The organism is Leisingera sp. SA32, from assembly GCF_056033425.1.
Map to the genome: position 1 here is coordinate 318771 of NZ_JBVYHB010000002.1, position 55168 is coordinate 373938.

A 55168-nucleotide genomic window follows, 5' to 3' on the forward strand; every position below is an offset into this window, starting at 1 on the left:
TGGCTGGCACGCTGCATGCTACCGGCCACATCGAAGAGCTGAACGACGGCACCACCCCGATCGAGGAATTCGGCGTCTTTGTTCTGGACTCCTGCAACGGGGCCAACGCCGACCCCGCCTGCCCCTGACCCATGCTGAGAGCCGCAGCGGCAGCCTTGGCGTTGCTGGTTCTGGCAACGGTTCAGCCCCGGGCGCAGGACGCCCCGCCCGCCCCCGTCAGGCCGCAGTTGCACCTGTCCCTGCCCCAGGGACAGGCGTTGGCGGCCCATGCGCTGCGCGGCGGCAACCCTGAACTGGCGCTGAAACTGTCCCGCGCACTGTTGCAGGCCGACCGCAAGAACCACATCGCCTGGCATCTGCGGGCGGCCGCTTATGGCCAGTCCGGCCAGCCCGCCAAGGGCCGCAAATCCGCCGCCCGCGCCTTTCGCCATGCGCCGGATGACACCAGCCGCTACCAGATGGCACAGCTGGCCTCGCGGCTGGCCTATCAGGCAGGCAGCCCCACGCTGTCGCAGTTCTGGCTGCGCCGCACCGCCATCTACGCGCCGGATCAACGCGTCGAGCAGCTGATCGCGCGCGACTACAAGACCCTGCGCCAGATCAACCCCTGGTCGTTCCGGATCAGCGGCGGGGTGAAGCCCTCCAGCAACGTCAACAACGGTTCCGATGCTGCAACCTTGCAAGTGGACGGGCTGGGCTCACATCAAAACCGCCTCGGCCCCCGCGCCATTGCCCTGTCGGGGTTGGTGGGCACACTGGATGTCGGCATCAGCCGCCGACTCGCGCAGAACGCGGCCCGTCGCACGACGCTCAGCGCGCGGCTGTATGTGCAGCGGGTGGCGCTGTCCTCCGACGCCAAAGCCAAGGCGCGCGAAGCCGCCGCGCTGACCCACACGACGCCACCACGCAACAGCGATTTCGGCTCCACCTACGGTGAGCTGACACTGTCCCATGCCTTTCGCGTCGGCGCCGCGGACAAGGGCGGCAGCGCCCGCCTGGCCCTGACAGCGGCCACCTCCTGGTACGGCGGCGAGCGCAACTACAACCTGGTCAAGGTCTCCGGCTCACGCGGCTGGGCGCTGTCGCCGCAAACCCGCCTGACCCTCAGTGCCAGCGCCGAACACCGACTCGCGCCGCAACGCCTGTCGCTGGACGCAAACGTGCTGGGACTGGGCGCGGCCCTGACCCGCAAGCTGGGCAATGGCGACAGGCTGAACCTGACGCTGGGCCTGCGCGACACCCGCGCAGAACTCGCTTACTCCGCCAACCAGACCGCCACCCTCCGGCTTGGCTATGACTTTCAGGACCGCATCGGCCCTGTCCGGGTCAGCACCGGTGTGATCCTTGGCAACGCCGACTACCCTGACCAGCTGTATTACAACGGCACCCTCTGGCAGCCAGTTCCCGGCGGACGCCGCGACAACTCTGCCTATGCGGATCTCAATCTGTTCTTTGAGGAGTACGACTACGCCGGCTTTGCCCCCACCCTGCGGCTGCGCGCGGGTAAACGGTTCTCCAACCTCAGCAAATACGACAGTTCGGAAGTCTCGGTCTCGCTGGGCATCCAGTCAAAGTTCTGATCTTGCGGCGACTTTTGCTGGCCTTCGCGCACAGCCGCGCTAAGGTGCCCGCGCAATCGCAAACAGGAGACGCCCATGCCCCTCAAGTATCTGCACACCATGGTCCGCGTGAAGGATCTGGAAAAGTCCATGGCCTTTTACCAACTGCTCGGCCTGAAAGAGACCCGCCGCATGGACTCCGAACAGGGCCGCTTCAGCCTGATCTTCATGGCCGCGCCGGGCCAGGAAGAAACCCCGCTGGAGCTGACCTGGAACTGGGACGGTGACGACGGCCTGCCCAGCGACAGCCGTCATTTCGGCCATCTGGCCTATGGCGTGGATGACATCTATGCCACCTGTCAGCACCTGATGGACAATGGTGTCACCATCAACCGCCCGCCGCGCGACGGTCACATGGCCTTTGTGCGCTCGCCCGACAACATCTCGATCGAGCTGCTGCAAAACGGCGACCGGCTGGAGCCTGCGGAACCCTGGGCCAGCATGGAAAACACCGGCCACTGGTAAACCCGAACCGCCCACCGCAGTGCCCCGCCACCGGATCGCCTGCGCGCGGTCGGCCGGGCAATGCCCATCGCGCAACGGCGGACATAAAAACACCGCGCAGCCTGGCTGGGCTGCCCGGACCATAGTAAACCGCCGCAATAGCCACCGCGGCAGTGCGCCTCTGTCTGCGCGCCGTGGGTTGCGGTCATCTGACCTCCGGAAATGGGGGAAGGGCGGTCACTTCTGCAACCTTCAGCCGTGGTCCTGTTCGACCCGGCGCCTGACCCTTTGATCCCATTCGGAACAGGGAATTTTCACATGTTCCGATGCCGCCTTGCGGTCTTTGCCGCCACATCCGGCTTGTCTCGCCTGCCAGGGTCTCCCCCCGGCCGGCCCTTCAGTAGATATAGCGGATCTGATCCGACCAATACCGCTCGACGCGCTTGAGCGAGGCGGTGATATCCGCGATGCCCTGCGACGAGATCACGTCCTTTCCTTCCAGCCCTTCGGCATGGCGGGCAAACAGCCCCGAGACGATGTCGCGGATCTCGCGGCCGCGCGGTGTCAGCCGCACCCGCACCGAGCGACGGTCGATTTCGCAGCGCTGATGGTGCATATAGCCCATCTCGACCAGTTTCTTCAGGTTGTAGCTCACGTTGCTGCCCTGGTAATAGCCGCGGGTTTTCAGTTCCCCGGCCGTCACCTCGTTGTCACCGATGTTGAACAGCAACAGCGCCTGGACCGCGTTGATTTCCAGCACGCCAACGCGTTCGAACTCATCCTTGATGACATCCAGCAGCAGACGATGGAGACGCTCGACAAGGGCCAGCGCCTCCAGATAACCAGTCATGAACCCTTTGCGGTCCGTCTGGTTGATTGGCAGTTCCATACTCATTCGCATCTCCGACTCGAATTTGCTCCTGAGCCAAGATGCCAACAATTTCCCAAAAATCGGTTAAGCCCGAATTTTATTATTTTTGGTGGGTTTGCGCTATTTCCCCGACCAGATCCCGGAACCGCTCAGGGGCGGGAACCTGCCCCGTAACCCATTGATACAAATCCTGATCATTCTCGTGCAGCAGCGCGTCATACTGGTCCAGCCGGGCCGCTTCCATTTGCGCAAGATTTGCCGCGGCATAGGCCGAAAGAAGGATGTCCATCTCCTTTATTCCGCGGCGCATCGAACGCATCTGCAACCGCTTCAGACGCACCTCGTGGGTCTCGCTCATTCTGCGCTCCCCAGTGCGTCTGCGCCACCGGCCGGGGCACTGGCGTTTTCCGCCGTCTGCAACAGCGTGCGCAGCTTCTTTTCCAGCCGGGCCGCGCGTTCTGCATTGGTGCGCATCTCACCGCGCAGCGCCCGCAGCTCACGCAGGATGCCGGCGAAATCGCCCAGATCCACATCGCCGCTGGCCGGTTCGGTCATGCCCTCACCCTCGCCCGTCAGCAGCCAGGACATCGACACGTTCAGCACGCCCGCCATCATCGTCAGCTTGTTGGCACGCGGCTCCGACAGGTCCTGTTCCCAGCCTGTCAGCGTCGCCTTCTTGATCCCCAACCGCCGCGCCAGCTGCGCCTGGGTCATCCCGGCCGCCTCGCGCGCTGCGGCGACCCGGTCCCCGAATGTTGCCGCGTCCGGTCCGTACCAGTCAGTCTCCTGCGCTTCCATCGTCGGATCTCCTATTGCTCGCTTGATCGCTGTTTAGGGGCACCCTATGACAGTTCCACAAAACATACAAACCGGGGCCTGTTTCATGTCATTTCTGTCCGATACCCTGTCGCGCGTCAAACCCTCGCCAACCATCGCCATGACCGCAAAGGCGACAGAGCTGAAGGCCGCCGGGCGCGATGTCATCGGGCTCAGCGCGGGCGAGCCTGACTTTGACACGCCGCAGAACATCAAGGACGCCGCCGTCGCCGCCATCGCCGCGGGCAAGACCAAATACACGGCCCCCGACGGCATCGCGGAACTGAAACAGGCCGTCTGCGCCAAGATGCAGCGCGACCACGGGCTGACCTACACGCCCGCGCAGATTTCTGTTGGAACCGGTGGCAAGCAGACGCTGTACAACGCGCTGATGGCCACCCTGAACCCCGGCGATGAGGTGGTGATCCCCGCGCCCTATTGGGTCAGCTATCCGGACATGGTGCTGCTCGCGGGCGGCACCCCGGTGGTGGTGGAAACCACGTTGGACAACAGCTTCAAACTGACGCCACAGCAGCTGGAGGCGGCAATCACCCCGCAGACCAAGTGGTTCATCTTCAACTCCCCCTCCAACCCGACCGGTGCGGGCTACAGCTGGGCGGAGCTGAAGGCGCTGACCGACGTGCTGCTGCGCCACCCGCACGTCTGGGTGATGACCGACGACATGTACGAACATCTCGCCTATGACGGGTTCGAATTCTGCACCCCCGCCCAGGTGGAGCCGCAGCTTTACGACCGCACGCTGACCTGCAACGGCGTCTCCAAGGCCTATGCGATGACCGGCTGGCGCATCGGCTATGCGGCGGGGCCGCAGACGCTCATCGCCGCCATGCGCAAGGTGCAGTCGCAGTCCACCTCCAACCCCTGTTCGGTCAGCCAATGGGCCGCAGTGGAGGCGCTGAACGGCCCCCAGGACTTTTTGGCCCCCAACAACGAGATCTTCGCGCGCCGCCGCAACCTTGTGGTCCAGATGCTGAACGAAATCGATGGCATCACCTGCCCGGTGCCCGAAGGCGCCTTTTATGTCTACCCGTCCATCGCCGGATTGATCGGCAAGACCACCCCGGCGGGCACGGTCATCGAAACGGACGAGGACTTCGCCACCGCCCTGCTGGAAGAGGCCGACGTGGCCGTGGTCTTTGGTGCCGCCTTCGGGTTGTCGCCGAATTTCCGCATCAGCTACGCCACCTCCGACGCGGCGCTGGAAGAGGCCTGCACCCGCATCCAGACATTCTGTGCCAAGCTGAGCTGAGGAGGACCCGGACATGAGCGCTGATCTGCCGGAGTATTATTTCCGCGTCCGCGAGAACGGCGCCTTTGTCTTTCGCATCGATGGCGAGAATCGCCAGCGCCGGATCGAGATGGACCAGATCGCGGTGGTCAACATCCGCAACGGCGAGATCAAGCCTCACGGACAGCGCCAGCTGTCGGAGCGCGACCTGGCCGAGATCACGTCCTGGATGGAAAGCCGTGCCGCCACCCTGTCGGCGCGTGACATCGACGACATTTACCGCACCATCGACCATCTGAACCTGACCGCCCATTGGGCCAACAGCCGCGCGACGGATGCGCAGCTGGAAGGGGTCACCGACGCGCTGTTGCTGGCAATGCACGACCTGCGCAGCGTGCTGGTGCGCAAAAAGGCTGACCGGCTGATGGCCGCGCAACAGGATGGCGGCAGCGGCGACAGCCAGTAGCTGCATGGGCTGACCACCCGTGGCACATGGGCCCGCAGGCGCTGCGCCAGTCACCCGCAGGGCAGCGACCGCACCCGAAACCGGAGCGTTTGCCCCCGCTCCCTCTGCCGCGGCTGCCGGAGTTGCCACAACGGTGACGATGGCGGCAGTCCCAGCCAATCCAGCGGTTTTGGAATGTCCAGCAGGCTCTGGTCCTGTAGCGGCGGGCGTTGCTCGGGCGGGGCCACCCCGGCCAGTGCCCCCGGTCGCCAGTGCCGGTTCAGCAACGTCAGCCCCTGACCGTCGCCGCGCAGGCGAAAGCCCGCGGTATCGCCGTTTCCGGCCCGGTCACGGATCTGCGGCACCTGATCCGGCCCGGACATCTGCCGACTGGCGATCTGGCAGATGTACAGCGCCGCCGCCTGCGCCTCTAGCCCGCCGCCTGTGGTGCTGCGCGACAGGGTGATGCTTTGTCCCGCTTTCACGCCCGCGCCTTGCACCGCGAACCCCAGCACCTGCGGCAGGTCCACAGGCTGCGTTTGCGGGCCGAACAGCCGTGGCTCTCCCTGCCATCCGTTGCCGCTGGCCAGTCGCAACCGATAGCGCCCCGGCGGCACCAGCACCCGAAAGAATTCACCGCCGCGCACATAGGCCGCCATCACCGCAACGCCGTCGGCCTCGCGTGCCAGGGTCAGGTAGTAATCCGCGCCCGACGGTGTCTTCAACTGCAAGGGAAACACCGCCGGCAGGCCACTGCGCTGCCACATCAGCCCCGCCCGCGGGCGCGGAACCTGCGGCTGCTGCGGCTCAGCGGCGGGTGCCCCGACGGCGGGCGTCCCGGCAGCCACCTGCGCGACTGCGGGCGGGATGCACAGGCCAGTCAACAGCATAAACAGCACGGCAGACCGCAGGCCCGCCGGAACCGGCCGGGCGTTCACTCGGCGATGTCCTCGGCCCAAAGCTGCGGCTTGTCGCGGATGAAGCGCGCCATCAGCGCGATACAGTCCGGGTCATCCGCAACCACCACCTCGACACCGCGTTCGCGCAGGAAATCCTCATTGCCACCGAAATTCTGCGCCTCGCCAATGACCACCCGCGGGATGCCAAACTGCACGATGGTGCCGCTGCACATCATGCAGGGCGACAGCGAGGTATAGAGCACCGTGTCGCGGTAGCTGGCCTGCCGCCCGGCGCGGCGCAGCGCGTCCATCTCGCCATGGGCAATGGGGTCCCCCTTCTGTACCCGCTGATTGCGCCCCTGCGCCAACACCTGCCCGTCCCGCGCCAGCACCGCGCCGATTGGGCAGCCGCCCTCGTCAAAGCCTGCGCGGGCCTCCTCATAGGCAATGCGCAACAAGCGGCGATCATCCTCAGTCAACATTGGCGGCCCCTTTCCTGCTCTGGCGGCACAGGCTCAGCCTGCACCCGCCCTGCAAACCGGTCAAGCCGCCCGCCTCAGGCGCGGGCGGTGCCCACGGTGCCGATGATCCGCCCCCAGAAGCGCCACATCAGGAACACCCCCGCCGTCGACAGCCCGGCGACCAGCCCGACCCAGACGCCGATGCCGCCCCAGCCCAGCACGAACCCCATGACGTAGGAGGCCGGGATACCCACAGCCCAATAGCTGACCACCGCGATCACCAGCGGCACCGCCGTGTCCTGCACCCCGCGCAACAGCCCCAGCGCCACAACCTGCATGCCGTCCATCAGCTGGAACAGCGCCGCCATCGCCAGCAGCCCGACACCGATCAGCACGATCTGGTCCTTCTGCGGGTCGGCCGGATCCAGAAACAGCGAAATCAGCCACTCCGGCAGCAGCAGGAAGGCGCCCACCCCCAGCACCGAGAACGCCAGCGACATCACCGTCACCACCTTGCCCCCCAGCGCCATATGCGCCCGGTCGCCGCGCCCGAAGGCGTTGCCGACGCGGATGGTCGCCGCATTCGACAGCCCCAGATGCGCCATGAACGCCAGCCCGCCCAGCGACACCGCAATACCATGCGCGGCCAGCGGCACCGTGCCCAGCCAGCCCATCATCATCGCCGAGGCCGCAAACAGGCTGCTCTCGGCCACCGTGGTCAGCCCGATCGGCGTGCCCATGCGCAGCACCTTGCCCAGCATCTCCCAGTCCGGGCGCTGGAAGTTCTTCAGCAGCTCATGCTCCGGCAGCGCCCGCAGCGCATAGGCCAGAACCAACACAAACGACACCCCGTTGGTCACCACAGAGGCCAGCGCCGCCCCGGTGACCCCCAGCTCCGGCGCGCCCCAATTGCCAAAGATCAGCGCGTAGTTCACCAGCGCGTTCAGCACCGCGCCGAACACCGACATCCACAACACGATCTGTGTGCGCTCCAGCGCCGCCAGGTAGGATTTCGCCACCATATAGAGCAGCGCCGGAAAAATCGCCCAGCCGGCGATCCGCAGATATTCGGCCGCATCCTGCGCCACCTGCGGCTTCTGACCCAACATCAGAAGGATCGGCTCCGACCACCACAACAGTGGCATCGACAGCGCCCCGTACAACAGCGACAGCCACAGCCCCATGCGGGTCGAGCGGCGGATCTGGCGCTCTTCTCCGGCACCGGCCGCCGCCGCCACCATCGGCATCACCGCAAAGGCAAAGCCCGACCCCAAAAGGAAGATCGAGAAGAAATAGGTCGAGCCCAGCGTCACTGCCGCCAGCGCCTCCACCCCGTACCAGCCCAGCATCACCGTATCGGTAAGGCCGATGGCAAACTGCGCCACATGGCCACCGATCAGCGGCAGCCCCAAGATCGCCAGCGCGCGGGCATGGCCGCGTGCCGTCATCACCGTTGCTTTGTTATCCGTCTTCTTCATGCGCCAGCATTAGGCCCGGTCGTGCGCTCCGGCAAGGGCAGAGTTTCCTTGCCCGCGCACAGGCCTATGGTGGTAAACTGCACACCATTGCCCGCCCAGGAGCCCGCCGCCATGCAAGATCCCTTTGCCCCGCTGATCCCCGACGCCCGCGCCTTTTTGGCAGAGCTGGCCGAGACCAACAGCCGCGACTGGTTCACCGCCAACAAATCCCGCTACGAGGCGCAGCTGCGCACCCCCGCCCTGCGGCTGCTGGATGAGGTCGCCCAGGCGATCACCCGCCGCACCGGCGCACAGGTTTCGGGCAAGTTGTTCCGCCCCCAGCGCGACATCCGCTTTTCCAAGGACAAGACCCCCTACAAGACCCATCTGCATATGCTGTGGTCGATGCGCCCCGCGGACGGCGCCGCGGAGTGCGCGCTGTTTTTCGGCATCGACACCGCGCGCTGCACCACCGGCGGCGGCGTCATGGGGTTCAGCCCGGCGCAGATCCCCCGCTGGCGCGCAGCGGTCGATGGTGCAACGGGGGATGAGGCGGCGGCGCTGGTGGACATCCTTGCGCTCAAGGGCTTTGCCACCCGCCCGCCAGAGCTGAAGCGCACGCCCGCGCCCTATGGCAAGGCGCATCCTCACGGCGATCTTCTCCGTCGCAAGTCGCTGACTTTCTGGCATGATCTCAGCACATCCGAGCAAGCCGCACCGATGGCGGCAGTGATGACGGCGCAGCTGACACTGGCGCCAGCCTTTGCCCTGCTGCAAGACGCCCTGCGGGGCTGAACGGCTAGAGCGCGCGCAGCATGATCTGACCGGCCAGGATGGCCACCACGGCACCGGCCAGGATCTCCAGAAGCGCCGCCGCCCGCAGCGCGCCACGCCCCTGCAACTGCGCCAATGCCCCCTGGCGCAAGGTCACTGCGGCCACCGCCACGGCCACCGTCACCATGGCCGTGCCCAGCCCCATGACAAAGACGCCGGCAACGCCCGCCCACAGCACCCCCATGCGCCAGGTCAGCAGCAGCAGGAACACCGCCCCGGTGCAGGGCCGCAGGGCCACCGCGCCCACCACCGCCAGCGCATCGCGCAGCGAGCGCACACGCGCGGCTTCCTCCAGCGTTGGCCCGTGCCGGTGCCCGCAGGAAGCGCAGACGCCCGCGCGCTCGTGGTGGTGGTGCCCGTCGTCATGAAGGTGGCCGTCGTCATGAGGGTGGTGATCGTGGTGGTGGTGGAGACCATCTCCCGCGGACGACCCGCCGACCTCCCCGGCCCCGACTCCAGCTCCAGCCCCCGCCCTGCCCCCGGCCAGCACCGGTTGCGAACTGGCGCTGACCAGCAGCCGCCGCAGCCCGCGTGCCAGCAGCCACAGGCCCACCAGCGCAATCAGCCCGTAGGACAGCGGCGCCAGCACCTGTTCGGCCATGTCGGTCAACTGTTGGCGGCCCCAGTCCAGCAGCAACAGCCCGCCCGCGACCAGCACCACCGCCGTCGCCGCCTGCGCCAGCGAGGCGGCCACCGCCAGCCCCGCCAGCCGCATCAGCGGCACCCGCCGCCCCATGCCATAGCCGCCGATCACCAGCTTGCCATGTCCCGGTCCCGCCGCATGAAAGAACCCATAGGCAAAGCACAGGCCCAGCAGACCCGCCAGCGCGCCCGGCTCGCCGCCGCGCAAGGCCCGCAAGCCCCGCGCCATGGCGTTCTGCGCCTGCCGCTGTCCCTCAGCGGCCCAGCCCGCCACCTCCTGCGCGCCGCCAAATCCCCACAGCCAGATCGCCAGCACCGCAACGCCCAGCGCCGCCAGGGACAAAACGCTCCGCACCCTCAGCCCTCGCACCGCAGCCGCACCACATCGGCGAATTTCTCCCCCACCTTGGGGAACTCCGTTTCCGCCTGCTGTGTCGGCATCGCGTACAGCAGCTCTTCCACCTGGCTATAGGCCGCATCCAGATCCGGCGGCGTCACCTCGCCGCGGCAACCACCCGACACCTCCAGCCCGAGATTGAGCGTATAGGCCGTGTAGTAGGTCGGATCGTAGGCCTTCAGCACTACGCCGTCCGCCGCCACCGGCTGTGTCAGCGCCCGCCGGTGCCGGGTGGTGATCCGCCCATCCTCGACCACCGTCGACACATGCTCCGGCGCGCCCAGCGCCAGCGGCTTGCCTGCGCGGGTCACATAGGAGTCGCCTTCAAAATCGGGCAGCCAGGCCAGGTCGAACCCCTGCAACTGCGCCAGCTCCGTCTCTGTCAGCGCACCGTCGTAATCACTGTCCAGCCCGCGGTCCTCAAAGATCAGCAGCGAGTAGAACTCATCATAGGCCCAGGTGATCTCCACCGCCTCCAGCGCACCGGAGGCCGAAACCTGCACCTTCAACGCGGTATCGACAAAAATATGCGGATGCGCCGCGGCCGCCCCTGGCAGCAAGGCAGCGCTCAACAGCAAGTGGTGCAAAACTCTCATGCCCCAGATCTACGCCCGCTGCGCGCCCGCCGCAACCGTGACAGGGACGCGCACGGCGCAGATCTGCCCAGCGCAACAACAGCGTAAAATAACCGACACCGTCACGCCGAAACAAAGTTGACTTTAACACTCGGAAATCCTATGCCCACCGCCGGAGCCAGCAAGACCGTCCAGCACGCATCCTTTTCTGAATGCACAAAACTGGACCTGGACAATGGCTCTGCGCACGCCCCCTCGCCTTTCACCCTACGCCTCATTGCTGCTCGGCACCTGCCTGGCCGCCCCCGCCCTCGCCGGTCAACCGACGCTGCTGCTGGACGAGATCGTGGTCTCCACCGACCGCGCAGGCGGCACGTCGCAGGACATTGCCGCCAATGTCACCGTGATCAGCGCAGAGGAACTGGACACCCGCGGCGTCAAGGATCTGGAGGATCTCTTGCGCAACGTGCCGGGGGTGACCATCTCGCGTCAGACCTCGGCCACGGACCCGTTCAACACCATCGGCGGCATCACCATCCGCGGCGTTGGCGGCAACCGGGTCGCGTTGCAGGTGGACGGCGCGCGGGTGGCGGAACGGATCACCGATGGCACCCGCGACTACGTCGACTTTTCCTTCACCCAACAGGCAGAGGTGGTGCGCGGGCCTGCCTCCGTAAAATGGGGTGCCGATGCGCTTGGCGGGCTTCTGGCCCTGCAAACCCTGGACCCCGAGGACGTGCTGCAAGGCAAAGACCGTGCCGGGACCACAAAACTGTCCTATGACAGCCTCACCCGCGGCACCCAAGCCGAGGCGATGCTGGCCCAGCGCTTCAGCGACCAGCTCTCCGTCCTGCTGGGCGTAAAGCGCGGCGAAGCGCATGAGATCGAGAAATCCAATGCCCGCGCCGATGGCGGTGCCTACGGATGCCCGCGCAACATTGCCCACGGCGCCACCCACTGCGGCGCGCTGGATCCGACGGACATCGCCACCACCCGCGCCCTCGCCAAACTGGTCTGGACCCCCAACGCCCAGCACCGGCTGGAAGTCAGCGCCGATCACCTGGACCGCTCCACCGATGTGGGGCAGAAACAAGATCTGGGTCCGGTTTATTCCAGCTTCACCGGCGCCCCGACGGGCGAAGTCATCCACAGCCGCGATCGTCACCTCGACCTGTCGCGCCAGCGCTTTGGCCTGGAACACAGCTGGACCCCGACACAAGGCTGGCTGGACGCGGTAAAGACCACCCTCGCCTATGTGCCGCACAGCTATGAGAGCCTCAGCTTCAAATCCTCCACCTCCACCACCGGGGACAGCCTGCGCACCACCGACATCCTGACCTATTCCGAGGACTTTCATGAACTCGACATTCAGGCCACCAAATCCTTTACCACCGGCACCGTCGACCATCACCTGGTCTTCGGCTTTGACAGCGACTATGCCACCACCGATTACCAGCGGATTTCGCGCAGCCACAACCTGACCACAGGCACCCACAGCGAAACCCGCGCCGGTGGGTTCAACTTTGCCAATACCGAAACCACCCGCGCCGACATCTATGCCGAAAACCGCATGACATTTGCGGGCGGCCGGTTTGAGCTGACACCGGGCCTGCGCTTTGCCAGCTACCGGATCACGCCCCGGCCGGATGCCGATTACCAGGTGGTGCCGGGGGCCGAACCCGTCACCCGCAAGGACAGCGAGCTGCTGGCCAGCCTTGGTGCGCAATACCACATCAACGACAGCTACTCCGTCTGGGCAAAATACGGCGAGGGTTTCAAGATGCCCACCGCCCAGCAGCTGTTCCAGTCGCTGGATTCCACCTTCTTCGATCTGGTGCCCGCGCCGGGCCTGCGCCCCGAGCGCGTCAAAAGCTATGAAGTCGGCCTGCGCCATGAACACCAGCGCGGCTACACGGCGGTGAACCTGTTCAAATCCGACTACAACGACTTCATCCAGAGCTTCTACAACATTCCCGGCACCAGCCAGTACACCTATCGCAACTTGTCGGACGTCTCGATCTGGGGGCTGGAGATGTCCGGTGCCCAGGATCTGAACGACCGCAGCTGGCTGACCTACGCCGCCGCCTGGCAAAAGGGCACCCAGCGCGCCAATGCCAGCGCCGCCGAGACACCGCATGACCTCGCGCCGCTGACCGCAACCCTGACCTACGGCTATGCGCTGCCCCAGTACGACCTGACCCTGGAGGCGGTGGCCACCGTCGCGAGCCGGGTCAAGGAAACCGCTGATCCCGATGGGTTCAAACCCGGCGGCTATGCCTTGCTGGATCTGTACGGCACATGGCAGATCGCACCGCAAGCGGCGCTGATCTTTGGTGTGCAGAACGTCTTTGACAAACGGTATTTTACCGCGGATGCCATCGGCCGCACCACCAGCCCCTCGGAGGCCGTCGCCCGATCCAACCCGCTGGAGCTGATGACCGGCGCTGGCCGCAGCTTTCAGGTCAGCCTGAACGTGGGCTTCTGATGCGGATCCTGTTTGGCAGGCTGTACCGCCTGGCCCGGCTTGCGGCCTCCGGGCCGCAGGCGTGGCGGGGGCTGGTGGTCTATGCCACGGTTCTGGGCCTCGGCTTTGTCGGGGTCTGGACCAGCGTGCTGATGATCGCTTGGAACAAACGGTTCTTTGATGCGGTGGAACAGCTGGACCTTGCCACCACCCTGCGCGAGCTGGGGGTGTTCTTTGCCATCACCGGTTTGCAGGTGGTCTTGTTCATTGTCGGGGATTACCTGCGCAAACGACTGTTGCTGCGCTGGCGCACCCAGCTGACCAACCGCGCTCTGGCCGCCTGGACCGACACCCGCGCCTATTGGCACCTGCGCCCCGGCCTGTCGCCGCAGGCCATCGACAACCCCGACCAGCGCGTGGCAGAGGACTGTCGCCAGTTTGTCGACAAGCTGCTGCTGTTGTCGCTGGACCTGATTGAAAACTGCGTCTCCATCGTCAGCTATCTGGTGGTGCTCTGGGGGCTGACCGATTTTGTGCTGGGCCTGCCCGTGTTCGGCACCGACCTGGCCGTGCCGCATTATCTGGTCTGGCTGGCCTTTTTCTATGTCGGCCTCTCCAGCGCCATCACCCACCTGATGGGGCGCCAGTTGAAACCGCTGTTCTTCCGCCAGGAACGGCACGAGGCCGACTTTCGCCACGCGCTGGTACAGCTGCGCGACAACGCGACTGAAATCGCCCAATGCGGCGGCGAAGGCGCCGAGCTGCGCCGTCTGACCCAGCGTTTTCAGGGTATCCGCCACAACTGGCTGGACCTGATCCGCCGCGAGGCGATTCTGAACCTCTTTCACCGCCCCTATTTCCAGACCGTGCTGCGGGTGCCCATGTTCTTTTCCCTGCCCGCCTATTTTGCCGGTTTCGTGACCTTCGGCGGCATGATGCAGCTGGCGGGCGCCTTTGGAAGGGTCACTCAGACGCTCAGCTGGTTTATCTTCAACTACAAGGCCATCGCCGAAATCGCCGCCATCGCGGAACGTCTGGACCAGCTGTTCACCAGCACCCGCGCGCCCGCCCCGATGCCCGATGTGCCCCGCGCCATCCGCCACGCCACATCCCCTGACGAAGCCCTCCATGTGCGCGGGCTGACGCTGTTCACCCCGCAAGGGCGCGCGTTGGAGACGACCCCGGATGTCACGCTCCGCCCCGGCGCGGCGGTCTGGATCCATGGCCCCTCCGGCAGTGGCAAAACCACCTTGCTGGCCGCGCTGTCAGGGCTGTGGCGCTATGGCCTGGGCGAGATCCTGACGCCCAGCTCCGACATCCTGTTCCTGCCGCAAAAGCCCTATCTGCTGCCCGACGGGCTGGCGCAGGCCGCCTGTTACCCCGCCGATCCGGCGGATGTGGACCCCGCGCGCCTGCGCCAAGTGCTGCTGGACATCGGCCTCAGCCACCGTCTGCCCCTGCTCGACCAACCCGGCCCCGCCGCGCTGGAAGGGCTGTCGATGGGCGAACGCCAGCGACTGGCTCTGGCGCGGGTGTTGCTGACCCGGCCCGACTGGATCGTGCTGGACGAGGCCACCAGCGCTTTGGACCGCGCCAGCGAGAGCCGCCTGCTGGCCCTGCTGCGCCGCGAACTGCCGCAGGCCACGATCCTGTGTGTGTCCCACCACGAACCCCACGGCCTGGCCCCGTTTGACCACTGGCACATCGGCCGCAACATCCCTGACGAAAGACAAATCGCATGACAGACACAGACAGCCCCCCATCCCAGACCGAACGCGGCTGCTGGACCCTTTGCGCGGCTGCGCCCGATGCGCTTCTGGCACGGCTGCCGCAGATGGACCGGGTGATGCTGACGATCCGGCAGGACGGCCTGCTGCATGAACGGCTGGGCCGGATCCGCGAGGTGCGGATCGCGGACGATCACATCCTGCTCCGCGACGCTGCGCAGATCACCCGCATCCCGCGCGACCTGCTGGCCGGGGTGCGCCTCGATGTCAGCGCCGAGATGCGCGGCAAGCTCTATCCCCGGCTGGAGTTTCTGAACACCGCCGGCAGCCATGTGTTCTCCGTCACCGGGCTGGAGGGCGCTGCCCCTTTCCTCACCCCGCTTGCCGCGCTGGCGCGCACGCCGCTGCAGGTGCCCCGCCCAAAGACCGCCGAAGCCACCCCCGAGGATCCCACCGACCGCGATCCCGCGTTGCACCTGCTGACCCGCCTGCAACAGAAGGGAACCCAGGTGCGCATCACGGCTTGCCAGCACGGCATCAGCCAGACGTGGCAGGGTGTGATCGACCGGTTGATGCCCATGGGCGGCCATGTGAACATCATCACCAAACCCTTTCACCTGCATCTGCGCGCTGGCCTCGTCGTCGCCTGGGACAGCACGCAGGGCAGACATATCGCGCTTGGCGCAGACCGGCAGCCTCTCGGACTGGAGATTTCTGAAACATGACCCCCGGCACCTGGTTCACCCCCGGCACGCAGGCCCTGCTCAGCCATCAGGAGGTGCTCGCCCGCGCCGCCCGTCAGCAGGCGGTCTTGCTGGGCGAAAGCCACGACAAAGCGGACAACCACCGCTGGCAGATGCACGTATGCGCGGGCCTGCTGGCGCACCGCCGCGATCTGGTGCTCGGGTTTGAGATGTTCCCCGCCCGGCTGGACCCGGTGCTGGCCGAGTGGGTCAGCGGCACGCTCAGCGAAGCGGAGTTTCTGGAGCGCGCGGAATGGAGCACGGTCTGGGGCTTTGATGCAGAGCTGTACATGCCGATCTTCCGCTTTGCCCGCGACTTCGGGCTGGAGATGATCGGCCTCAACTGCCGCCGCGCCCTGGTCACCGAGGTCGGCCGCGACGGCTGGGAGAACACCCCCGAAGACGCCCGCGAAGGGCTGACGCCCGCAGCGCCCGCATCAGCGGCCTATCGCCAGTATCTGTATGACATCACCGGCGGGCAGCGCGACGGGCGCGCGGCGCAGTCGGCTGATGACCCCGCCTTTGACCGTTTCGTGCGCGCCCAGCAAACCTGGGACCGTGCCTTTGCCTGCCGCATCGCGGACCGCGTCGCTGCCAGGGACGCGCCGCTGGTCGTCGGCATCATCGGTCGCGGCCATCTGGAATACGGCGGCGGCACCCCGTTCCAGCTCGACCACCTCGGCGTCACGCAGACGATGGTACTGCTGCCGCATGCGGCGCAGGACGGCCACCATTCAGGTCAAGCCGACGCCATGTGCCTGATGCCGTGCTGCCCGGACCAGCCCACCGCAGCGGGCTAGGCCCCTGCCCGCTCCCCAGCCTCTCGCGCGACCGCGGCAATGGCGGCGCGCACATCCGCCGCGCGGCTGCGGTGATTGGTGATCGCCGCCCGCAGCAGCACCCGGCCATCCGCGCGGGTGGTGGAGAACACAGCCTCGCCGCTTTCCTGCAAGGTCTGCGCGATATGCGCATTCAAACGGGACTGCTCCTCGGGCGGCAGGTCCGCCCGGGCGGTGAAGACGCAGATATTCGACACCACCGGTGCCGCCAGCGCCATGTCGGCCTGGGCCTCCACCTCTGCCGCCATATACGCGGCCAGTTCGCAATTGCCGGTGATCGCTTCCGAAAACGCCGCCTCGCCATAGGTTTCCAGCGCCGTCCAGACCTTCAGCGCCCGGTTGCCACGGCTGAGGTCAATGCCATAGTCGCAAAACCACGGCTCTCCTCCTGCCAGCCCGCGCGCCGCGCCCTCCAGATAGGCAGGCCGCGCCGCAAAGGCGGCTCTGTGCTCGGCCTCGTTGCGCAGCAGCGCCATGCCGCAGTCATAGCCGACATACATCCACTTGTGAAAATCCAGCGCGATGCTGTCGGCCCGGCCGATGCCATCGGACAGCGCACGCCACGGCGCCGCCGCGATCCGTGTCCAGGCCCCAAACGCCCCGTCCACATGCAGCCACAGGCCCAGTTCGGCGGCCGCATCCGCCAAGGCGTTCAGGTCGTCAAACAGGCCCAGATCCACCGACCCCGCCGTGCCAACCACCAGAAACGGCAGCGCCCCCGCCGCCTTGTCCTCGGCCACCATCCGGGCCAGCGCCGCGCAGTCCATCTTGCCGTCTACCAGCGGTACCTTGCGCAGATTGTCCGCGCCGAGTCCCAGCAGCTCCACCGCCTTCACCGTTGCATTATGCACGCCCTCCCCGGCATAGGCGGTCAGCCGCACAGCCCCCTGCCCGGACTTGCGCAGCTCCGGCAAGGCCCGCAGCCGCGCCGCCTGAAAGGCAATCACCGTCGCCTGGGACGTGCCGGTCACCAGCAGGCCGCTGGCGCCCTCCGGCATGCCCATCCTGGCCCGCGTCCAATCCACCACCGCGCGCTCCATGTGGTTCGCGCCATGATCGCGCCCGCCCATGTTGGCATTGACCGCCGCCGCCGCAACCGAGGCAATCAGATCGCTCGCCAAGCCCGACCCCTGCACCCACCCCCAGAACCGCGGATGCGTGTTGCCGCCATGATAGGGCAGCACATCACGAATGATGCGGTCCACCACCGCTTGCGGCCCCTGCGCCGCGCCGCGCAGCGCGTAGCGGGCCGCGATGTCGTCCGGCACCGGTTGCCAGGGGTGATCCGCCGCCTGCTGCACCTGGTCCAGCGCCGCGTCCAGCATGCGCTGTGCCTCGGCGCGCAGGGCCGCCCAGTCTTGCGTCCTGATTCCCGTCTCCGTCACCCGCGCGCCCTCCACTTGCCGCCATCCGCTGGCCGCAGGTGTAGCCCGCAGGCCGCCCCGCTGCACGGAGAATATCGCCGCAGCCGCCACGCGCCGCAGCCCAGCGCGCAGCCGGTTCACCAGTGATCCCGTCGCCCGGCGGCCCGCAGCGCATAAGTTTCAAGACGATACCAAGTCCGTTCTTTGCTTATCCACAGCCCCTTGCGTCCCTCTTCCACCCGGCCCCAACACCTGCCATAATGACCGTCAACCAAAACCAAGGAAGAGCAGCTCCCGCACATGGCCGACGACCTCCTCAGCACGCCCGCAGCCGAGACCTATGACGCCTCCTCCATCGAGGTTCTCGAAGGTCTCGAACCGGTCCGCCAGCGCCCCGGCATGTACATCGGTGGCACCGATGAGCGCGCCCTGCATCACATGGTGGCGGAAATCCTCGACAACTCGATGGACGAGGCCGTCGCCGGCCACGCCAACCGCATCGAGGTGACGCTGCACGCCGACTACTCCGTCACCATCTCCGACAACGGCCGCGGCATCCCGATCGACCCGCACCCCAAGTTCCCCGACAAATCCGCGCTGGAGGTGATCCTGTGCACCCTGCACGCGGGCGGCAAGTTCTCCGGCAAGGCCTACCAGACCTCGGGCGGTCTGCACGGCGTCGGCTCCTCGGTGGTGAACGCGCTGTCGGATTCCATGGTGGTGCAGGTCGCCAAGAACAAGGAACTGTTCGAACAGCGTTTCTCGCGCGGGTTGCCGCAGGGCCCGGTGGCGAAAATCGGCGCCGCACCCAACAAGCGCGGCACCTTCGTCACCTTCCACGCCGACGAGGAAATCTTCGGCTCCCACCGCTTCAAACCCGCCCGCCTGTTCAAGCTGGTGCGCTCCAAAGCCTACCTGTTCTCCGGCGTCGAGATCCGCTGGAAGTCTGAGATTGACGACAATGAGACCCCGGTGGAGGCCACCTTCCACTTCCCCGGCGGCCTCAAGGACTACCTGACAGAGGTCCTCGGCAAATCCTCCGTCTATGCAGACGCACCCTTTGCCGGCAAGGTCGAGTTCCGCGAGAAGTTCGGCGCGCCGGGCTACGTCGAATGGGCAATCAACTGGACGCCCTCGCGCGACGGTTTCACCCAAAGCTACTGTAACACCGTGCCCACGCCCGAGGGCGGCACCCATGTCACCGGCTTCTGGTCCGCGATTCTCAAGGGCATCAAGGCCTATGGCGAACTCGTCGGCAACAAGAAGGCAGGTCAGATCACCCGGGACGACCTGATGGCGGGCGGCTGCGCGCTGGTCAGCTGCTTCATCGCCGACCCGGCCTTTGTCGGCCAGACCAAGGACCGCCTGTCCTCCGAGAGCGCCAACAAGATGGTGGAAAACTCGGTTCGCGACCATTTCGACAACTGGCTGGCGGCCGACACCAAATCGGCGGGCGCCATCCTCGATTTCCTGATCCTGCGCGCCGAAGAACGGCTGCGCCGCAAGCAGGAAAAAGAGACCCAGCGCAAATCGGCGACCAAAAAGCTGCGCCTGCCCGGCAAGCTGACCGACTGCACCGCCAAGAACCGCGCGGGCACCGAGCTGTTCATCGTCGAGGGCGACTCGGCCGGCGGCTCCGGCAAGGGCGCGCGCAACCGCGAATACCAGGCGCTGCTGCCGCTCAAGGGTAAGATCCTGAATGTGCTGGGCGCGGCCTCGAACAAGCTGGGCTCCAACGCCGAGATCAACGATCTTTGCGAAGCGCTTGGCGTTGGGCTTGGCACCAAGTTCAACCTTGATGACCTGCGCTATGACAAGATCATCATCATGACCGACGCGGACGTCGACGGCGCCCATATCGCGTCCCTGTTGATGACCTTCTTCTTCACCCAGATGCGGCCCTTGATCGACAACGGCCACCTGTATCTGGCCTGCCCGCCGCTGTTCCGCCTGACGCAAGGAGCGAAGCGCGTCTACTGCCTCGACGAGGCCGAGCGCGACATGTGGCTGGAGAAAGGTCTGGGCGGCAAGGGCAAGATCGACGTCAGCCGCTTCAAGGGTCTGGGCGAAATGGACGCCAAGGATTTGAAAGAGACCACGATGGACCCCAAGACCCGGAAATTGATCCGGGTGACCATCGACGAGGACGAGCCGGGGGAGACCGGCGACCTGGTTGAACGTCTGATGGGGAAAAAGCCCGAGCTGCGCTTCCAGTATATTCAGGAGAACGCGAAGTTCGTGGAGGAGCTGGATGTTTAGAGAATTGTAACATGGAATACTTAGAAATCATTTTACCGACACTCCTTCTTCTAATTGCCTTTAGCTACAAGAATGTAGTCGACAAAAGGTTTAAAATGGCAGGCTTCATAGAACGCGCCCTAGAAGTCCCCGTCGAGATTGTATTTCTGTCCGCAAGCTTTCTTGTCGCATACACACTCAAAGATATTAACAATCACGCCTTCGGACTCCTCTCACTTCTAATCGGAATTCTAATAACAACCCTGGTATACATTACCAGCAAAAGGTCACATGAAGCGTTCCTCAATGATGAGCTAGGCTCGTGTAAATTGTTTGCTGCGTGCAGCTTTTTACCTTCGCTTTTCTCGTATTTCTTTTGCGTCAAACTACTGGTGGCATGATGATATCCGACGACCTCAGATACCTGCTGGAGACCTCTGCAATTCAGGCCATTATTCAAGCTGTCGTCTTTACCGGAATGGCAGTACTCGTTCTCCGAGTGGCGTTTTCAAATTACATGAAAATAAAGGAAGTTCAGTACCTGAATGCTGAGCGCCGGGTGCGACTTGATGCGCTGCGCTCAAGTAAAGAGTCGCGAATTTATGATCTAGTAGATGAGATGACTAGCTCTGATAAACGCTGGAACGAAGCAAACCGCGTAGTACTCGACTCTGCTGCCAGCTTGAGAGACACAAGGCAGGAAATTACATCTTACGACTTCAATCGACCTATCAAGCCTACTAACTTCCTGCAAAAAATGGGCATTTCCGAAAAGGAAATAACCGTTGAGCCAGGCACCGTTTTCTACCTAACACCATTCCATGACGAATTTCAAAAAACATACGAATCAGTGCAAGAAGCCGCAAGTGACATAGGACTCTCCTTGTCCCGCGGAGATGAAGAGTTTACCGACGGCCCTATAACACGCCACATTATTAAAAAGATATGCCGAGCACATTTTATTGTCGCAAACCTAGACGGAAGAAATCCAAACGTCTTCTACGAGCTCGGATTAGCCAACGCATTCGGAAAACCAATTGTGATGATCGCACACAGAAACACTAAAACACCGTTTGATGTTTCTGTTGACCGAACATTATTCTGGAACACTCGACGTGAACTACAAAACGAACTTACAAAACTACTCGCGCGACTTGTAGTTTCTGACAACATCCCCAAAGAGCGTCGCGAGCCCACTTAACTTCAACGATCTTGGGTCCCATTTAGCATTGTCAAATACTCTCGCCGAAGGCATCCACCGTTAGGTCTGCGCCTGTCTGGGCTGGCGCGAATGCGCCTGCCGGGGGGCAGGCAGGCGCAGACCGGGCCGCAAGCGACCCAGTCAAGGTGCCTCGTACCCCCGTTGCGCCAACCCCCAATCCACCGCACGCCCCGCTTGCGCACCCTTAACCCCAGCCTGCCATACTCCAAGGCGTCGCGACACCGGTGCGGACTGACACCCCGCACCACCAGGAGATACGGGAGCCCCCGAGACCACCTCTTCATCGGGTGCAGGGGTTCTCCGCAAACGGCAAGCTTGCCAGCGGACATGGGGCCCAGCGCCCCGGCCCGGCCCTCCGCCTCCGGCCCCTGCGGGCCCTTGGCGGCGCCGCCACCCCTGTTCGGCCAGGACAGCACGGCCGACACGACATGCCAACCCGCGCAGGCCCGCCCGACACGGCCAGCGCGCACACCGCCCCAAACCAGCCCCCGGCCGGCGCTCCCGCCCGCCGGGCCAAACCTGCACGCCGCTGACAGATCCGTGAGGGGCGTTGCCCGTACCATGGATCCCTTCCTATGCTTGGCGCAGCCAGACAGGAGTGCGACCATGGCCTTCATCGCCGACAATCAGCTGCCCCTGCTGCTGCTGTTCTTTCTCGCAGGCCTGATCGGCACCGGCTTCCTGTTCCGCAAACCGGCAGGCCACCGGGCCTGGAAACTTGCGGATCTGGTCTGGGTCGTGCTGGGCGGCTTTGGCGCGCTGGCGGCGGTGATCTCCGGCATCTACGCCGCCGACTCATCAAAACTCGAACGCCAGATCGACATCGCCTATGCCGCAACGGCGGCCTTTGACCGTGACGCCGCCCGCTTTCGCCTGCGCTTTTGCGACCCCGCCTACGACGCGGCCATCGCCACCCTGTGCGACAAGGTCGAGTTCCTCTCCGCCTCCACCGCGGGCAATGCCGAGCTGCCGCTGTTCATCGCCGTAACCGATGAGATCGCACCGCTGCGGGGGCTCAGCGTCCTGCTTGGCCCCTCCCGCGCAGAAACGGACGACATGGCAGCCATGAAAGCCCGCGCTCGCGCCTTTGACCCGGACGCCTTTGTGGTCTTCACCGCGCTGGACGGCCCCGCCGAGGCCGCGGTCGACACCCTGCGCCGCAAAGTGCCCGCCATAGCCGGGGATTTCCTGATCCTGGCGCGCGCGTATGACGACCTCATCGCCCATGTGGCCAAGCTCAAGAACGAATGGGATTACCTGCAGGCAAACGCCCATATCCTGGGGTTGCAGATCATCGCGCTCTGCCTCGTCAGCTTTGCCGCACCGTTCCGGTTGGGCAAATCCATTGTCGAGCTGCGCCGCCGCAGCTAACCTCTCCCTGCCCCCTCCCGGTTCAGGAGCCTGCCCACGTGATCCGACTGCTGCTCTTGACCCTTGCGCTGCTTGCCGCCTGCGGTCGGCCACTGACAGACCAGGAACGCAGCTACCTGTCGGGGCTGCACGGCAACACGCTGGATCTGGACCGCGTGCGGATCGTGCGCGGCGCGCCGGTGGCAGCGGTCACCTTTCGGCGCACGCCCCGCGCCCGGCTCACCTGCCGCGAACGAATCCTGCCGCCGATGAAGGAAGAGGTGGTCACCTCCTCGCCCGCCGCGGTGGCGCTGTTCAACCGGATCTTCTTTGCCCGGATCTGGTACGCCGAGGACTACCTGCCGGAGTATCCCGAACGCCTGCACCTGGTCGAGACGATGCTGCTTGCGCATGAGGCCACCCATGTCTGGCAGTGGCAAAACCGCCGTCGCACCGGCTATCACCCCTTGCGCGCCGCAGCCGAGCACGGCAACCGCCGCGACCCCTATCTGTTCGAGATGGACGTGGGCACTGCGGATTTCCTCAGCTACGGCTTTGAACAACAGGGCGCCATCATCGAGGAATACGTCTGCTGCCGCGCGCTCGCACCGCGGGCGCCTCGCACCCGACGCCTGCATGCGATGCTGAAGCAGCAGATGCCCGTCCGCCCGCTGCCACAAAGCCGCGAGAGCGACGTCTACCTGCCGTGGAAAGGTGTGGAGCTGCGCGGCATCTGCGATTGAGCCCGTCGCAGCCGCGAAAACCGGCCCGGACCCCACATGGGGCTCGGGCCATCAGACCTGCGCAAGCACCCGCTGCGCCTAGCCGGACACTTTCTTGACGAACTGCGATTTCAGGCCAATCGGGCCAACGCCCGGCACCTTGCAGTCAATGTCGTGGTCGCCGTCGACCAGCCGGATCCCGCGCACCTTGGTGCCGACCTTGATGGTCGATGAGGTGCCCTTCAGCTTCAGATCCTTGATCACCGTCACGGTATCACCATCCTGCAGAAGATTGCCGACGCTGTCGCGCACCTCTCGCACCGCCTCGACCGCCGCAGCGTCAATCGCGGCCCATTCATGCCCGCATTCAGGACAGATCAGGAGGGCATCCAGCTGGTAGGTATAGGCAGAGGCGCAGTCGGGGCACGCGGGCAAGGTCTCACTCATGCACCGGCCCTAGACCGATTGCGCGGCCACGACCAGCCCCAATCGCACCACACCTGCACCGCCGCTGTTGTCGGCTGGCAACAATGGCGCCGCTCACCCCTTGCCGGTAATGCGGATGTTGCCCTGCAACTGGGCGCCGCTTTCGGTTGCCATGGCGCGGGCTTCCACATCCGCGGTGACCTGCGCGCTGGCGGACAGGCGCAGATCCTCGCAGGTGATCTTGCCGCTGTAACGCCCCTCAACCGCAACCTGCTGGGCGCTCATGGCGCCATCGACCCGGCCACCGGCGTGCACCGTGACCGACTGCGCCGTCAGATCCCCGACCACGCGGCCACGGACCTCGACACTGCCGTTGCTGGAACTGACATTGCCCTCAACGGTCACGTCTTCTTCGATAATGGATTTCACCACGGGTTCGCCCTTTTCTTCGTTGTCCGGCAAGAATGTCCTGCCAAATCTATCCTGCTATCCGCTGTTTGGCCACCGGTTCCCCGGAACCCAAGCGCCGCCCTGCCGAGCGGCGCTCAGACCGGCACAAGCAGACCGTTCTCCAGCTTCACCTGCCGGTCCATCCGCGCCGCCAGCTCCAGGTTGTGGGTGGCGATCAGCGCCGACAGTCCGGTGTCCCGCACCAGATCCATCAGCACTGCAAAGACCTGGTCCGAGGTGCCGGGATCCAGATTGCCCGTCGGCTCATCCGCCAGCAGGATGCGGGGGCTGTTGGCCAGCGCCCGGCAAAAGGCCACCCGCTGCTGCTCGCCCCCCGACAGCGCCGCCGGGCGGTGATCCGCCCGCTCCGCCAGGCCCACGGTCGCCAACAGCTTTGCCGCCCGCGCCGCCGCCGCCTGTTGCGACGCGCCATTGGCCAGCTGCGGCAGCACGATGTTTTCCAGCGCGCTGAATTCCGGCAGCAAATGGTGAAACTGGTAGACAAAGCCGACTTCCTGACGGCGCACGCGGGTGCGGCGACGGTCGCCCTTGCCGGTGATATCCTCGCCCGCCACACGCACCGTGCCTGCGTCCGGCGTGTCCAGCAGCCCGGCGATGTGCAGCAAGGTCGACTTGCCCGCCCCCGACGGAGCCACCAGCGCCACCACTTCGCCCGCGCGCAAGGCAAGATTGGTGCCGCGCAGCACCTCCACCTCGCCCGGGGTGCCGCGCAGGTAGGATTTGCGGATCCCCGTCAGCTCCAGCGTGATCTCACTCATAGCGCAGCGCCTCCACCGGGTTCATCCGCGCCGCACGCCGGGCCGGGAAAATGGTCACGAAAAACGACAGCCCCAGCGACAGAGCCACCGCTGACAGAACATCCGCCAGCCGCAGCTCGGCCGGCAGCGCATAGAGGCCGCGGATCGACGGATCCCAGACGCCGCCGCCCATCACATAGTTCACGAAAGAGAAAATCGGATCGATATAGATGGCAAACAGGCAGCCCAACACGACGCCGCAGACCGTACCGATCACGCCCGTGAACGCGCCGCAGATGAAGAACACCCGCATCACCGACCCTTCGCTGAGGCCGATGGTGCGCAGGATTCCGATGTCGCGGCCCTTGTTCTTGACCAGCATGATCAGGCCGGAAACGATGTTCATTGCCGCGATCAGCACTAGGATCGACAGGATCACGAACATCACGTTGTCCTCCACTTCCAGCGCCCGCAGAAACCCGCCCGAAGCATCGCGCCACGTCCAGACCCCGGCGTTGCCGCCCGCCGCCTGCAGGACCGCATTGGCCACCTCGTCCAGGTTTTCGGGGTCTTCCACCATCACCTCAATCTCATCCGCCGCACCCTCGCGGTTGAAGAAGCTCTGCGCCTCGGCAAACGGCAGGTAGACCCGCGTGCGGTCGATGTCCCAGCGCCCGGCGGTGAAGATATAGACCACCTCATAGGCGTTCACCCGCGGGCTGGTGCCAAAGGCGGTCTTGATCCCGTTGGGCGAGATCAGCTTAATCTTGTCGCCCACCGCCACGCCCAGTTCCCGCGCGATGCCAGAGCCGATGGCGATGCCTTCCTCGAACCGCGCAAGATCGCCCAGGGCCTCTTCGCTGTGTGCCACGCCGGGGATGCCGCGAATGTCCTGCGCCGAGATGCCAAAGACCTCGACGCCCGCGTTGCGCTGGCGCAGGTTGGCCATCACCTGCCCCTTGACCAGCGGTGCTGCCCGCACCACGCCGGGGACATCAGCGACCCGCGCGGCCAGCGCCTCGTAGTCTGTCAACGACCGGTCCAGCGCCCCGGCCGCGTTGACCTCGCCATAGGAATAGACCGTGACATGCGCGTTGGCGCCCAGAATGGTGCCCACGAATTCCGACCGGAAACCAGAGCGCACGGCCAGCGTCGCGATCAGCGCAAACACCGCCAGCGCAATGCCCACAAGGCTGATCCAGGTCATCACGCTGACGCCGCCTTCGGCCTTGCGGGCGCGCAGGTATCGCCAGGCGATGATCCATTCAAAACGTGAAAACGGCGGTGGTGTGGTGGCCATGTGTGGTCCTGCCCGGAAATTTTGCCTGCAACCTGTGCTGCCTAACGCGCAGGGTCAAGGTTTGGTTGCAGTTTGGGCGGATAATGCGCCAGCCATGGCGGGTCCGGCAGAAAAGCCCCCCGCGCCGCGCGCGCCCAAATCTTTTCAGAGAGGGATTTGGCCCAAAGTGTTTTTCAAAACGCTTAAATCCCCACAACGGAAAAAGGGCGCGAAACCGCGCCCTTTTGTGCAACGTTTTGGACTTTGCCCGCGTTTTCAGAAACCGCGGCCGGTGCGGTGCTTTTCGTAGACCGCGACCACTTTCTTGACAGCCTCTTCCGGGCTCAGCTCCTCGCTCTCGCCGGTGCGGCGCGAGGTCAGCTCCACCACACCGTTCTTCAGCCCGCGCGGGCCGACGGTGATGCGCCAGGGCAGCCCGATCAGGTCCATGGTGGCAAACTTGCCGCCTGCGCGCTCCTTGCGGTCGTCGTACAGCGGGTCCAGCCCGGCGGCACTCAGCGCCGCATAAAGCTGGTTGCAGGCCGCATCCGCCTCGTCGTCGCCCTGTTTCAGGTTGACGATACCACAGTGGAACGGGGTGACACCCTCAGGCCAGATGATGCCCTTGTCGTCGTGGCTCGCCTCGATGATGGCGCCCAGCAGGCGGCTGACGCCGATGCCGTGGCTGCCCATATGCACCGGCACCGGCTTGCCGTCCGGGCCTTGCACCGTCGCGCCCATGCTCTCGGAATATTTGGTGCCGAAGTAGAAGATCTGCCCCACCTCGATGCCGCGCGCCACCCGGCGGCGCTCCTCGGGGATCTCGTTGAACAGCGCCTCGTCATGGGTTTCATCAGTGCGCGCGTATTTCGAGGTGAACTCCTCCAGTACGCCCTGGCACTGCGCCACGTCGTCATAGTCGATCTCGCGGTCGCCGAAGGTGAGGTCGGTCACCGCCGCGTCATAAAACACCTCGGACTCGCCGGTGTCAGCCAGCACCAGGAATTCATGGGTGTAGTCGCCGCCGATCGGGCCACCGTCGGCGCGCATCGGGATTGCTTGCAGGCCCATGCGCTCATAGGTGCGCAGGTAGCTGACCAGGTGGCGGTTGTAGGCATGCAGGGCGTCTTCCTTGGACAGGTCGAAGTTGTAGCCGTCCTTCATGTAGAATTCACGCCCCCGCATCACGCCAAAGCGCGGGCGGATCTCGTCGCGGAATTTCCACTGTACCTGGTACATGGTCAGCGGCAGATCCTTGTAGCTGCTGACATGGGCGCGGAAGATGTCGGTGATCATCTCCTCGTTGGTGGGGCCAAACAGCATGTCGCGCTCGTGGCGGTCGGTGATGCGCAGCATTTCCTGGCCGTAGTCGTCATAGCGGCCCGACTCGCGCCACAGGTCGGCGGGCTGCATGGTCGACATCAGCATCGGGATATGGCCCGCGCGGATCTGCTCGTCATGGACGATGCTTTCGATCTTTTTCAGCACCTTGAAGCCCAGAGGCAGCCAGGAGTAGATCCCGGCCGAGGATTGCTTGATCATCCCGGCGCGCAACATCAGCCGATGGCTGACGATCTGGGCTTCCGAGGGGTTTTCCTTCAGAACAGGCAGGAAGTAGCGGGACAGGCGCATGTCGGTCTCATTCTGGCAAACGGGTTCACGAAATCGGGTTCCAAAGCGGTCTAAGCCATCACCGCGCCACAGGCAATCAGGGTCGTGCGGGAAAGCCGATGCGATTGCGCATTTGAAAATGTCGCTGACACGCAAAACGTGCTATTTTCTCCCCAGGCGGTGGTGCAGCCAGACGACCGCCGCTTTTCTTGTTCTTTATCGAGTACAACCCAGACAGGGGGGGATACATTATGGCGACTTTCAGATGGTTCGACGGCAACCAGGGCAATAACGGCTATCAGAACTTTGACAATTTCGACATCACCAAGATCACGTCCAAGGCCATCACCGCCGAATACAACGGCAACAACGGCCCCCAGGACGACGCGTTTGAGCCGGCCCGACTCAAGGTGGTGATCAAGGATGCGGTGGCCCTCAACCCTGGGTCCGATCCCGGCGACAGGCGTTACAGCTAGGGCACGATCACCAAGATCACTTGGTTCAACAGCAGCGGCGACAAGGTGCTGGAGGCCTCCGGCCTGGACGTCAGCCTGCCGGTGGCTTCCGCCATGACGGCCTCAGGCAATGGCTACCTGCTGGATGATCTGATCTGGTCCGGCGGCCACCGCTTTGTCGGTTCCGATGACAGCATGGGCCCCGACTGGGACGGCGACGACATCAAGACCGGCAGCGGCGATGACACCGTCAACGGCAATGACGGCGGCGATTTCATCAGCGATCAGGGCGGCGCAGATATCTACAACGGCGGCGCCGGCCGCGATACAATCAACTACAGCGACAGCTTTTACAACGTTTACCTGGCCAAACAGGGCATTCGCGCCGACCTGAAAGCGGGCACCATAGTCGGCACCGACGGCCTGACCGATCAGGTGTCCGGCATTGAACAGATCCGCGGCTCTTTCATGCGGGACGTGATGAATGGCGACGGAAACGACAACCGCTTTACCGGTCTGCAGGGCAACGACGTCTTCGACGGGCGCGGCGGGTTTGACACCATCCGCTATGACCGCGACAACCGCCAGGGCGGCTATGAAGGCGTCACCGTGAACCTCGGCAAGGGCACCGCCACCGACGGCTTCGGCAGCAAGGACAGCTTCAAGAACATCGAAGGCGTGCGCGGCACCGACTATGACGATGTGCTGAAGGATTCCGCCGGCAACAACTGGCTGTCCGGGCGCGGCGGCGACGATGTGATCTGCGTCAGCGGCGGCAACGACGATGTCGAAGGCGGCGGCGGGGACGATGTGTTCCAGTTCAAGGGCAAGAGTTTCGGCGATAACACCATCCGCGATTTCGAGGACGGCACCGACATGATCGAGATCCTGCACGCTAAACGGTTCAAGCAGTTGACGATCGAGGACACCGGCAGCGGCGATGCCCTGATCAGCTACCGCGACAGCAGCATCACCGTCGAGGATGTCTCGGCGGATGATCTTGGCAAGGCGGATTTCATCTTCTGATTTCATAAAGGCAGGGCGGCAGCCGCAGCCGCCTTGCCGCCGCACAGAAAATTACTTGAACGACGGTACAGGAATCTGCTCTGCTGGCCAAATTGCCGCCGCCTGCCGCTGCGGCCGAAGCCAGCGGAGTAGCAAGACGCGACCAACTCGATTACCGAACCGGCGCGCGAGATTGCGGTCATTCACACCACATAGGTGCTGGTGGTCGGCTCCGGCCCCGGCGGGCTGCGAGGGCGCGCGGCTGCGCAACTTCGGCATGACCATCGGCATTCGCGGCACCCGCAAGATCGACGCCGCCCATAACATCACCGAGGACGAGACCCGCCACCAGGACCGCTTGGACGACACCATCAGCATGTACCCCGAGTTCATCGACGGCTACGGCGTGCTGATCCTGCCAACCACCGGACGCTACATGCAGATCCCCTACCGCGCCATGCTGCCCAAAGGGGTCGAGGGGCCGCTGGTCACCGGTCGTGCCATCGGCGGCGACAAGATCGCCCATGCCGCCACCCGCAACATGGCCTGCTGCGCCGTGGCCGGACAGGGCGCCGGGACCGCCGCGGCGCTGTCGGTGAAATCGGGCTGCATGTTCGACGCGGTGGACATCACCGCCGTCCAGGCCGAACTGAAGCGCCAGGGCGTGCGCATCCACTGACCCCGCCTGCCCCGCTCTGGCCTGCCCTGCCCTGGCTTGTCCCGCATATGGCGGGCGCGGGGCCGGGGCAGACTATCCCGGATTTGCCCCCGGTCTTTTGCGCCTTATCCCCGCCTTGCCCACAGACGATTGCCGCCTGCCCCTTGCATGGGGTGCGCGCATCGGGGAAGACTGTCGCCTGAGATCGTGGTGACCTCGGACGCGGGCAGACAAGACTGGCAGAACGGGCAAGACGGGCAGAACAGGCAGACGGACCATGGCGCTACCAGCGAAGAAACAGTTCAAATTCTGGGGCGTTGCCGCGGTGGTCTTTGCCGTGGTGATGTGGGCGCTCGGCAATGTGTTGCTGCCCTTCATCCTGGGCGCGGCGATTGCCTATATGATCGACCCCATCGCCGACCGTCTCGAAGACTGGGGCATGAGCCGCACCGGCGCCACCGCCACCATCACCATCGGGGCGCTGCTGGTGTTTCTGCTGCTGATGCTGGTGGTAATCCCGACGCTGATCTACCAGATGATCGACCTCATCAACGTGATGCCGCAGCTGATCCGAGATGCCCGCGCCTTTGCGGTGGAACATGTGCCCTCGCTGTTTGAGCAGGACACCCGCATCCACCAGGCGGTCACCTCTCTCGGCGAAACCCTGCAATCGCGGGCGATGGCGCTGTTCCAGACCGCGCTGGAATCCGCGGTGTCGCTGCTGAATATCGTGGTGCTTCTGGTAATTGTGCCGGTGGTGGCGGTCTACCTGCTGCTGGACTGGGACCGGATGATCGCCCGCATCGACGAGCTGCTGCCGCGCGACCACCAGCCGGTGATCCGCTACATCGCCGCGGAAATCGACAAGGTGCTGCATTCCTTCATTCACGGCATGGGCACGGTCTGCCTGATCCTGGGCACCTACTACGCGGTTGCACTGATGCTGGTCGGGTTGAACTTTGGCCTGGCGGTGGGGTTCATTGCCGGGCTGGTGACCTTCATCCCCTACCTCGGCGCGCTGGTTGGTGGCGCGCTGGCCATTGGCCTGGCGCTGTTCCAGTTCTGGGGCGACTGGCTCTCCATCGGCCTGGTGGCGGGCATCTTCGTGCTCGGCCAGATCGTGGAGGGCAATTTCCTCACCCCCAAGCTGGTTGGCGACTCCGTCGGCTTGCACCCGGTGTGGCTGTTGCTGGCGCTGTCTGTCTTCGGCGCGCTGTTCGGATTTGTCGGCATGCTGATCGCCGTGCCGGTGGCGGCGGCGCTGGGGGTGGTGGCGCGGTTCCTGACTGACCAGTACCTCGCTAGCCGCCTCTACCAGGGGCAGGGCCACCGCGACGCGGGGGTGGAGTGATCCGATGGCACAACAGCTGAGCTTCGACCTGCCAAGCAAACCGGCGCTGGGGCGCGATGATTTCTTTGTAGCTCCCTCCAACGCGATGGCGGTGGCACTGCTGGACCCGCAGTTCACCTGGCCCAGCGGCAAGCTGGTGCTGACCGGGCCGGCGGGCGCGGGCAAGACCCATCTGGCGCATGTCTGGGCCAGCCAGACCGGGGCGCGGATCCTGCCCGCAAGGACGCTGACCGACACGCTGGTGACAGAGCTGGCCTATGGCCCGGTGGTGATCGAGGACGTGCCCGACATCCGCACCGACCGCGACCGGCAGAGCCTGCTGTTTCACCTGCACAACCTGGTGCTGGCGCAGGGCCACGCGCTGGTGATGACCGGGCAGATGGCCCCCAATCTCTGGGGGCTCAGCCTGCCGGACCTGCAAAGCCGGGTACAGGCCGCCACCCATGCCGAGCTGCAACCGCCGGACGACCAGCTGCTGGCGGTGGTGCTGGCCAAGTTGTTCACCGACCGCCAGATCACGCCGAAACCGGATGTGATCCCCTATCTGGTGGCGCATATGCACCGCTCCTTTGCCGCCGCGGCGCAGATCGTGGGGCGGCTGGATCACCTGTCGCTGGCGGAAAAGCGTAGCCTGACCCGGCCATTGGCGGTGCGGGCGCTGTCGGAAATCCGCCAGGAAGGCACGGAAAACGCCGCATAGGCAAGCGGTTGACCCGGCCCTTGCCTTGGCCCATCCTCCCCCCAAGACTGCAAGACGGAATCCCCATGACCCTAACCTCGGAACCTGCCGCCGCAAACACCGACTGGGGCCCGTTCGGCCGCCCGATCTTTGACGATCCGGGCGCGCGGGCGTTGTCACGGGTGGGGGTGGTCGACGTCGGCTCCAACTCTGTGCGGCTGGTGGTGTTTGACGGCGCCGCCCGCAGCCCCGCCTATTTCTACAACGAAAAGATCATGTGCGCCCTGGGCGCGGGCCTGTCGGAATCGGGCCGCCTGAACCCCGAGGGGCGCGAGCGGGCGCTGTCGGCGCTGCGCCGGTTTCAGCAGCTGGCCCGTGGCATGGGGCTGCCGCCGTTGTCGGCGGTGGCAACGGCGGCGGTGCGCGACGCCTCCGACGGGCCGGAGTTCTGCGACGAGGTGCTGCGTGAAACCGGGCTGAAGATCCACGTGATCGACGGCCGCGAGGAGGCCCGGCTGTCGGCGCAGGGGGTGCTTTTGGGCTGGCCCGGCGCCTATGGGCTGGTCTGCGACATTGGCGGGTCGTCGATGGAGCTGGCGGAGATCCAGGCCAACACCGTGGGCCGTCGGGACACCTCGCCGCTGGGGCCGCTGAAACTGCGTGACATCAAGGGCGGGCGGCGCGGTCGCAAGGCCTATATCGCGCAGGTCATCGACGAGTTGCAGGAAGAAATGGGCGTCCAGCGCGACCGGTTGTTCCTGGTCGGCGGCAGCTGGCGGGCGATTGCCCGCATCGACATGCACCGGCGCGGCTACCCGCTGAAGGTGCTGCATGAATACCGCATGAGTGCCCGCGATGTGCGCGAAACCGCCCGCTTCATCGACACCCGTGATCTCGGCAAGCTGCGCAGTGTCTGCGGCATTTCCTCAACCCGGATGGCGCTGGTGCCCTATGCGATCGACGTGCTGACCCGGCTGATAAAAACCTTCAAGCCCAAGGACATCGCGGTGTCCAGCTATGGCATCCGCGAAGGGCTTTTGTACGAACAGATGCCACAGCGCCTGCGCGAGCGTGATCCGCTGATCGAGGCTTCGCGCTTTGCCGAGAAAAAGGACGCGCGCATCCCCGGCTTTGGCAAGACGCTGTATGATTTTGTCAGCCCCCTGTTCAGCACCGCCCCCCACAGCAAACGGCGCCTGGTCAAGGCCGCCTGCCTGTTGCATGACGTCAGCTGGCGCGCGCATCCCGACTACCGTGCGGAGGTCTGTTTTGACAATGCCACCCGCGCAAACCTGGGCGGGCTGAAACATTCCGAGCGGGTATTCCTGGGGCTGGCGCTGCTGCACCGTTACAGCAACAAGCGTCAGGGCAGTGCCTTTGACCATCTTGATGCATTGCTGGATGAAAAGGGCCAGCACGAGGCGGAGGTGCTGGGGCGGGCGATGCGCTTTGGCGCGATGCTGATGGTGTCCGGCAAGGGGGATATCGGCACCCTGCGTTGGCAGCCGCGCAAGCGGGTGCTGCACGCCGCCCTGCCCGACGCGGCGCGGCCGCTTTACGGCGAGGTGGCCGAGAACCGCCTGAATGCGCTGGCCAAGGCGCTGAAAGCTGAGGTGGTGCTGAGCTTTGGCAAACCCGACCGCGCCGCCGAACTGCCGACCGATGCCCCGCAAAAACCGTCAGCGGGACCTGCGGCGCAGGGGTGACACCGCGCGCGCCTGCGGCGGGCTTTGGCCACTCTCAGATGTCGATGGCCTTGCCGTCGGGCAGGTCCCCCTCGGGGGCGATGTCCGGCGTGTCCTCCTCGGGCTTGCGGCGGATGATGATGTCGCCATTGGGCAGGATCTCGGGCATCTCATAGACGCTCCAGTCCTCCACCTCCTTGGCGATTTCGGCCAGGGCCGGCCCCATCTGCGACAGGAACGCCCCCATCGACGGGCCGATGTCCTGCATCAGGCCTTGCAGATCCTCCAACGCGGGGGCCATTTCCTGTTGCAACCCGCGCAGGAACAACTCTGCCCCGCGCTCCATCAGGCTGGAGCCGGAACCGCCCGGCGCCTCGCGCTCTGCCGCGTCCTGCGCGGCAAGCGGGCTGGTCAGCATGGCGACAACGGTGGCGGGCAAAAGGAGCTGTTTCATAGGGGCAATATAAGCATTGCCCCGGGCTTCGAACAGGGGAAGGTTCAGAGAAACGGACCCGCCGCGCAGCTCCGATCCCGCCCCAACTCAATCCAGGTGCAGATCCAGCGTCACCGGAAAATGGTCCGAGGCATCCAGCAGCGCCTGGCGCAGGGTCGCATCGGCCTGACATTCCGCATCCTCCAGCGGATGCCAGATACGCCAATGCGGCTGGCGGTCCATCAGGCTGTGCGAGATCATCACATAATCCAGCAGCGCATAGAAGTAGCGTTTTGTTTCCATGTTGTAAAAGCGCGACGTGCTGGGCAGTGGATCCCGGCGCGGACCGGTCAGCGCCTGCCCGTGCGGGTCGTTCAGCAGATCGCCCATCACGATCTCGACCGAGGAACGCCCGAACAGCTTCTCGTATTCATCCAATCCCGGCCCGTCGTTCAGGTCGCCCATCACCACCACGTGCTCCCCCGCCGCGACATGGTCGGCGACCCGCCGGTGTAGCCAGATCGCCTGCGCGAGCTGCTTGCGCCGGTTGGCGATGGAAATGGCCGTGACCTCGCGGTCGGACCTGGCCCCGTGCGGTGCCTTGGACTTCAGATGCGCGCCGATCATCCGCAGCGCGGTGCCGCCGCGGGTGGTGACCGCCAGCTCCAGCGGCGGTTTGGAAAAGCGCACCTCGTCCGCCTGCGCATCCACGTCAAGATCCATCGGCAACACGCTGTCGAACCGCGGGACCTGGGCGGTCCCTTGCGGGTCGTGGCGGGCGCTGAGAACCTGCGGGTCGTAGAGCAGCGATATTTCCTGTCGGGTATCATTGGAAAAGCCGCTGACCGCCTCGCAGCAGCGCAACCCCGCCTCTGCCGCAAACCGTTCCAGCGCACGGGCGCTGCGCTGGGTCTTGCCGGTGTTGGGGGCTTCCACCACCATCACCGCGTCGGCATCGATGCGACGCAGCACATGGGCAATCGCACGGCCCTGTGTGTAACGGTCAACCCCGTGGCGCCCGGACCGCGCGGCGTCCAGCAACAGGGTGTCCTGCCTGTCGAACAGATAGGCGAACCATTCGATGTTATAGGTGGCCAGCCGCATTGCCGCAGCATCCGTTGATCTGGTCCCAGGCGCGGTTGATATCGATCATCCGTTTTTCCGCCAGCCGCACCGCTTCTTCGGGGACGCCGCGGGCGATCATTGCGTCCGGGTGCGTTTCGCGCACCAGCCGCCGCCAGTGCTTGCGGATCTCCTCCGTGGGCATGTCGGGGCTGACCCCCAGAACCGTGTAGGGATCCTTGGGCGCATCGGGCACAAACCGCGCCCTCAGCGCCTGAAACTGCTGCGGCGACAGGCCGAAGATGCGGCTCACCTCCTCCAGAAACTCGTTCTCGCCGGGATGGTAGAACCCGTCGGCCATGGCGATGTGAAACAGACCCTCCATCAGGTCGATCAGTGGGGAGGGATCATCAGAAAACATCTGCTGCACGCGGGCGGCATATTCGCGGTAGCCCGCCACATCGGTGCGCGCCATGTCGAACACCCGCGCCGCACCGGCCTCATCCGCCTGGGCGATCTGAAACACCTCGCGGAAGGCAGTGACCTCATCGCGGGTGACCTGGCCATCGGCCTTGGCCATCTTGGCCCCCAAGGCGATCACCGCGATGGCAAAGCCGACGGTGCGTTCGGGTGGCGCGCGCAGCCGGTCAAACACCTGCGCCAGGCTTTCACCATTGGCAAGCGCCGCCAGCGCGTCGGATATGCGGGACCAAAGAGACATGCGGCAAGACTAGCCCGGATTGGCACCGCTGTCAGGGGCGGGAATGCCCGGTGTCAGGATTTTCTGCATGAAAACAGTATCAAGCCATTGCCCCCACTTGCAGCCCAGCTGCGGCATGCGGGCGGTTTCCACATAGCCGAGCGCTGCGTGAAAGGCGATGGCGCCGGGGTTGGCGCTGCTGACGCTGGCCACCAGCACATGCAGCCCCGCCTGTTTTGCCTGCGTCTCCAGCGCCTGCATCAGGGCGCGTCCCGCGCCCTGCCCCTGCGCCGCCGGGAGAAGATGGATGCTGTGTTCGGCGGTAAAGCGGTAGCCGGGTCCCGCGCGGAACGGAAAGTGATAGGCATGGCCCAGCACCTGGCCCGCCTGTTCGGCCACGAAATAGCCGCCCCCGCTGGCCGCGATCAGTGCCGCGACCTGCTCCGGCGTCTTTTCAGCCGTGTTGAAGGTGGCCAGCGTGTCGCGGATCACCCAATTGGCGATGGCGCAGCAGGCCTCAGCGTCGGCGACGGTGGCAGCGCGGATCCTCATGCCAGCCGCCGGACCCCGTGCGGCGTGTCGAACTCTGCCAACAAACCGGGCTGGCCCGGCTCGACCACAAGGCGCGAGTCGGCCAGGACGCGGGCCAGTGCCAAGCGCAGGGCGGCGGCCTCGGGGTGGCTGACCGTCAGCCGACGCAGACGGCAGCCCGATTGCGGCAGGCTGGCGGCGGGCGGCGGCGACTGCCATTGCAGCACCGAGGGAAAGACGTTGTCAAAGGGCTGCACGCCGTCCGCGGGCACCGTCATCAGCCAGCGCAGGTCACCGCGGTGCATCTGCACCGGGTTGCGGGCATGTGGCGGCAGCAGCGCCTGTTCCTGCGTCAGATCCTCGGCCCGCAGGATCCAATGCGCCAGCCGCGCCGGGCCGGTGAAACGGTCCAGATCGAACCAGCGTGGCCGCTGCTGTGGCTGCTGGTCAGGGTCGATGGCGATTGCCTCCAGATACAGGCCGTCCTCCAGCCCGATCAGACGGTTATGGGTGCCAAAGCGCGCATGGCTGCCGCCGCGTCCCAACCTTATGCCCAGCGCATCCTCAGCATGGGCGGTGGCCTCCGCCAGGGTGGCGCCCGCCACGGCCAGGTGATCCAGTTCCATCGCGCGCTCCCTCTGCGGCCTGTCGGCCAGAGACTAGCCAACCGGCAGCAGGGCGCAAGACGTGAATGGGCCTGCCCGGCCGATCAGGCCCGCATGGCGAAGGGCTCTTGCAGGTCCGCCTCCGACAGCTGCGGAGCCGGATCCTCGTTGGTGCGGAAGGCGCCGATCGCCTCTGACATGGCCTGCGCCTCGCGCGACAACCCCTGGCTGGAGGCGGTGACTTCCTCAAACAGGCCCGCGTTGCGGGTGGTGGCGTCGTCAAGGCTGGCCATGGCGGCGTTGATTTCCTGCAAGCTGCCGGATTGTTCGGTGGCAGCGCGGGAGATGGTCTTCATCAGATCCGCCGCGCTGGTCACGGAGGTGGAGATCTCGTCGATGGCGGCGCGGGTCTGGTCCACCAGCCCGGCGCCCAGATCGACGTTCTCGCTGGCCTCGGCAACCAGTGCCGCGATTTCGGTCGCCGCTTCCTTGGAACGATGCGCAAGGGTGCGCACCTCCGAGGCGACAACGGCAAAGCCCCTGCCGACAGTGCCTGCGCGCGCCGCTTCCACCCCAGCGTTCAGCGCCAGCAGGTTGGTCTGCTGGGCAATCGACTCCATCAGCCCGATGATCTGCGAGATTTTCTGCGAGCTCTCCTTGATCGCCTCCATTGCGCCATAGGCCCGTTCCACCACGTCGCTGCTGCTGTCGGCATTGCGACGCGCCGTCTCGACCGAGGCAGAGGCTTCGCCCGAGGCCTGCGCCGTGCCGGTGATCGACACCGACAGCTGGTTCACCGCCGCGGCGGTGCCCGCAAGGGTCTGCGCGGTGCGTTCAGAGCGCCCCGACAGGTCGTGCGAGGCGGCAGAGATTTCGGTGCTGCTGCCGGCAATCGACAGCCCACTGGCGCTGAGACGGCGAATCGACGCCTCCAGCTTGTCCAGCGCCGCGTTGAAATCATCGCGCAGCTTGACATAGCCCTCGCCCATCTCATCCTGGATGCGCACGGTCAGATCCCCCTGCGACAGCCGTTCCAGGCCAGCCCCGATGGCGCTGACTGCGGCGGTCTGCTCCGCCAGCCGGGCACTGCGTTCTTCTTCTGCGGCGGCTTCGACCGCGGCCTTTTCAACCAGACCGTCGCGAAACACCCGCAGCGCGTTGGCGATGCGGCGGATTTCATCGCTGGCGCGCTCATAACCGGTGACCGGGCTGAGATCGCCAGCCGCCAGCCGCTCGGTGGTGCCGCTGATGTTGGCCAGCGGTCGCAGGATCAGGATCCGGGTCAGCAACAGCGCCGCCACAAACACCGCCGCGGCCACCGCCATCAACATCTGCATCTGTCGCTGCGCCGCCTGCACATCGGCCGCCAGCCCATCGGCGATGGAGGCGATCTCCAGCTGGCTTCCGGTGCCCAGTTCGCTGGCGCTACGGGCAAAGCGTAGCACCGCGTCCACCGTCGCCTGCGCGGACTCGGTCGCCTCGGCAGAGGCCTTGAGCGCCGCCGCCTTGAACAGCGGCAGACCACTGGCGGGATCTGCCATGGCAATCATGGCCTCCAGCTCAGTCCGGAACACGCCTTGTTCGAAGTCAAAGAACTTTTCCAGCGCTTGCGCAGCCCCCTGCAACGACTCCGTCGCGATCTCGACCGCGTCCAGATCGGTGGCGGCCGCCATGTCCAATGCCGCCACCTGGAAGGCATTGATCCAGCTGGTCATCTCCAGCAGTTGCAGCAGCACGCCGACCTGGTTGTCCAGCAGCTGCTGGATCGTGTCGCGGTTGCCTGCACTGGCCTGCGCCGCCGCATCTGAGAGGCTGCGGGTCATGCTTTCGATTGCCGCGGTCAGCGGTGCGAGACTGGTACTGCGCGCGGCCAGAACCGCGCCGCGGCTGTCCTTCAACTCCTTGCGGCTGGCCGACAGCGTCGACTGGAACAGGGCCACCGACGCGCTGATCTGCTGGCCCGCGGCCGCATCAACGCCCAGATCGCCCAGCTGCGCCAATACCGGCTTCAGCCGCGCCCCCGCGGTCTTGGCCATCGTCTTCAACTCGCGTTTGGTGGCCACGTCGCGCACATGCCCCAGCGCCAGCGCGGCCCCCGACAGGATGCTGATGTCGGCGCGGGCTTCCAGCAGGGTCTGGAGGTCGCCAAACTGCTGCTCCACCAGCATTTTCAACGCCGCGTCCACCTGCGAGATCGTGCTCTCGCCGCCCTCCATCAGACCGCTGCGCGCGGCATCCGCCACGTCCGACAGCCGCATCTGCACCGTTTGGCCCAGCGTTTGCAGGCTGGAGGTCCGAATGTCGATCATGACCTGGTTGCGAAACGCGCCGCTGCGCGCGGCAATCAGGCTGTTGAGCCGCTCGGACGCCGTCGCGGCCTCGGCCTGGAACTGCGCCTGATGGGCCCCGCCCAGCCCGGCAGCGCTGGCCTGAAGATGCGAAATGGCGGCGGCGGCTTCCGCCTCGGCGGCGGCCAGCTCGGTTGCGTCGCCAGCCTGCAACAGCGCGATCATCACATCCTTGGTGCGGGCGGCGGCATCGGTCAGCTGGCGGCTCAGCGCCAGCTGTGGCACTTTTTCGCCGGTCAGCACCTGCATCTGGCTACCAACCTGCGAAAACACCAGCGACACCAGCAACCCCACCGCCGCCGCCGCGGCGCCCATCGCCATGAGGATCAGCGTGATTTTTGCTCCGATGCTGGAGAAGGGTCTGAAATGCCGTTTCTTACGGAGGTCGTTTTGTACAGTCATGGTCTCTTCCGTGGCAGCCGCCGCCAGCCCCCCGCACCGGGCCGGGGCGGCCACGCACGGCCGCGGCCCGGCAGGGCAGAGATATGGCAGATACAGGGCGACCCCGATCCGGCCGCCTGTTCCATCCAGCCGAATGGACCGCAACGGGGTAAAGAAACCGTAAGAAACGCGGGGCAAGCGGGCCACCAAACGTTTCGCTTTTTAACGAGCCGCGGCGGCGGTTAAGGGACCGGCGTCCCCCGCGGCAAACCCGACGCCCTGGCAGGCCGGGTCAGTCCGGCACGCCCGCGGCGCGCAGGGCGCTGACCCACTCCTGTCCGGTCGGGCTCATCGCGGCGGGGTTGTCGCGCTGAAACTGCGAGAGACTGAATTTCGGCGCCGCCTTCAGCAGCTTGCCAACCGTGTTGCGAGCCTCGGTGCTGCGGCCCGACATTTGCAGCGCAATCGCCTTGGAGCGCAGCGGCACCGGGAAGGCCTGTTTCGAGCGCAGAGAGCGGTCAGCCAGTTCGATGGCACGGCCAAAGTCGCGGGCGGTCAGGTTGGCCAGCGCCGAGATCGCATCAAAGTAATAGCTTTGCGGACCCAAGGGCGACAACCGCCGCGCGGCGTCGGTCAGCTCCACCGCCTGATCGGGCAGGTCCTGATAGGCCAGCGTCGCGCCTTTCAAAAGCAGCGCCAGCGCCTCGTTCGGATTGTCCCGCAGGGCAATGTCGTAGGCATCCTGCGCCAGATCAAAGCGGAACAGAAGATGGCTGGATATCAAACCCTTGAGCGTATGCGCCAGGGAAAACCCCGGTGCCGCGGCGATGGCGGCATCCGCCATGCGGCTGGCCAGGCGGCAATCCTGCTCGCGGTTCGGCGACAGCCCCTTCTCCACCCGCATGGCGTGCCAGAACCCCATCCAGGTCAGCGGCAGCGCATGGTCCGGCTCACGCTCCAGCACGGTCAGCAGCAGATCATGCGCGTGCTGAAACGTCTCCGCCTCCATCTCCTGCATCTGTGCGATGGCGGCCATCAGCAGGGTGTGGCTTTGCAGGTCAGGCAAGGGTTGGAACCCCACCATCCGCACCGCTTCACCCGCGGCGGTCTGGCCGATTTGCTGGGTGGCATTGCGCAGCACCGTGCTGCGCCCCTGCATCAGGCTGGCGCGACTGCCCTCGAAACTGCGTGACCAGATCACCGTTTCGCGGGCGGCGTCATGCAGGTCGATCTGGGCGCGAAAGCGGCTGCCGTCCGCGGTGACAGAGCCCGACACCAGATAGCTGACCTGCGCCGTATCGGCCATCTCTGCCGGGCGCAGGCGCTGCGGGTCCAGCTGCCGCGACGCCATGTAGGAGGTCACCGAAAAGGCCCAGCTGCGCGACAGGTGGCGCGACAGTTCCTCGGCGATCATGTCCCCAAGCACGCCGCCGCCGCCCTCCGGCTGACGCTGCGCGAACGGCAGGACCGCGATCGACGGCAGCAGCCCGTCCAGCACCACGCGCCCGTTCAGCGGGGCCGCGATCGCACTGGCGGGCGCGGCACTGCGGGCCAGATCGCGACGCGTGTCGCTGAGCCAGGTGCGAAACGCCTCCTCATGCGGCAGCTCGAACCCCTCCATGAAGATTGGTCCGCCAGCGGTGGCCGTGTCGAGATTAACCCGGCTGAGATCCAGGATCACCCGCTCGCGATTGGCAAACAGCAGCTTTGCGGCCTCCGGTCCCAGGTGGCGGCGCAGGGTCGACAGGGCCGTGCGCAGACTGGCCTTGGCCTGTTCCGCCTGCGCCAGGCACCACAAGTTTTTTTCCAGAAAGGCACGGGTGCGAATACCGCCCTCAGCCGTGCTCAGCAGGGCCAGAAGCGCCTGGTGCTTGGCCCCCAGCGGGATGCTGCGACCATCCGCATGAAACACCCCAAACGCGCCGAAGCGGCTAATTCTGAGAAGGACAGTCATTCCAACACCCCGCAAAACACAAAAAGACCAAAGTGAAAACACGATCATCTTGCAGGGGTCGCGGGCGCTTTGCAATCTTTAGTTGCATTGTACTGATATTTTAAGCAACCAATGCGCGACAGGCCGACCCGCCCCCCGGCGACAAGGACCAGCGCCTGTCTGTCCTCTGCCATGGTGCCGGGGCTGGCGCGCAACTGGGTGCCTGGCCGGTGTCCGTCGGCATCGCACACCCGCAGTCAGGATTAAGGTCACGCCTCCGCAGGCTCCCGCCCGGCGCAAGACGGGGCCAGGCCCCTTCCGCGCCGGTTGGGCGTGGCCGTGCGCGCCCGTGGGCGCGCACGGCAGCCGCCGCCCCCGTCAGGGGGCGGCGGCCCGGCCCAAGGCCGCCAAGGGGGGGTGCCCGAAGGGGCGGACACCTGCGGGCGCGGGAGGGACCCGGCTCGCAGGCTTCGCTGCGGTGTCAGCTGCGTGCTTCGCGGATCAACCGCAGGATGTCTTGGGCCGCCTCGGGGATATTGGTGCCGGGGCCGAAAATCGCCTTGACCCCTGCCTGATACAGGAACTCGTAATCCTGCTGCGGGATCACGCCGCCGCAGATCACGATAATGTCCCCGGCTCCCTCGGCCTTCAGCGCCTCGACCAACTGCGGCGCCAGTGTCTTGTGCCCTGCCGCCTGGCTGGAGATGCCGACCACATGCACGTCATTGTCGATGGCATCCTGCGCCGCCTCTTCCGGGGTCTGGAACAGGGGGCCGACGTCCACGTCAAAGCCGATGTCGGCAAAAGCGGTGGCGATCACCTTGGCGCCCCGGTCATGGCCGTCCTGGCCCATCTTGACCACCAGCAGACGCGGGCGACGGCCTTCTTCCTCGGCGAAGTCCTCGATCGATTTCTGGATCGCGGCAAAGCCTTCGTCGCCCTCATAAGCCGCGCCATAGACGCCGGCCAGGGTTTTCACCTCGGCGCGGTGGCGGCCGAATTCCTTTTCCATCGCCATGCTGATCTCTCCAACTGAGGCACGGGCACGGGCCGCCTCCACCGCGGCCTCCAGCAGGTTGCCGCCCTCTTTGGCGCGGCGGGTAAGTTCATCGAGCGCGGCAGTGCAAGCCGCGTCGTCCCGATCCGCCCGCAGCTGTTGCAAGCGGGCGATCTGGCTTTCACGCACCGCGACGTTGTCGACATCGAGGATGTCGATCGGGTCTTCCTTCTCCTTGCGGTACTTGTTGACGCCCACCACGACCTCTTCGCCGCGGTCGATCATCGCCTGGCGGCGGGCGGCGCTTTCTTCGATGCGCAACTTCGGCATGCCGCTCTCGACCGCCTTGGTCATGCCGCCCAGCTCCTCGACCTCCTCCATCAGAGCCCAGGCCTTCTCGACCAGATCGTTGGTGAGGCTTTCGACGTAGTAGGACCCCGCCAGCGGGTCGACCACATTGGTCACACCGGTTTCCTCCTGCAGCACCAGCTGGGTGTTGCGGGCGATGCGGGCAGAGAAATCGGTGGGCAGTGCAATCGCCTCGTCCAGCGCGTTGGTGTGCAGCGACTGGGTGCCGCCGAGAACCGCGCTCATCGCCTCATAGGCCGTGCGGATCACGTTGTTGTAGGGATCCTGCTCCTGCAAGGACACGCCCGAGGTCTGGCAGTGCGTGCGCAGCATCTTGGAGCGTTCGGACTTGGCGCCAAACTCGGTCATCACCCGGTGCCACAGGGTGCGGGCAGCGCGCAACTTGGCGATCTCCATGAAGAAATTCATGCCGATCGCAAAGAAGAAGCTCAGACGCCCTGCGAATTTGTCCACGTCCATGCCCGCATCCAGCGCCGCGCGCACGTATTCGCGCCCATCGGCGATCGTATAGGCCAGCTCCTGCACCAGGTTCGCGCCGGCCTCCTGCATGTGGTATCCGGAGATCGAGATGGAGTTGAACTTGGGCATCTCGTTCGAGGTGTATTCGATGATGTCCGAGATGATCCGCATCGAAGGTTTCGGCGGGTAGATATAGGTGTTGCGGACCATGAACTCCTTCAGGATGTCGTTCTGAATGGTGCCCGCCAGCAGCGATTTGTCATGGCCCTGCTCCTCACCGGCGACGATGAAGGACGCCAGAACCGGGATCACCGCACCGTTCATGGTCATCGAAACGGAGACCTTGTCGAGTGGGATGCCGTCGAACAGCACCTTCATGTCCTCGACGGAATCGATGGCGACGCCGGCCTTGCCCACATCGCCGACCACCCGCGGGTGGTCACTGTCATAGCCGCGGTGGGTGGCAAGGTCGAAGGCGACCGAGACGCCCTGCTGGCCGGCGGCCAGGTTGCGGCGGTAAAAGGCGTTGGATTCCTCCGCCGTTGAGAAGCCCGCGTATTGGCGGATGGTCCAGGGGCGGCCTGCATACATCGTGGCCTTCACCCCGCGGGTGAAGGGGCCGAACCCCGGCAGCGTGCCCATATGGGGCAGGTCCTTGGTGTCTTCTTCGGTATAGAGCGGCTTGACCTCGATGCCTTCCAGCGTCTGCCAGTTGAGGTCCTCGACCGCCCGTCCGCGCAGCTCTTTCTCAGCCAGAGCCCGCCATTCGTCTTTGTTTGTCATCTGGTCTTCCTCTTGTCAGTCGGGTGCGGGGCGGGTTCGGGCCCGCCGCCAGTTTTTCCGGGTCCGTCGTCAGCGTGGCAAGGCCATCGGCCCCGCCTGCCAGCCACATCATGTCATCGGCGTAGGTTTCGCGCAGCGCAGCGGTCTGTGCCGCGTCAAAGGGACGCCAGCGGCCGCTGTCCTGGGGCAGCCCGGCGGCAATCTGCGGCGCAAGGCTGGCGCGCAGATCCTCCAGGCAGAGCGAGGCGTTGAGCCGCACCCGCGCGTGGGTGCGTGGCGCATCGACACCGGTGAGGGCCGCCAACTGCGCCTCTGGGCGGGCGCCGAAGGTTTCAAAGGGCACCACATGCAGCCGCACGCCTGGCATGGCGCAGGCGATGTCGGTGATCACATCGCGCCAGCTGCGCGGTGCGCGCGCTAGCCGGGCCAGCTGCGCCGCTGTCGGCAACCGATGCCCGCGCGCCACAGCATAGGCAAGCGCCGAGGACCAGTAGCTGTCCAGACTGCGGACGTTGAGCGCCAGATCGCCGATGCCATCGCCAAACGCCTGCGCGAAACGGGCCATGCGCTCCCCGGCGCCGCTGTACAGTGCGCCGCGCCGCAGGTTCTCGCGCACGTTGCCGATCATGTTCTCGTCACTGATGAGCAAATGCCGCAGCCCGGCCGCGCGGCTGTTGTCGAGGTGGATCTGCAATCGGCCGCGGGCGCGCCGGGCCAGGTTGCGCCCGGTCACGGGCGCCGGTCCCGGCTGGATGCCATGGAACAAGCCCGTCCGGGTCCGGTGTGGCCCCCAGAAGCCAATCCCCTGCGCCGTCAGCGCAGCGCTGTTCTGGCGCAGGTATTCCTGGAATGAGGTGGTGGCACAGCGATGGGCGCCGGTATGCAGGATCACGTTCATCATGTCGCGGGACCTCTGTTGGAGGGCCGCAGGCCGCAGCCCGGTTGCAGCCCGGTCACGGGGGGATGAACAATCATGGCCGGCAACCCCTGATTATCCCGTTAATGACAACGTTTTTTACCCTTGCTTTGGAATTGCCGGTCGCAATTGCCGCCGCTGCACATATATTCAACGGAACAGGAGAGATCATGAAAGCAATCCTAACCGTTGTTTTGGCAGGATTTCTGCCACTGGCCGCCGTGGCCGCCGATGGCAGCACCGACGCGCTGATCCAGCCCGGATATGACGTGGAGCTGGCGGATTTCCAATGGACGCACCGGCCGGTGGTGGTGTTTGCCGACAGCCCCGAAGATCCGCGATTCCATGAGCAGCTGGAACGGCTGCTGGAGGGCGTCGAGGCGCTGCGCGACCGCGATGTGGTGGTGCTGACCGATACCGATCCGGCCGCCAAATCCGCGCTGCGCAAGAAGCTGCGACCGCGCGGGTTCATGCTGGTGCTGCTGGGCAAGGACGGCGGCGTCAAGCTGCGCAAGCCGCACCCCTGGACGGTGCGCGAGCTGTCGCGGACCATCGACAAATTCCCCGAACGCCTGCGCGAGGTGGAAGAGCGGCGCGGCGGCTGATGCGCCCTGCTGCCGGGGTCCGGGTCGGGGTTGGTGCGGCCTAGCTGTTGCCGCGCACGTAGATCAGCGCCATCGCCTGTTTGTCCAGAACCACCATGGCGCCGCTTTCGGGCAGGAACAACAGGTTCGAGGACGGGTTGCGAATGGCTTGATAATAGACCGCTTTTACCAGATCCGACATGCAGCCCACCCCGGCCAGACCGGAGTTCAGCACCCCCAGCCCCTGTGGCAGGTCGCGCGACATGATGTCCTCTGTCACCGCGTTGGGGGATTTGCCGGAGATCGCAAAGACCACCGGTTGCCCCGCATCCAGCAGCTGCATGCCGGTGTTCAGCGAGCGCGCGCGCGCCAGCTGCGAGGTCAGGCGCGGGCTTTCGGTGGTGTGAAACACCGCCGCGGTGCAGCTCATCGAGCTTTCGAAAAAGAACGTCTCGCCCAGTTCCACCCAGGCGGAAAGCTGGCCGCGCAGCGCCGCTTCCTTGTCCAGCGCACAGGCCGACAGGAACAGAAGGGCAGCGGAGAGCAGGCACAGGCCGGGACGGAACATGCGGCACCTTGATATGGTCAAACACCGCAGCTATCGCATGAAACCCTGAAGATTTCGTGCATGCGCCCGAAAGGATGCGGGCAGACGCGCTGGCCGAGGCGGCATCTGCCGCCCCCCTGCCCGCGCTGATATCTGCCCGCAGATGCATCATTCAAATTCCATGATCACATCATCAACCGCGAGGCTGTCGCCCGCGCTGGCGTTGATCTTGGACACCACGCCCGTTTTCTCGGCGCGCAGGATGTTCTCCATCTTCATCGCCTCGACGGTGCACAGCGGCTGGCCTTCCTGGACCTCCTGGCCCACCTCGACGTCGACCTTCACGATCAGGCCGGGCATCGGGCACAGCAGCATCTTGGAGGTATCCGGCGCCTGTTTCTCCGGCATCAGCTGCGCCAGTTCCGCCTGCCGCGGGCTGCGCACGTGGACCTTGATCTCCGCCCCGCGCGAGCGGATGCGGAAGCCCTGGGTGATCTTGCCGGTCTTCAGCACCAGCGTCTCGCCGTTGACATCGACGGTGGCCAGCTGGTCGCCCGGGGTCCAGTCAGAGCTGACGCGCAGCGCCGCGCCGTCCTCGAAGCGCACCGTGGCGCCGTCGCGGTCGGCCTCGATCACAACCGCATAGGACTGCCCCTGAAGCGAGACCACCCAATCGGTACCGACCTTGCGCTCGTGGTTGTCCATCCGGCCCGAGACACGCGTGCGGCGAATTTCGGCAACCCGGTGCATCGCTGCGCAGGAAGCCGCGATCTTGCGCAGGTCTTCTTCCGGTAGCTCAACCCCGGCAAAGCCGTCGGGATACTGCTCTTCGATGAAGGCGGTGGTCATGGTGCCGTCAATGAAGATCGGGTGATCCATCACCGCCGACAGGAACGGCAGGTTGTGGCCGATGCCCTCGACCTCGAAACTGTCGAGCGCGATGCGCATGGCGTCGATCGCCTCGGCGCGGGTGGGCGCCCAGGTGCAGAGCTTGGCGATCATCGGGTCGTAATACATCGAGATCTCGCCGCCCTCGTAGACGCCGGTGTCGTTGCGCACGGCGGTGTCGCCCGCGGGCGCATCCCCCTGCCACTTGCCATTCTCCAGCATCGGCCCCGCGGCGGTTTCCTGCGGCGGGCGATAGCGGGTCAGCCGGCCGATGGAGGGTAGGAAGTTGCGATAGGGGTCTTCGGCATAAAGGCGGTTTTCGATTGCCCAGCCTGTAAGCTTGACGTCTTCCTGGCGCAGCGGCAGCTCGCCGCCGTCAGCGACGCGGATCATCTGCTCAACCAGGTCGACGCCGGTGATCAGCTCGGTGACCGGATGTTCCACCTGCAGGCGGGTGTTCATCTCGAGGAAGTAGAAATTCTTGTCGCCGTCGACGATGAATTCCACCGTGCCGGCAGAGGAATAGCCCACCGCCTTGGCCAGCGCGACGGCCTGCTCGCCCATCGCGCGGCGGGTTTCTTCGTCGAGGAAGGGCGACGGCGCTTCTTCCACCACCTTCTGGTTGCGGCGCTGGATCGAGCATTCGCGCTCGCCCAGGTAGATGCCATTGCCGTGCTTGTCGCAGAGCACCTGGATTTCGATGTGGCGCGGCTGGGTGACGAATTTCTCGATGAAGATCCGGTCATCGCCAAAGGAGTTCGCGGCCTCGTTCTTGGAGGACTGGAAGCCTTCGCGGGCTTCCTCGTCATTCCAGGCGATGCGCATGCCCTTGCCGCCGCCGCCGGCGGAGGCCTTGATCATCACCGGGTAGCCGATCTCATTGGAGATTTTCACCGCCTCATCGGCATCGGCAATCAGCCCCATGTAGCCGGGCACGGTGGAGACCCCGGCCTCCTGGGCGATCTTCTTGGAGGTGATCTTGTCTCCCATTTTCTCGATCGCGCCCACCGGCGGGCCGACAAAGGCGACGCCCTCGGCCTCCAGCGCTTCGGCAAATTTGGCGTTTTCCGACAGGAATCCGTAGCCCGGATGCACGGCCTGCGCGCCGGTTGCGCGGATCGCCTCCATCACCTTGTCGATGACGATATAGGACTGGTTGGCCGGCGGCGGGCCGATGTGGACAGCCTCATCCGCCATCTGCACATGCAGCGCCTGCTTGTCGGCGTCAGAGTAGATGGCGACGGTCTTGATACCCATTTTGCGCGCGGTCTTGATGACGCGGCAGGCAATCTCGCCCCTGTTGGCGATCAGGATCTTGTCAAACATTGGCTGTCCCTTGTTCCTTGGTCGTTCCAGATGCAAAACGCCGCATCCGGGACGGACCCGGACACGGCGCTTGCGCGGTTTCAAAGGCCACCCCGACGGGGCGGCTGTTCAGTGCGGCCGCAATGGCGGCCTTAGCATTTGCGAGGGTTTTGCTGGCAGTAGACCAGGTTGGCTGCGACGCCAACAGCGGCGCCGGTGACCAGATTGGCATCCAGCAGGGCCGCGCCGACCACGCCCGCGCCGCCGCCATAGACAATCTGCTCGCCTGTGGTGTCGCCACAGGCCGCCAGCAGCCCGCACAGCGGCAGCGCCGCCAGAAAAATCCTTGCCCGCATGTTGCTTGTCCTTGTTCTGAGGCATTCACTGTCCTCGCGGACTGTGCCCACAAACCGGCGCGGCGCAAGCTGCGCGGTGCGGCGGGAAAAAGATGGGCGGAGGCTTGCCGCACAGTCGGGGGGACACGGCAAGCTTCCGCCAATGCCTGAGGGAGAGAAAAGACGGGCAGGCCGCGGATGGGGGCGCGTGCCTGCCCGTTCAGGCGAAGGGGCCGGAACAAATGCTCGGCATGGCGGCGCGTCAGCACCGCCTCTCTCAGGATGCACGACGCGGCGTGCCGTGTAAGCCTCTGCGCTGGTCGCCCGGTGATTTGGGCAGCATCCCGCTGAACTGAGCGGTCCATGTGCAAGAACACGCCGGTTTTGTGCCCCGGCACAGCCAGTCCGGTCGGCGCGGCATTGGCCGGCCGACACCGCCGCACGGCGGCAGACTGCGGATATGCACGGGGCGTGGCCATCAGTCGAAGGCCTCCGGAAAAGAGGCGCGCGCCACCGCTTCGTCGATGACCAGCAGGGCCTCATAGCTGGCGGGATCAAAGGGGTCTTCGGCCGGGATCACCTCGCGGCCGAACAGCCAGCTGAGACGGCCCGCATCGAGGTTGCCGCGCTCGAACGGCTGGTCGCCGAAATGCTCCCACAACGATTGCATGAACATCAGGTCGACCCGTTTGTCGACGTTCTTGCGGTCGCGGTAGCGCTCGCGCCGGGTCAGCGGCGTTACCCCCTTGGGGTTGGGGCGGCGAATGGTGAACTGGAAATCTGTTCCCGGCATGCGGCCGGGAAACCCGCGGTGTTTCAACATCTGGGTGCCTCCGGTCCGGCACCCCACGGGGCGGCGAGGGCCGGCCGCAGGGCCGGACCCCTGTCGTTTTTACTTGTACTTGCCGGTGTAGACGGGTTCTTGCGAAACCGGCTCAACCACGACAAATTCTTCTTCCTGCTGGGCGCAGGCGGCGACGGCGGCCAGCAGGCCGGCCAGGGTGATAAGCTTGATGCTCTTGGACATCTCTGTCTCCTGATTGCAAATGTGAAACCAGCGGGGGCCAGGCCGCCCGCGTGCCTCAACCTCAAAGTAAAGGCAGCCCGAAAGCCACCCGCGCCAAGGATAGCGGGGTTTGCGCCGGAGTCACATCGGAATCGCGCCAATTGGCGGCATTGTGGCTGCAATGCCGCAAGAAACCGCCGGTTCCGGCTATGGGCCGCAAGATGTTGTGGGCGCATCAGAAAGCCTCCCAGATGCAGGCCGCGCCGTCCGGGCGATAGACCTCGAAAAACTGGGTGGCGGCGACGTCCTGCGCGCCAAAGGGCAGCAGCCGATCCGCCAGCGAGATCACCACGCGGGCGGGCGCCAGCCCCTGTTCGGCCAGATAGGGCAGCGCCAGATCGGCACAAAGATGGTCCATGTCGGGGGCGGCCTGGTCATGGCTGACGGTGCCGCCCACGCGGGCGATCTGCGGCGCGACAAAGCGGAACCGCGCCCAGGTCTCGCCCAGGCTGTCGTCCATCCGCACCTCGGCAAGGGTGATCGACTGGCCGGACGGTACGGCAATGGCCGAAAGCTCCACCGCCAGGGCGTCAGACCTGGCGCCCCCAAGGACGCACAGACAGACGGGAATAGCGACGAAAGATGACAGATAACCGCAACCCCGGCCCCTGGAAAACCAGGCTCCTCCGGCCAGGGCTGCAGGCGCAGCGCGTAAAAGAGCGCGCGCTATCGGTATCTGGCTGACGCGGATCATGGCGCTGATTCGCTCCGCAAGTCAAACACTGCTGCATATGCAGGCGAAGATTCTCCGCATTCCCTTAAAAACAGGCGGTTTGCGCATGGGAGAGACGAGCAGAAGCCCGACAGCGGCGACAGCGAATCGTGCCGAATCATGTCTGGCCTCCCCGGTTGTGACGGGCATGGCGCAGCCAGCGGGCGCGGTTGGCGGGACACTCCAGCACCGCCGCGACCCGGTCAGCGGCATTGCCGGGCACCCGGCCCGCCACCTGCCCGCCCGCGCGCACCCGCAGACCCTGCCCTTCGGCGGTGATTTCCACCGCTGGCGCGAAGCCGCGCAGGGTTTGCAGCGCACGCCACAGGTCCTGGCGGATCTGATGCGCCAGCCGCACAGGATCGCCGCCGGGCAGCGTGGTTACCGCCGCGAGGTCAAAGCGGGCAGGCAGGCGGCGCGACAGGGTCAGGCCGCCGCCGGAGCGGGTGATATGCCAGCTGGTGCGGCTCATGCAGCCGCCCCCTGCCCCGGTGCGTTCAGCTGTTTCTGAGCGCCTCGATCAGCTCGTCCTTGGTCATGTCCGACCGCCCCTCGATCTCCAGCTCCTGGGCACGCGCGTACAATGCGTCCTTGGTCCAGTCCTCGTAGGGCGGCTGCTTGCCGCCTTTCTTCGAGGGCGACTGGTTGCTGCTGGCCTGCGCATTGGCGATGCGGGCAGCCTTCTGCTTGGACGCACCGTCCTCGCGCAGGCTTTCGTAGGTCTCGTTGTCCTTGATGGACGGTCCGTGGTCCTTGGTCATGGTGGCCTCCTTTGGAGGACAACACCCGGCCCGGCGAACAGGTTCCCAGCCGCTGGCACGGACGCATCGCCATTGCCTGTCTCATAGCCACCTCCGTGTCGACGCCAGATAGGCGCGATAGGCGTCGCCGAAACGGTCCGTCAGGTAGGCCTCCTCGGGCAGCACCACGCAGGCGTGCAGGAGGGTCCAGACGACACCCGCACCAAACAGCGCCCAATCCAGCGAAAATGTCAGGGCCAACCCAAGCTGCACCAGCACCATCCCCAGATACATCGGGTTGCGGGTCACGCGATATGGCCCGCTGTGCACCAGCGCCAGCGCCGGTTGGCGCGGATCCACATTGGTTTCCGCCGCTTGAAAGGCGCGCACACCGGTCCACGCCAGCACGCCCGCCCCCGCCAGAACACCAAGGCCCGGCAGCAGGATGACGCCGCTGCCCGCTGCGGGCAGCAGCCCCAGCGGTACCGCCCACTCCAGCGCCACGGCCAGCAGCGGCGCCGCGACCGACAGGGCCGGCGGGTAGACAGCGATGTTTGGCGTGCCGGGCATCAGGGTCTCACAGCGGGATGTTGTCGTGCTTTTTCCACGGGTTCTTCAGCTGCTTGCCCCGCAGGGAGGCAAAAGCCCGGGCCACCCGCTTGCGGGTGGAGTGCGGCATGATCACCTCGTCGATGAAGCCGCGCTCGGCCGCCACGAAGGGATTGGCGAAACGGTCTTCATACTCGGCCGTCTTCTGGGCGATCTTCTCGGGATCGTTCAGATCGGCACGGTGGATGATCTCGGTCGCGCCCTTGGCGCCCATCACCGCGATCTCGGCCGTGGGCCAGGCATAGTTGAAGTCTCCGCGCAGGTGTTTCGACGCCATCACGTCATAGGCGCCGCCATAGGCCTTGCGGGTGATGACGGTGACCTTGGGCACGGTGGCTTCGCCATAGGCAAACAGCAGCTTCGCGCCATGCTTGATGACGCCGCCGTATTCCTGGGAGGTCCCCGGCAGGAAGCCCGGCACGTCGACGAAGGTCAGGATCGGGATTTCGAAACAGTCGCAGAAGCGCACGAAACGCGCGGCCTTGCGGCTGGAGTCGATGTCGAGACAGCCTGCCAGCACCATCGGCTGGTTGGCGACCACACCCACGGTCTGCCCCTCCAGGCGGACAAAGCCGGTGATGATGTTCTTGGCAAAATCTTCCTGGATCTCGTAGAAGTCTCCCTCATCCGCGATCTTGGTGATCAGCTCCTTCATGTCGTAGGGGGTGTTGGGGTTCTCCGGCACCAATGTGTCGAGGCTCTCCTCGATCCGGGCGGGATTATCGAAGAAGGGGCGCACCGGCGGTTTTTCGCGGTTGTTCAGCGGCAGGAAGTCGACCAGGCGGCGAACCTCGGCCAGCGCCTCGACGTCGTTTTCAAAGGCGCCATCGGCAACGGAGGATTTCTTGGTGTGGGTCGAAGCCCCGCCCAGCTCCTCAGCCGTGACGACCTCGTTGGTGACGGTTTTCACCACGTCGGGGCCGGTCACGAACATGTAGGAGGTGTCCTTCACCATGAAGATGAAGTCGGTCATCGCCGGGCTGTAGACCGCGCCGCCCGCGCAGGGCCCCATGATGACGGAAATCTGCGGCACCACGCCGGAGGCCATGATGTTGCGCTGGAAGATCTCGGCATAGCCTGCGAGCGCGTCGACACCTTCCTGGATGCGGGCACCGCCGGAATCGTTGATGCCGATCACGGGCGCACCGTTCTGCACCGCCATATCCATGATCTTGCAGATCTTCTGCGCATGGGTGGCCGAGACCGAACCGCCCAGAACGGTAAAATCCTGAGAGAAGACATAGACCTGGCGGCCGTTGATGGTGCCCCAGCCGGTGACAACACCGTCGCCTGCGGGCTTGTTGTCCTCCATGCCGAAATCGGTGCAGCGGTGGCTGACGAACATGTCGAATTCTTCAAAGCTGCCTTCGTCCAGCAGCAGCTCGATGCGCTCGCGGGCGGTCAGCTTGCCGCGGGCGTGCTGCGCATCGATGCGGCGCTGGCCGCCGCCCAGCCGTGCGTTCTCGCGGCGGTCTTCGAGCTCGGAAAGAATGTCTTTCATGGCATGTCCCCTGTCAGTTTCTGCGCGATCCTAACGCGCAGCACGCGGCAGCCAAAGCCCTTTGTCGCAAATTTGCAAACCGTTTGCATACTACATATGAATAGTCGCAAACCTGCAAATATCTCATATCTTTGCACAGGTCCCCCTCTTGGCTTGCGCAATGGACAAAGCCGACGCGGCGGGCTACAGGAATTGGTATGTCAGCATACAATTCCAGTGCGGCTTCCCCACGCACCCCGCCCCGCATTTTTACCCTAATCCTGCTGGCAGGCCTTTCGGCCCTGGGCATGAACATCCACCTGCCCTCGCTGCCCAGCATGACCGAGTATTTCCAGACCGATTACCGGCTCATGCAGCTGTCGGTGGCGCTGTATCTGGCGGGCAACGCGGTGGTGCAGATCCTGGTGGGTCCCATCTCGGACCAGATGGGGCGGCGGCCGGTCATCATGGGCAGCATCGCGCTGTTCCTGCTGGCCACGCTGGGCTGCATCTATGCGCCCACGGCCGAGATTTTCCTGATGTTCCGGGTCGCTCAGACGGTGGTCGCCGCCACCATGGTGCTAAGCCGCGCGGCGGTTCGGGACATGTATGACACCGACCAGGCCGCCAGCATGATCGGTTATGTCACCATGGGCATGGCGATCGTGCCAATGCTGGGCCCGGCCATCGGCGGCTTTCTGGACCAGTGGATGGGCTGGCAGGCGAATTTCTGGCTGCTGTTCCTGGTCGCCGCCGCCACGCTGGCGATCACCTTTGTCGATTTTGGCGAAACCGCCAGCAAAAGCGGCAAGACCCTGCTGGCGCAGTTTCGCGAATACCCGGAGCTGTTTCGCTCACCACGGTTCTGGGGCTACTCCCTGGCCTCCGGCCTGGCCTCGGGGGCGTTCTTTGCCTACCTCGGCGGCGCGCCATTCGTGGGCACCCAGATCTACGGCCTCAGCGCGGCGGCGCTGGGGGTCTGGTTTGCCGCACCCGCGGTGGGCTATTTTGCCGGCAACTTTGTCTCCGGGCGGTTTTCGACGCGTGTCGGAGTCAACCGCATGGTGCTTTGGGGCTGTATCATCAACGGCTGCGGCGTGCTGTTGTCGCTGACGATCGCGCTGGCGGGGGCCGACAGTGTCTATACGTTCTTCGGACTGATGTGTTTCGTGGGGCTGGGCAATGGCATGGCGATCCCCAATGCCACCGCCGGGGCAATCTCGGTACGGCCGCATCTGGCGGGCACCGCCTCGGGCCTCAGCGGCGCCATCATGATCGGCGCTGGCGCGGCCCTCAGCGCTTTTGCCGGCTGGCTGCTGGTGCCCGGCTCCACCGCGGTGCCGCTGCTGACGATCATGTTCGCCACCGCCATGTGCGGGCTGGCCGCGATCCTGCTGGTGGTCTGGCGGGAGCGGCAGATCCGCGCATGACCGCTCCTGTCGGCTTGCGGGCCTGAATTTGCAATTATACATTCAGCAAAAGCTGAATTTGCAAAGGTATGCCTCATGGCCACCCAGAAACTCTACGCAGGCGCAAAGCTGCGCGAGATGCGCCAGCGGCTGGAGCTGACGCAGAAGGATTTTGCAGCGAAATTAGGGGTTTCCCTGCCCTACCTGAACCAGATGGAGAACAACAACCGCCCGGTGTCCA

56 protein-coding genes (2 of these 56 only partly in view) are annotated in these 55168 nt (G+C 65.3%); 23 read left to right on the top strand and 33 right to left on the bottom strand.

What is annotated here, in order from left to right; all coding sequences use genetic code 11:
• The 3 genes from AC0IPL_RS04150 to AC0IPL_RS04160 form a co-directional block, all read left to right on the top strand.
• Positions 1–128, top strand: the 3' end of a protein-coding gene (locus AC0IPL_RS04150) for a thymidylate synthase (RefSeq protein ID WP_474272375.1). It extends 781 nt beyond the left edge of the window; 128 of the gene's 909 nt are visible here — the last part of the coding sequence; its start codon lies beyond the left edge, outside the window; it ends in the stop codon at positions 126–128.
• 3 nt (positions 129–131) lie between these two features.
• Positions 132–1580, top strand: a complete 1449-nt coding sequence (locus AC0IPL_RS04155; protein WP_474272376.1) for a surface lipoprotein assembly modifier — start codon at positions 132–134, stop codon at positions 1578–1580.
• Between the two features lie 75 nt (positions 1581–1655).
• The gene (locus AC0IPL_RS04160) at positions 1656–2084 is read left to right on the top strand and encodes a VOC family protein (protein WP_474272377.1); all 429 of its coding nucleotides are present in this window, start codon (positions 1656–1658) and stop codon (positions 2082–2084) included.
• A gap of 376 nt (positions 2085–2460) precedes the next feature.
• Here AC0IPL_RS04160 and AC0IPL_RS04165 read toward each other — a convergent pair whose 3' ends face one another.
• The 3 genes from AC0IPL_RS04165 to AC0IPL_RS04175 all read right to left on the bottom strand — a co-directional run bounded on the left by AC0IPL_RS04165 (position 2461) and on the right by AC0IPL_RS04175 (position 3732).
• Complete coding sequence (locus tag AC0IPL_RS04165; protein WP_474272378.1) at positions 2461–2958, bottom strand: MarR family winged helix-turn-helix transcriptional regulator; 498 nt, start codon at positions 2956–2958, stop codon at positions 2461–2463.
• A gap of 76 nt (positions 2959–3034) precedes the next feature.
• Positions 3035–3292 (bottom strand): succinate dehydrogenase assembly factor 2, encoded by a 258-nt coding sequence (locus tag AC0IPL_RS04170; RefSeq protein WP_474272379.1) that lies wholly within the window; start codon positions 3290–3292, stop codon positions 3035–3037.
• Positions 3289–3732 (bottom strand): helix-turn-helix domain-containing protein, encoded by a 444-nt coding sequence (locus tag AC0IPL_RS04175; protein WP_474272381.1) that lies wholly within the window; start codon positions 3730–3732, stop codon positions 3289–3291. Before AC0IPL_RS04175 ends, AC0IPL_RS04170 begins: the two co-directional genes overlap by 4 nt.
• Positions 3733–3817: 85 nt before the next feature.
• Here AC0IPL_RS04175 and AC0IPL_RS04180 point away from each other — a divergent pair, with 85 nt between their 5' ends.
• Entirely contained in the window at positions 3818–5020 is a 1203-nt protein-coding gene (locus AC0IPL_RS04180) for a pyridoxal phosphate-dependent aminotransferase (protein ID WP_474272382.1), read from the top strand.
• Positions 5021–5033: 13 nt separating this feature from the next.
• Positions 5034–5465: a hypothetical protein gene (locus tag AC0IPL_RS04185; RefSeq protein WP_474272383.1), complete on the top strand. Its 432-nt coding sequence runs from the start codon at positions 5034–5036 to the stop codon at positions 5463–5465.
• A 50-nt stretch (positions 5466–5515) separates the two neighbouring features.
• Here the strand turns inward: AC0IPL_RS04185 and AC0IPL_RS04190 are convergent, their stop codons facing one another.
• The 3 genes from AC0IPL_RS04190 to AC0IPL_RS04200 all read right to left on the bottom strand — a co-directional run bounded on the left by AC0IPL_RS04190 (position 5516) and on the right by AC0IPL_RS04200 (position 8282).
• Positions 5516–6382 (bottom strand): hypothetical protein, encoded by an 867-nt coding sequence (locus AC0IPL_RS04190; protein WP_474272384.1) that lies wholly within the window; start codon positions 6380–6382, stop codon positions 5516–5518.
• The gene (locus tag AC0IPL_RS04195; RefSeq protein ID WP_474272385.1) at positions 6379–6825 is read right to left on the bottom strand and encodes a nucleoside deaminase; all 447 of its coding nucleotides are present in this window, start codon (positions 6823–6825) and stop codon (positions 6379–6381) included. Before AC0IPL_RS04195 ends, AC0IPL_RS04190 begins: the two co-directional genes overlap by 4 nt.
• Positions 6826–6899: 74 nt before the next feature.
• Positions 6900–8282 carry an MATE family efflux transporter gene (locus AC0IPL_RS04200; RefSeq protein ID WP_474272386.1) on the bottom strand — a complete coding sequence of 461 codons (1383 nt, stop codon included), beginning with the start codon at positions 8280–8282 and terminating at the stop codon, positions 6900–6902.
• A gap of 111 nt (positions 8283–8393) precedes the next feature.
• Here AC0IPL_RS04200 and AC0IPL_RS04205 point away from each other — a divergent pair, with 111 nt between their 5' ends.
• The gene (locus tag AC0IPL_RS04205) at positions 8394–9056 is read left to right on the top strand and encodes a TIGR02453 family protein (RefSeq protein ID WP_474272387.1); all 663 of its coding nucleotides are present in this window, start codon (positions 8394–8396) and stop codon (positions 9054–9056) included.
• A 4-nt stretch (positions 9057–9060) separates the two neighbouring features.
• Here the strand turns inward: AC0IPL_RS04205 and AC0IPL_RS04210 are convergent, their stop codons facing one another.
• Positions 9061–10092 (bottom strand): nickel/cobalt transporter, encoded by a 1032-nt coding sequence (locus tag AC0IPL_RS04210; protein WP_474272389.1) that lies wholly within the window; start codon positions 10090–10092, stop codon positions 9061–9063.
• 2 nt (positions 10093–10094) lie between these two features.
• A complete protein-coding gene (locus AC0IPL_RS04215) occupies positions 10095–10730 on the bottom strand; it encodes a DUF1007 family protein (protein ID WP_474272390.1) in 636 nt (211 codons plus the stop codon).
• 214 nt (positions 10731–10944) lie between these two features.
• Between AC0IPL_RS04215 and AC0IPL_RS04220 the strand changes: the two genes are divergently transcribed.
• The 4 genes from AC0IPL_RS04220 to AC0IPL_RS04235 are packed head-to-tail and all read left to right on the top strand — an operon-like array spanning position 10945 to position 16443.
• Positions 10945–13194: a TonB-dependent hemoglobin/transferrin/lactoferrin family receptor gene (locus AC0IPL_RS04220; protein WP_474272392.1), complete on the top strand. Its 2250-nt coding sequence runs from the start codon at positions 10945–10947 to the stop codon at positions 13192–13194.
• Positions 13194–14915 carry an ABC transporter ATP-binding protein/permease gene (locus AC0IPL_RS04225; RefSeq protein WP_474272393.1) on the top strand — a complete coding sequence of 574 codons (1722 nt, stop codon included), beginning with the start codon at positions 13194–13196 and terminating at the stop codon, positions 14913–14915. Before AC0IPL_RS04220 ends, AC0IPL_RS04225 begins: the two co-directional genes overlap by 1 nt.
• Positions 14912–15625: a hypothetical protein gene (locus tag AC0IPL_RS04230; RefSeq protein ID WP_474272395.1), complete on the top strand. Its 714-nt coding sequence runs from the start codon at positions 14912–14914 to the stop codon at positions 15623–15625. Before AC0IPL_RS04225 ends, AC0IPL_RS04230 begins: the two co-directional genes overlap by 4 nt.
• Positions 15622–16443, top strand: a complete 822-nt coding sequence (locus AC0IPL_RS04235) for a ChaN family lipoprotein (protein WP_474272397.1) — start codon at positions 15622–15624, stop codon at positions 16441–16443. The genes AC0IPL_RS04230 and AC0IPL_RS04235 overlap by 4 nt, the downstream gene beginning before the upstream one ends.
• On the opposite strand, the gene AC0IPL_RS04240 is transcribed toward AC0IPL_RS04235, so the two are convergent.
• Positions 16440–17867, bottom strand: a complete 1428-nt coding sequence (locus AC0IPL_RS04240; protein ID WP_474272398.1) for a pyridoxal phosphate-dependent decarboxylase family protein — start codon at positions 17865–17867, stop codon at positions 16440–16442. The two genes, AC0IPL_RS04235 and AC0IPL_RS04240, sit on opposite strands and share 4 nt — an antisense overlap.
• Positions 17868–18146: 279 nt before the next feature.
• On the opposite strand from AC0IPL_RS04240, the gene parE reads away from it, so the two are divergent.
• The 4 genes from parE (at position 18147) to AC0IPL_RS04260 (ending at position 23399) form a co-directional block, all read left to right on the top strand.
• Positions 18147–20105, top strand: a complete 1959-nt coding sequence (parE, locus tag AC0IPL_RS04245) for a DNA topoisomerase IV subunit B (protein WP_474272399.1) — start codon at positions 18147–18149, stop codon at positions 20103–20105.
• A 319-nt stretch (positions 20106–20424) separates the two neighbouring features.
• Complete coding sequence (locus tag AC0IPL_RS04250; RefSeq protein WP_474272401.1) at positions 20425–21285, top strand: hypothetical protein; 861 nt, start codon at positions 20425–20427, stop codon at positions 21283–21285.
• 627 nt (positions 21286–21912) lie between these two features.
• On the top strand, positions 21913–22677 hold the full coding sequence (locus AC0IPL_RS04255) for a hypothetical protein (protein ID WP_474272402.1): 765 nt from the start codon (positions 21913–21915) through the stop codon (positions 22675–22677).
• Positions 22678–22715: 38 nt separating this feature from the next.
• Complete coding sequence (locus tag AC0IPL_RS04260) at positions 22716–23399, top strand: hypothetical protein (protein WP_474272404.1); 684 nt, start codon at positions 22716–22718, stop codon at positions 23397–23399.
• 78 nt (positions 23400–23477) lie between these two features.
• Here the strand turns inward: AC0IPL_RS04260 and AC0IPL_RS04265 are convergent, their stop codons facing one another.
• The 5 genes from AC0IPL_RS04265 to proS form a co-directional block, all read right to left on the bottom strand.
• A complete protein-coding gene (locus tag AC0IPL_RS04265; protein ID WP_474272405.1) occupies positions 23478–23825 on the bottom strand; it encodes a zinc ribbon domain-containing protein YjdM in 348 nt (115 codons plus the stop codon).
• A 93-nt stretch (positions 23826–23918) separates the two neighbouring features.
• The gene (locus AC0IPL_RS04270; protein ID WP_474272406.1) at positions 23919–24266 is read right to left on the bottom strand and encodes a bactofilin family protein; all 348 of its coding nucleotides are present in this window, start codon (positions 24264–24266) and stop codon (positions 23919–23921) included.
• Between the two features lie 83 nt (positions 24267–24349).
• On the bottom strand, positions 24350–25033 hold the full coding sequence (locus AC0IPL_RS04275) for an ABC transporter ATP-binding protein (RefSeq protein WP_474272407.1): 684 nt from the start codon (positions 25031–25033) through the stop codon (positions 24350–24352).
• A complete protein-coding gene (locus tag AC0IPL_RS04280) occupies positions 25026–26312 on the bottom strand; it encodes a lipoprotein-releasing ABC transporter permease subunit (protein ID WP_474272409.1) in 1287 nt (428 codons plus the stop codon). The genes AC0IPL_RS04275 and AC0IPL_RS04280 overlap by 8 nt, the downstream gene beginning before the upstream one ends.
• Before the next feature lie 255 nt (positions 26313–26567).
• Positions 26568–27923 (bottom strand): proline--tRNA ligase, encoded by a 1356-nt coding sequence (gene proS / locus AC0IPL_RS04285; protein ID WP_474272411.1) that lies wholly within the window; start codon positions 27921–27923, stop codon positions 26568–26570.
• A 230-nt stretch (positions 27924–28153) separates the two neighbouring features.
• On the opposite strand from proS, the gene AC0IPL_RS04290 reads away from it, so the two are divergent.
• From AC0IPL_RS04290 to AC0IPL_RS04315, 6 genes are all read left to right on the top strand, one after another.
• A complete protein-coding gene (locus AC0IPL_RS04290) occupies positions 28154–28378 on the top strand; it encodes a hypothetical protein (protein WP_474272412.1) in 225 nt (74 codons plus the stop codon).
• 45 nt (positions 28379–28423) lie between these two features.
• The gene (locus AC0IPL_RS04295) at positions 28424–29383 is read left to right on the top strand and encodes a calcium-binding protein (RefSeq protein ID WP_474272413.1); all 960 of its coding nucleotides are present in this window, start codon (positions 28424–28426) and stop codon (positions 29381–29383) included.
• Positions 29352–30041, top strand: a complete 690-nt coding sequence (locus AC0IPL_RS04300; RefSeq protein ID WP_474272414.1) for an FAD-dependent oxidoreductase — start codon at positions 29352–29354, stop codon at positions 30039–30041. Before AC0IPL_RS04295 ends, AC0IPL_RS04300 begins: the two co-directional genes overlap by 32 nt.
• Positions 30042–30297: 256 nt before the next feature.
• Positions 30298–31371 (top strand): AI-2E family transporter, encoded by a 1074-nt coding sequence (locus AC0IPL_RS04305; protein ID WP_474272415.1) that lies wholly within the window; start codon positions 30298–30300, stop codon positions 31369–31371.
• Positions 31372–31375: 4 nt separating this feature from the next.
• On the top strand, positions 31376–32071 hold the full coding sequence (locus tag AC0IPL_RS04310) for an HdaA/DnaA family protein (RefSeq protein WP_474272416.1): 696 nt from the start codon (positions 31376–31378) through the stop codon (positions 32069–32071).
• A 65-nt stretch (positions 32072–32136) separates the two neighbouring features.
• Positions 32137–33756, top strand: coding sequence for a Ppx/GppA family phosphatase (locus AC0IPL_RS04315; RefSeq protein WP_474272417.1), 1620 nt, complete (start codon positions 32137–32139; stop codon positions 33754–33756).
• 34 nt (positions 33757–33790) lie between these two features.
• Here AC0IPL_RS04315 and AC0IPL_RS04320 read toward each other — a convergent pair whose 3' ends face one another.
• From AC0IPL_RS04320 to AC0IPL_RS04360, 9 genes are all read right to left on the bottom strand, one after another.
• Complete coding sequence (locus tag AC0IPL_RS04320) at positions 33791–34189, bottom strand: hypothetical protein (protein ID WP_474272419.1); 399 nt, start codon at positions 34187–34189, stop codon at positions 33791–33793.
• A gap of 87 nt (positions 34190–34276) precedes the next feature.
• Positions 34277–35272 (bottom strand): endonuclease/exonuclease/phosphatase family protein, encoded by a 996-nt coding sequence (locus tag AC0IPL_RS04325; protein ID WP_474272420.1) that lies wholly within the window; start codon positions 35270–35272, stop codon positions 34277–34279.
• The gene (locus AC0IPL_RS04330; protein WP_474272421.1) at positions 35253–35951 is read right to left on the bottom strand and encodes a TerB family tellurite resistance protein; all 699 of its coding nucleotides are present in this window, start codon (positions 35949–35951) and stop codon (positions 35253–35255) included. The genes AC0IPL_RS04325 and AC0IPL_RS04330 overlap by 20 nt, the downstream gene beginning before the upstream one ends.
• A 9-nt stretch (positions 35952–35960) precedes the next feature.
• Positions 35961–36482 carry an N-acetyltransferase family protein gene (locus AC0IPL_RS04335; protein WP_474272423.1) on the bottom strand — a complete coding sequence of 174 codons (522 nt, stop codon included), beginning with the start codon at positions 36480–36482 and terminating at the stop codon, positions 35961–35963.
• Entirely contained in the window at positions 36479–37087 is a 609-nt protein-coding gene (locus AC0IPL_RS04340; RefSeq protein ID WP_474272424.1) for a VOC family protein, read from the bottom strand. The genes AC0IPL_RS04335 and AC0IPL_RS04340 overlap by 4 nt, the downstream gene beginning before the upstream one ends.
• 83 nt (positions 37088–37170) lie before the next feature.
• Positions 37171–39816 (bottom strand): methyl-accepting chemotaxis protein, encoded by a 2646-nt coding sequence (locus tag AC0IPL_RS04345; protein ID WP_474272425.1) that lies wholly within the window; start codon positions 39814–39816, stop codon positions 37171–37173.
• A gap of 271 nt (positions 39817–40087) precedes the next feature.
• Positions 40088–41749 carry a transcriptional regulator gene (locus AC0IPL_RS04350; protein WP_474272426.1) on the bottom strand — a complete coding sequence of 554 codons (1662 nt, stop codon included), beginning with the start codon at positions 41747–41749 and terminating at the stop codon, positions 40088–40090.
• A 460-nt stretch (positions 41750–42209) separates the two neighbouring features.
• Complete coding sequence (gene scpA / locus AC0IPL_RS04355; protein WP_474272427.1) at positions 42210–44336, bottom strand: methylmalonyl-CoA mutase; 2127 nt, start codon at positions 44334–44336, stop codon at positions 42210–42212.
• Positions 44302–45234 carry a hypothetical protein gene (locus AC0IPL_RS04360; RefSeq protein ID WP_474272588.1) on the bottom strand — a complete coding sequence of 311 codons (933 nt, stop codon included), beginning with the start codon at positions 45232–45234 and terminating at the stop codon, positions 44302–44304. Before AC0IPL_RS04360 ends, scpA begins: the two co-directional genes overlap by 35 nt.
• A gap of 188 nt (positions 45235–45422) precedes the next feature.
• Here AC0IPL_RS04360 and AC0IPL_RS04365 point away from each other — a divergent pair, with 188 nt between their 5' ends.
• Positions 45423–45857, top strand: coding sequence for a DUF4174 domain-containing protein (locus AC0IPL_RS04365; RefSeq protein WP_474272428.1), 435 nt, complete (start codon positions 45423–45425; stop codon positions 45855–45857).
• A 40-nt stretch (positions 45858–45897) separates the two neighbouring features.
• Here AC0IPL_RS04365 and AC0IPL_RS04370 read toward each other — a convergent pair whose 3' ends face one another.
• From AC0IPL_RS04370 to AC0IPL_RS04415, 10 genes are all read right to left on the bottom strand, one after another.
• Complete coding sequence (locus AC0IPL_RS04370) at positions 45898–46404, bottom strand: hypothetical protein (RefSeq protein ID WP_474272429.1); 507 nt, start codon at positions 46402–46404, stop codon at positions 45898–45900.
• A gap of 147 nt (positions 46405–46551) precedes the next feature.
• Positions 46552–48597, bottom strand: coding sequence for an acetyl-CoA carboxylase biotin carboxylase subunit (locus tag AC0IPL_RS04375; RefSeq protein WP_474272430.1), 2046 nt, complete (start codon positions 48595–48597; stop codon positions 46552–46554).
• 131 nt (positions 48598–48728) lie between these two features.
• On the bottom strand, positions 48729–48932 hold the full coding sequence (locus AC0IPL_RS04380; RefSeq protein ID WP_474272431.1) for a hypothetical protein: 204 nt from the start codon (positions 48930–48932) through the stop codon (positions 48729–48731).
• A gap of 457 nt (positions 48933–49389) precedes the next feature.
• Positions 49390–49734: a hypothetical protein gene (locus AC0IPL_RS04385; protein WP_474272432.1), complete on the bottom strand. Its 345-nt coding sequence runs from the start codon at positions 49732–49734 to the stop codon at positions 49390–49392.
• Between the two features lie 69 nt (positions 49735–49803).
• Entirely contained in the window at positions 49804–49938 is a 135-nt protein-coding gene (locus AC0IPL_RS04390; protein WP_369927035.1) for a hypothetical protein, read from the bottom strand.
• A 214-nt stretch (positions 49939–50152) separates the two neighbouring features.
• Entirely contained in the window at positions 50153–50497 is a 345-nt protein-coding gene (locus AC0IPL_RS04395; RefSeq protein WP_474272433.1) for a DUF6497 family protein, read from the bottom strand.
• 310 nt (positions 50498–50807) lie between these two features.
• On the bottom strand, positions 50808–51161 hold the full coding sequence (locus AC0IPL_RS04400; RefSeq protein ID WP_474272434.1) for a hypothetical protein: 354 nt from the start codon (positions 51159–51161) through the stop codon (positions 50808–50810).
• Positions 51162–51186: 25 nt separating this feature from the next.
• Positions 51187–51450 carry a DUF7218 family protein gene (locus tag AC0IPL_RS04405; RefSeq protein WP_474272435.1) on the bottom strand — a complete coding sequence of 88 codons (264 nt, stop codon included), beginning with the start codon at positions 51448–51450 and terminating at the stop codon, positions 51187–51189.
• An 81-nt stretch (positions 51451–51531) separates the two neighbouring features.
• Positions 51532–51999 carry a methyltransferase family protein gene (locus AC0IPL_RS04410; protein ID WP_474272436.1) on the bottom strand — a complete coding sequence of 156 codons (468 nt, stop codon included), beginning with the start codon at positions 51997–51999 and terminating at the stop codon, positions 51532–51534.
• Between the two features lie 7 nt (positions 52000–52006).
• Positions 52007–53539: an acyl-CoA carboxylase subunit beta gene (locus AC0IPL_RS04415; protein ID WP_474272437.1), complete on the bottom strand. Its 1533-nt coding sequence runs from the start codon at positions 53537–53539 to the stop codon at positions 52007–52009.
• A gap of 197 nt (positions 53540–53736) precedes the next feature.
• Between AC0IPL_RS04415 and AC0IPL_RS04420 the strand changes: the two genes are divergently transcribed.
• Both AC0IPL_RS04420 and AC0IPL_RS04425 read left to right on the top strand, forming a co-directional pair.
• A complete protein-coding gene (locus AC0IPL_RS04420) occupies positions 53737–54948 on the top strand; it encodes a multidrug effflux MFS transporter (protein WP_474272438.1) in 1212 nt (403 codons plus the stop codon).
• A 75-nt stretch (positions 54949–55023) separates the two neighbouring features.
• On the top strand, positions 55024–55168 hold the 5' end (the start) of the coding sequence (locus AC0IPL_RS04425; RefSeq protein WP_474272439.1) for a helix-turn-helix domain-containing protein. The gene runs 1244 nt beyond the window's last position; only the first 145 of its 1389 coding nucleotides appear in the window; it begins with the start codon at positions 55024–55026; its stop codon lies beyond the right edge, outside the window.

What these genes read in the sequence shown, in the direction of transcription:
- AC0IPL_RS04155 (WP_474272376.1), top strand. Translation starts at nt 132, where the DNA reads ATGCTGAGAGCCGCAGCGGCAGCCTTGGCGTTGCTGGTTCTGGCAACG.
- AC0IPL_RS04160 (WP_474272377.1), top strand. Translation starts at nt 1,656, where the DNA reads ATGCCCCTCAAGTATCTGCACACCATGGTCCGCGTGAAGGATCTGGAA.
- AC0IPL_RS04165 (WP_474272378.1), bottom strand. Translation starts at nt 2,958, where the DNA reads ATGAGTATGGAACTGCCAATCAACCAGACGGACCGCAAAGGGTTCATG.
- AC0IPL_RS04170 (WP_474272379.1), bottom strand. Translation starts at nt 3,292, where the DNA reads ATGAGCGAGACCCACGAGGTGCGTCTGAAGCGGTTGCAGATGCGTTCG.
- AC0IPL_RS04175 (WP_474272381.1), bottom strand. Translation starts at nt 3,732, where the DNA reads ATGGAAGCGCAGGAGACTGACTGGTACGGACCGGACGCGGCAACATTC.
- AC0IPL_RS04180 (WP_474272382.1), top strand. Translation starts at nt 3,818, where the DNA reads ATGTCATTTCTGTCCGATACCCTGTCGCGCGTCAAACCCTCGCCAACC.
- AC0IPL_RS04185 (WP_474272383.1), top strand. Translation starts at nt 5,034, where the DNA reads ATGAGCGCTGATCTGCCGGAGTATTATTTCCGCGTCCGCGAGAACGGC.
- AC0IPL_RS04195 (WP_474272385.1), bottom strand. Translation starts at nt 6,825, where the DNA reads ATGTTGACTGAGGATGATCGCCGCTTGTTGCGCATTGCCTATGAGGAG.
- AC0IPL_RS04200 (WP_474272386.1), bottom strand. Translation starts at nt 8,282, where the DNA reads ATGAAGAAGACGGATAACAAAGCAACGGTGATGACGGCACGCGGCCAT.
- AC0IPL_RS04205 (WP_474272387.1), top strand. Translation starts at nt 8,394, where the DNA reads ATGCAAGATCCCTTTGCCCCGCTGATCCCCGACGCCCGCGCCTTTTTG.
- AC0IPL_RS04215 (WP_474272390.1), bottom strand. Translation starts at nt 10,730, where the DNA reads ATGAGAGTTTTGCACCACTTGCTGTTGAGCGCTGCCTTGCTGCCAGGG.
- AC0IPL_RS04220 (WP_474272392.1), top strand. Translation starts at nt 10,945, where the DNA reads ATGGCTCTGCGCACGCCCCCTCGCCTTTCACCCTACGCCTCATTGCTG.
- AC0IPL_RS04225 (WP_474272393.1), top strand. Translation starts at nt 13,194, where the DNA reads ATGCGGATCCTGTTTGGCAGGCTGTACCGCCTGGCCCGGCTTGCGGCC.
- AC0IPL_RS04230 (WP_474272395.1), top strand. Translation starts at nt 14,912, where the DNA reads ATGACAGACACAGACAGCCCCCCATCCCAGACCGAACGCGGCTGCTGG.
- AC0IPL_RS04235 (WP_474272397.1), top strand. Translation starts at nt 15,622, where the DNA reads ATGACCCCCGGCACCTGGTTCACCCCCGGCACGCAGGCCCTGCTCAGC.
- parE (WP_474272399.1), top strand. Translation starts at nt 18,147, where the DNA reads ATGGCCGACGACCTCCTCAGCACGCCCGCAGCCGAGACCTATGACGCC.
- AC0IPL_RS04255 (WP_474272402.1), top strand. Translation starts at nt 21,913, where the DNA reads ATGGCCTTCATCGCCGACAATCAGCTGCCCCTGCTGCTGCTGTTCTTT.
- AC0IPL_RS04265 (WP_474272405.1), bottom strand. Translation starts at nt 23,825, where the DNA reads ATGAGTGAGACCTTGCCCGCGTGCCCCGACTGCGCCTCTGCCTATACC.
- AC0IPL_RS04275 (WP_474272407.1), bottom strand. Translation starts at nt 25,033, where the DNA reads ATGAGTGAGATCACGCTGGAGCTGACGGGGATCCGCAAATCCTACCTG.
- AC0IPL_RS04280 (WP_474272409.1), bottom strand. Translation starts at nt 26,312, where the DNA reads ATGGCCACCACACCACCGCCGTTTTCACGTTTTGAATGGATCATCGCC.
- proS (WP_474272411.1), bottom strand. Translation starts at nt 27,923, where the DNA reads ATGCGCCTGTCCCGCTACTTCCTGCCTGTTCTGAAGGAAAACCCCTCG.
- AC0IPL_RS04290 (WP_474272412.1), top strand. Translation starts at nt 28,154, where the DNA reads ATGGCGACTTTCAGATGGTTCGACGGCAACCAGGGCAATAACGGCTAT.
- AC0IPL_RS04300 (WP_474272414.1), top strand. Translation starts at nt 29,352, where the DNA reads ATGATCTTGGCAAGGCGGATTTCATCTTCTGATTTCATAAAGGCAGGG.
- AC0IPL_RS04305 (WP_474272415.1), top strand. Translation starts at nt 30,298, where the DNA reads ATGGCGCTACCAGCGAAGAAACAGTTCAAATTCTGGGGCGTTGCCGCG.
- AC0IPL_RS04310 (WP_474272416.1), top strand. Translation starts at nt 31,376, where the DNA reads ATGGCACAACAGCTGAGCTTCGACCTGCCAAGCAAACCGGCGCTGGGG.
- AC0IPL_RS04315 (WP_474272417.1), top strand. Translation starts at nt 32,137, where the DNA reads ATGACCCTAACCTCGGAACCTGCCGCCGCAAACACCGACTGGGGCCCG.
- AC0IPL_RS04320 (WP_474272419.1), bottom strand. Translation starts at nt 34,189, where the DNA reads ATGAAACAGCTCCTTTTGCCCGCCACCGTTGTCGCCATGCTGACCAGC.
- AC0IPL_RS04325 (WP_474272420.1), bottom strand. Translation starts at nt 35,272, where the DNA reads ATGCGGCTGGCCACCTATAACATCGAATGGTTCGCCTATCTGTTCGAC.
- AC0IPL_RS04330 (WP_474272421.1), bottom strand. Translation starts at nt 35,951, where the DNA reads ATGTCTCTTTGGTCCCGCATATCCGACGCGCTGGCGGCGCTTGCCAAT.
- AC0IPL_RS04335 (WP_474272423.1), bottom strand. Translation starts at nt 36,482, where the DNA reads ATGAGGATCCGCGCTGCCACCGTCGCCGACGCTGAGGCCTGCTGCGCC.
- AC0IPL_RS04340 (WP_474272424.1), bottom strand. Translation starts at nt 37,087, where the DNA reads ATGGAACTGGATCACCTGGCCGTGGCGGGCGCCACCCTGGCGGAGGCC.
- AC0IPL_RS04345 (WP_474272425.1), bottom strand. Translation starts at nt 39,816, where the DNA reads ATGACTGTACAAAACGACCTCCGTAAGAAACGGCATTTCAGACCCTTC.
- AC0IPL_RS04350 (WP_474272426.1), bottom strand. Translation starts at nt 41,749, where the DNA reads ATGACTGTCCTTCTCAGAATTAGCCGCTTCGGCGCGTTTGGGGTGTTT.
- scpA (WP_474272427.1), bottom strand. Translation starts at nt 44,336, where the DNA reads ATGACAAACAAAGACGAATGGCGGGCTCTGGCTGAGAAAGAGCTGCGC.
- AC0IPL_RS04360 (WP_474272588.1), bottom strand. Translation starts at nt 45,234, where the DNA reads ATGAACGTGATCCTGCATACCGGCGCCCATCGCTGTGCCACCACCTCA.
- AC0IPL_RS04365 (WP_474272428.1), top strand. Translation starts at nt 45,423, where the DNA reads ATGAAAGCAATCCTAACCGTTGTTTTGGCAGGATTTCTGCCACTGGCC.
- AC0IPL_RS04370 (WP_474272429.1), bottom strand. Translation starts at nt 46,404, where the DNA reads ATGTTCCGTCCCGGCCTGTGCCTGCTCTCCGCTGCCCTTCTGTTCCTG.
- AC0IPL_RS04375 (WP_474272430.1), bottom strand. Translation starts at nt 48,597, where the DNA reads ATGTTTGACAAGATCCTGATCGCCAACAGGGGCGAGATTGCCTGCCGC.
- AC0IPL_RS04380 (WP_474272431.1), bottom strand. Translation starts at nt 48,932, where the DNA reads ATGCGGGCAAGGATTTTTCTGGCGGCGCTGCCGCTGTGCGGGCTGCTG.
- AC0IPL_RS04385 (WP_474272432.1), bottom strand. Translation starts at nt 49,734, where the DNA reads ATGTTGAAACACCGCGGGTTTCCCGGCCGCATGCCGGGAACAGATTTC.
- AC0IPL_RS04390 (WP_369927035.1), bottom strand. Translation starts at nt 49,938, where the DNA reads ATGTCCAAGAGCATCAAGCTTATCACCCTGGCCGGCCTGCTGGCCGCC.
- AC0IPL_RS04400 (WP_474272434.1), bottom strand. Translation starts at nt 51,161, where the DNA reads ATGAGCCGCACCAGCTGGCATATCACCCGCTCCGGCGGCGGCCTGACC.
- AC0IPL_RS04405 (WP_474272435.1), bottom strand. Translation starts at nt 51,450, where the DNA reads ATGACCAAGGACCACGGACCGTCCATCAAGGACAACGAGACCTACGAA.
- AC0IPL_RS04410 (WP_474272436.1), bottom strand. Translation starts at nt 51,999, where the DNA reads ATGCCCGGCACGCCAAACATCGCTGTCTACCCGCCGGCCCTGTCGGTC.
- AC0IPL_RS04415 (WP_474272437.1), bottom strand. Translation starts at nt 53,539, where the DNA reads ATGAAAGACATTCTTTCCGAGCTCGAAGACCGCCGCGAGAACGCACGG.
- AC0IPL_RS04420 (WP_474272438.1), top strand. Translation starts at nt 53,737, where the DNA reads ATGTCAGCATACAATTCCAGTGCGGCTTCCCCACGCACCCCGCCCCGC.